The 44,536-nt window shown below is 58.5% G+C and carries 31 protein-coding genes, 2 tRNA genes and 1 pseudogene; 14 read left to right on the top strand and 20 right to left on the bottom strand.

The features are described 5' to 3' along the window. The first annotated feature begins 165 nt into the window (after positions 1–165). Both ACI38B_RS03570 and ACI38B_RS03575 read left to right on the top strand, forming a co-directional pair. Complete coding sequence (locus ACI38B_RS03570; RefSeq protein ID WP_439729554.1) at positions 166–933, top strand: carbonic anhydrase; 768 nt, start codon at positions 166–168, stop codon at positions 931–933. 100 nt (positions 934–1,033) lie between these two features. After that, positions 1,034–2,413, top strand: a complete 1,380-nt coding sequence (locus ACI38B_RS03575; RefSeq protein WP_439729555.1) for a hemolysin family protein — start codon at positions 1,034–1,036, stop codon at positions 2,411–2,413. Positions 2,414–2,867: 454 nt separating this feature from the next. On the opposite strand, the gene ACI38B_RS03580 is transcribed toward ACI38B_RS03575, so the two are convergent. Both ACI38B_RS03580 and ACI38B_RS03585 read right to left on the bottom strand, forming a co-directional pair. Continuing rightward, a complete protein-coding gene (locus ACI38B_RS03580) occupies positions 2,868–3,623 on the bottom strand; it encodes a M48 family metallopeptidase (RefSeq protein ID WP_439729556.1) in 756 nt (251 codons plus the stop codon). A gap of 62 nt (positions 3,624–3,685) precedes the next feature. Next, entirely contained in the window at positions 3,686–4,378 is a 693-nt protein-coding gene (locus ACI38B_RS03585) for an SOS response-associated peptidase (RefSeq protein ID WP_439729557.1), read from the bottom strand. Positions 4,379–4,509: 131 nt separating this feature from the next. Between ACI38B_RS03585 and ACI38B_RS03590 the strand changes: the two genes are divergently transcribed. Further along, positions 4,510–4,583 (top strand) — tRNA-Ile (locus ACI38B_RS03590). 44 nt (positions 4,584–4,627) lie between these two features. After that, a tRNA-Ala gene (locus tag ACI38B_RS03595) sits at positions 4,628–4,700 on the top strand. Positions 4,701–4,841: 141 nt separating this feature from the next. Here ACI38B_RS03595 and mscL read toward each other — a convergent pair. After that, positions 4,842–5,309, bottom strand: coding sequence for a large conductance mechanosensitive channel protein MscL (mscL, locus tag ACI38B_RS03600; protein WP_439729558.1), 468 nt, complete (start codon positions 5,307–5,309; stop codon positions 4,842–4,844). Positions 5,310–5,680: 371 nt separating this feature from the next. On the opposite strand from mscL, the gene gdhA reads away from it, so the two are divergent. Continuing rightward, positions 5,681–7,027: an NADP-specific glutamate dehydrogenase gene (gdhA, locus tag ACI38B_RS03605; protein ID WP_439729559.1), complete on the top strand. Its 1,347-nt coding sequence runs from the start codon at positions 5,681–5,683 to the stop codon at positions 7,025–7,027. 113 nt (positions 7,028–7,140) lie between these two features. On the opposite strand, the gene ACI38B_RS03610 is transcribed toward gdhA, so the two are convergent. From ACI38B_RS03610 to dnaA, 9 genes are all read right to left on the bottom strand, one after another. Continuing rightward, positions 7,141–8,397: a VanZ family protein gene (locus tag ACI38B_RS03610; RefSeq protein ID WP_439729560.1), complete on the bottom strand. Its 1,257-nt coding sequence runs from the start codon at positions 8,395–8,397 to the stop codon at positions 7,141–7,143. 93 nt (positions 8,398–8,490) lie between these two features. Next, positions 8,491–9,705, bottom strand: coding sequence for an alpha/beta hydrolase (locus ACI38B_RS03615; protein ID WP_439729561.1), 1,215 nt, complete (start codon positions 9,703–9,705; stop codon positions 8,491–8,493). Positions 9,706–10,540: 835 nt separating this feature from the next. Continuing rightward, the gene (locus ACI38B_RS03620) at positions 10,541–11,050 is read right to left on the bottom strand and encodes a DUF3566 domain-containing protein (RefSeq protein ID WP_015449541.1); all 510 of its coding nucleotides are present in this window, start codon (positions 11,048–11,050) and stop codon (positions 10,541–10,543) included. 141 nt (positions 11,051–11,191) lie between these two features. Then, entirely contained in the window at positions 11,192–13,879 is a 2,688-nt protein-coding gene (gene gyrA, locus ACI38B_RS03625) for a DNA gyrase subunit A (protein ID WP_439729562.1), read from the bottom strand. Between the two features lie 123 nt (positions 13,880–14,002). Further along, entirely contained in the window at positions 14,003–16,042 is a 2,040-nt protein-coding gene (gene gyrB / locus ACI38B_RS03630) for a DNA topoisomerase (ATP-hydrolyzing) subunit B (protein ID WP_439729575.1), read from the bottom strand. A gap of 307 nt (positions 16,043–16,349) precedes the next feature. Next, on the bottom strand, positions 16,350–16,829 hold the full coding sequence (locus ACI38B_RS03635) for a DUF721 domain-containing protein (protein WP_029576254.1): 480 nt from the start codon (positions 16,827–16,829) through the stop codon (positions 16,350–16,352). Next, on the bottom strand, positions 16,826–18,319 hold the full coding sequence (locus tag ACI38B_RS03640) for a DNA replication/repair protein RecF (protein ID WP_439729563.1): 1,494 nt from the start codon (positions 18,317–18,319) through the stop codon (positions 16,826–16,828). Before ACI38B_RS03640 ends, ACI38B_RS03635 begins: the two co-directional genes overlap by 4 nt. 251 nt (positions 18,320–18,570) lie before the next feature. Next, on the bottom strand, positions 18,571–19,695 hold the full coding sequence (gene dnaN / locus ACI38B_RS03645) for a DNA polymerase III subunit beta (RefSeq protein ID WP_439729564.1): 1,125 nt from the start codon (positions 19,693–19,695) through the stop codon (positions 18,571–18,573). A 595-nt stretch (positions 19,696–20,290) separates the two neighbouring features. Next, positions 20,291–22,219: a chromosomal replication initiator protein DnaA gene (dnaA, locus tag ACI38B_RS03650; protein WP_439729565.1), complete on the bottom strand. Its 1,929-nt coding sequence runs from the start codon at positions 22,217–22,219 to the stop codon at positions 20,291–20,293. Between the two features lie 358 nt (positions 22,220–22,577). Between dnaA and rpmH the strand changes: the two genes are divergently transcribed. From rpmH to ACI38B_RS03690, 8 genes are all read left to right on the top strand, one after another. Further along, positions 22,578–22,712, top strand: coding sequence for a 50S ribosomal protein L34 (gene rpmH / locus ACI38B_RS03655; protein WP_015451361.1), 135 nt, complete (start codon positions 22,578–22,580; stop codon positions 22,710–22,712). 16 nt (positions 22,713–22,728) lie between these two features. Next, positions 22,729–23,169, top strand: coding sequence for a ribonuclease P protein component (rnpA, locus tag ACI38B_RS03660; protein WP_439729566.1), 441 nt, complete (start codon positions 22,729–22,731; stop codon positions 23,167–23,169). A gap of 9 nt (positions 23,170–23,178) precedes the next feature. Continuing rightward, entirely contained in the window at positions 23,179–23,490 is a 312-nt protein-coding gene (yidD, locus tag ACI38B_RS03665) for a membrane protein insertion efficiency factor YidD (RefSeq protein ID WP_015451360.1), read from the top strand. A gap of 3 nt (positions 23,491–23,493) precedes the next feature. After that, positions 23,494–24,501: a membrane protein insertase YidC gene (yidC, locus tag ACI38B_RS03670; RefSeq protein WP_101451570.1), complete on the top strand. Its 1,008-nt coding sequence runs from the start codon at positions 23,494–23,496 to the stop codon at positions 24,499–24,501. A gap of 214 nt (positions 24,502–24,715) precedes the next feature. Further along, complete coding sequence (locus tag ACI38B_RS03675) at positions 24,716–25,282, top strand: Jag family protein (RefSeq protein WP_033492898.1); 567 nt, start codon at positions 24,716–24,718, stop codon at positions 25,280–25,282. A 326-nt stretch (positions 25,283–25,608) separates the two neighbouring features. Continuing rightward, the gene (rsmG, locus tag ACI38B_RS03680) at positions 25,609–26,307 is read left to right on the top strand and encodes a 16S rRNA (guanine(527)-N(7))-methyltransferase RsmG (RefSeq protein WP_439729567.1); all 699 of its coding nucleotides are present in this window, start codon (positions 25,609–25,611) and stop codon (positions 26,305–26,307) included. A 2,318-nt stretch (positions 26,308–28,625) separates the two neighbouring features. Further along, entirely contained in the window at positions 28,626–29,570 is a 945-nt protein-coding gene (locus ACI38B_RS03685; protein WP_439729568.1) for a ParA family protein, read from the top strand. Further along, positions 29,571–31,136 carry a ParB/RepB/Spo0J family partition protein gene (locus tag ACI38B_RS03690; RefSeq protein ID WP_439729569.1) on the top strand — a complete coding sequence of 522 codons (1,566 nt, stop codon included), beginning with the start codon at positions 29,571–29,573 and terminating at the stop codon, positions 31,134–31,136. A 427-nt stretch (positions 31,137–31,563) separates the two neighbouring features. On the opposite strand, the gene trxB is transcribed toward ACI38B_RS03690, so the two are convergent. The 4 genes from trxB to ACI38B_RS03710 form a co-directional block, all read right to left on the bottom strand. Beyond that, positions 31,564–32,505, bottom strand: a complete 942-nt coding sequence (trxB, locus tag ACI38B_RS03695; RefSeq protein WP_439729570.1) for a thioredoxin-disulfide reductase — start codon at positions 32,503–32,505, stop codon at positions 31,564–31,566. A gap of 240 nt (positions 32,506–32,745) precedes the next feature. Next, a complete protein-coding gene (locus ACI38B_RS03700; RefSeq protein WP_439729571.1) occupies positions 32,746–36,879 on the bottom strand; it encodes a lipid II flippase MurJ in 4,134 nt (1,377 codons plus the stop codon). After that, the gene (locus ACI38B_RS03705) at positions 36,876–39,155 is read right to left on the bottom strand and encodes a DUF6049 family protein (protein WP_439729572.1); all 2,280 of its coding nucleotides are present in this window, start codon (positions 39,153–39,155) and stop codon (positions 36,876–36,878) included. Before ACI38B_RS03705 ends, ACI38B_RS03700 begins: the two co-directional genes overlap by 4 nt. 2 nt (positions 39,156–39,157) lie before the next feature. Then, positions 39,158–39,808 (bottom strand): NUDIX hydrolase, encoded by a 651-nt coding sequence (locus tag ACI38B_RS03710; protein ID WP_026650702.1) that lies wholly within the window; start codon positions 39,806–39,808, stop codon positions 39,158–39,160. An 85-nt stretch (positions 39,809–39,893) separates the two neighbouring features. Between ACI38B_RS03710 and ACI38B_RS03715 the strand changes: the two genes are divergently transcribed. Next, positions 39,894–41,312: a CCA tRNA nucleotidyltransferase gene (locus ACI38B_RS03715; protein WP_029576267.1), complete on the top strand. Its 1,419-nt coding sequence runs from the start codon at positions 39,894–39,896 to the stop codon at positions 41,310–41,312. Between the two features lie 257 nt (positions 41,313–41,569). On the opposite strand, the gene ACI38B_RS03720 is transcribed toward ACI38B_RS03715, so the two are convergent. The 4 genes and pseudogenes from ACI38B_RS03720 to ACI38B_RS03735 all read right to left on the bottom strand — a co-directional run. Continuing rightward, the gene (locus tag ACI38B_RS03720) at positions 41,570–42,193 is read right to left on the bottom strand and encodes a LytR C-terminal domain-containing protein (protein WP_439729573.1); all 624 of its coding nucleotides are present in this window, start codon (positions 42,191–42,193) and stop codon (positions 41,570–41,572) included. A gap of 32 nt (positions 42,194–42,225) precedes the next feature. Next, positions 42,226–43,152 carry a 4-(cytidine 5'-diphospho)-2-C-methyl-D-erythritol kinase gene (locus ACI38B_RS03725; protein ID WP_439729574.1) on the bottom strand — a complete coding sequence of 309 codons (927 nt, stop codon included), beginning with the start codon at positions 43,150–43,152 and terminating at the stop codon, positions 42,226–42,228. Next, entirely contained in the window at positions 43,149–44,105 is a 957-nt protein-coding gene (gene rsmA / locus ACI38B_RS03730) for a 16S rRNA (adenine(1518)-N(6)/adenine(1519)-N(6))-dimethyltransferase RsmA (protein WP_404441205.1), read from the bottom strand. Before rsmA ends, ACI38B_RS03725 begins: the two co-directional genes overlap by 4 nt. Before the next feature lie 50 nt (positions 44,106–44,155). Next, positions 44,156–44,536, bottom strand: a pseudogene (locus ACI38B_RS03735) (G5 domain-containing protein); the annotation flags it as partial.

The raw sequence follows: 44,536 nt of genomic DNA on the forward strand, positions 1-44,536 counted from the left end.
GTGTGTTGTCCGTCACACAGTGCCGTCCGTCGCACAGCATTGTCCGTCACGCAGCGTCAGTGTTGTACCGACATCCGCCCAGATGTACCGCGCCGAAACCGCTCAGCCCACGGCATAGCGCAATCCGCGATACGATGGCAACGCACATCACAGGCAGGAGGCCACATGGCAGACCAGACATTCAATGACGACGACGTCCAACACGAACCGACCGCAACCTCCACGTGGAGCCGTCTGCTGGCCGGCAATCGGCGTTTCGCCCAAGGCAAGATGACACACGCTTGGCAGGACCGTGAAACCCGCGAATCCCTCGTCGATTCCCAGCGCCCCGACGCGGCCGTGCTGTCCTGCTCGGATTCCCGGGTGCCGCCGGAAATCATCTTCGACGCCGGTCTCGGCGACATGTTCACTGTCCGCACCGCCGGGCAGATTATCGACGACAGCGTGCTCGCCTCGCTGGAATACGCCGTGGACAAGCTGCATGTCAGTCTGCTGGTCATTCTCGGGCATCAGCATTGCGGCGCCGTCCAAGCCGCGGAGCAGCAGCTTGGCGTGCTGGCATCGCGTGTGAGGCACGGCGATAATTCTTCTGAAACCGCGCAATCGCTGGCTTCCATCATCGATGACATCGAAGCGATGGATGACGCGCAAGCGGCACAGGATGCACAAGACCAGCTGGAAGAATCCTTGGAAAATCTGCTCCCTGAGGCGCAATCCCCGATCGTGCGGTCGGTCGGCCCGTCTGTATTGCAGGCGTATGAGGCGCAATTGCGAGACCGCGAAGATATCGAACGCGTGCATATCGCCCACACCATCGAGGAATTGGTGGATCGCTCGCAACCGATCCAGCAGGCGTTGGCGGATGAGCGGCTGATAATCGTCGGCGCACGCTACTGCATGGACACCGGGCTCGTGGAGGTATTGAGCTTCTGACCGCACCCGCAGACGACCCCGTGCGCGCTACCGGTTTTCCACGCCGGCAGCGTGCCCGCTCCCGTATCACCTTGACCGGCGCATCTTCTACAGTGGAAGTATGTCGTCATTGTGGTTGAACGTCCTGCTGATTTTCATCTTCCTCGTGCTCGGGGCGGTGTTTTCGGGCACTGAGCTGGCTCTGGTGAGCCTGCGCGGTTCGCAGCTCGACCAGATGGAACAGGAGGACGCGCGAGGGGCACGTGTCGCACGCATCGCACGCGATCCGAACACCTTCTTGTCCACAGTGCAGCTGGGCGTCACCCTATCCGGATTCCTGTCGGCATCGTTCGGCGAATCGGCGATTTCCCCGATGATCGTGCCTGTCGTGGTCAGCTGGGGCATTCCGCAACATATCGCCGCTCCGGTGACCACTATCGTGTTGACGTTGATTATTTCGTACTGCTCGATCGTCATCTCCGAAATGGTGCCGAAACGCATCGCCATGCAGCGCACCGAGCAGATCGCCCGCGCGGTCGTGCCGGCGATTGACGTGTTCGCCAAGATCTGCAAGCCGATTATCTGGCTAATCGGCAAGAACACGAACGGCTTGGTCCGTCTGCTTGGCTTCGACCCGAACGAGACGGAAAGCGAGGTTTCAGACGAGGAGCTGCGCGTGTTGGTCAACACCAATACACGACTCGGCAAGGACGAACGCACGATTCTGGATGACGTGTTCGACGCGTCAGAAACGATTGTGGCCGAGGTGATGCGGCCACGTGCCGATGTCATCTTCCTCGAGGGCGATATGACCATCGAGGATGCCGCCGCCTACGTGCGCGAAATGCCATATTCGCGTTACCCGGTCACCGGCAAGGATTTCGACGATGTGCTTGGCTTCGTACACGTACGCGACCTGCTGGATGTACGCGACCCGCATGCGAAAACCGTGGCGGATATCACCCGTGAGGGTATCTCCCTGCCGGGTACGTCGAAGCTGCTGCCCAGCCTTGAGCTGCTGCGCAAGAGCGGTATCCACCTCGCTGTGGTCATTGATGAATACGGCGGTACGGACGGCATCGTAACCCTCGAGGATATGACCGAGGAGCTAGTCGGCGATATCCACGATGAATATGATCTGCCGGAAACCAAGGACGGCAAGACCGCGCCGGACACCGCGTTCGTCAACGGCGTAGCGACGATTGACGGCGGCATGACCATTGAGGATTTCGCCGATCTGACCGGTATCGAGCTCGAAGACGGCCCGTATGAGACGGTCGCCGGGTATTTCCTCGCGCACACCGGAAAAATGGGCGCTGTGGGCGATGTTTTGCACTCCGATGATGGCTACGACATGATTGTCACGAAAGTCGACGGGCGGCGGATTGAGACCATCGACGTACGCAAAAGTGGCTCGCCCGACCATGTGGATATCGCCGATAGTGGAAAGGCCGCGGCGGATACCGGCGAATCGCACGACAGCGATACGGCAGCCCGCTGAACCGATATGGATGTATAAGAACATCGTGATTCTTATAGCATGGCTGGGCCATGATGAGAGTAGGCGTGGTATCAGCGACGCATCGATACAGCGATGAATCAGGATTTGGAGGGAACGGCAGGCTGCGGCATGTTCCGGACATACGCACCATGCCGGTCCACGTATGCCCCGACATACACGATGAGCCAGTTACGCCGTGGACCCTTTCTCAAGAGGCCAATGCGGTCAATTCTGTATGTCTGGGCATGCACAACGCCTCGAATCCCATCGAACACCGCAGCCAACGACAAGGTTCTATCAAGTCATGCATGCATTGGCATACGTAACCGGCCCATATGCCGCCCTAGTCATCATCCCCGGCCTTGCTCGCTTACATAATTCTAACATGTAAGAATTATTCGCTAACATGATAGATTTCCTGTTATCGGAGCTATTATCGATTGCCTTCGCAATCTCACAGCACGGCGTAACGGTTGAGCTCACGGCGCAGATCACGCCAGCCTGGCAGGAACCGGTCCATCAACTGCTGGAACCGTGACCCGTGGCCGCCCACCCACAAGTGGGTCATCTCATGGACCAGCACATACTCAAGGAACCGTGGTTCCATGAGTCCCAGCTGAAGATTGAGCCGAATCCGCCCTGTCGCCGGGGTGCATGACCCCCATCGCGACCGCATGATACGGAAAGTGATTCGTGTCGGCGAACGCCCGATCACGCGCGTCCAATGATCCAGCAGCGCCGGAAGCTGCCGTTCGAGCGATTGGCGGGCACGCCGCTGTACATCGGCAGTCCACACGGTCGCGGAGTCATGACTACCGATGTTGCGGTTGCCGATATTAGGACTACCGATTCCGGATGAATCCGGCTCACCCACGCTTGGTTGTCTTCCCGCCTGATTGTTCAGCTGCTGCGGTTGGTTTTCCGGGTGCTCCTCGCCCGTCGCTCCACCGACGAGCCGCATCGTGTCATGTTGCATCCGCTGGATTTTGCGTTGCTGCGCGCGAATCCACGTCTTGCGCGTGCTGACGAATGTCTCGATGGCCTCCGTGGATATCCGCGTGGGCGCCGTCACCCGGATGTCGCCGTTCGGCGGCTGGACGCGCAGATACATGTTGCGAATCGGCTTGCGAATCACCGTGACCGTCATCCCGCCGATATCGATGATGTCCGTCGAAGTGACGCGTCTTGATGTGCGGCGTCGGTAGGTCACGGCATGGTCCTTTCTGCTTCCTGCATGCGGCCACAGAGCCGGTGGACGCTATAGTCCGGCTATCAGAAGCGCAGCATCATCTCATCATACGGCTCGGTGAGTTCCGGCCCATCGCCATGCAATGGCGCGACTTCATGACTTGCGAGCAATGACTGCGACAGCCGAGCCCCATACGCAGATGCCGCGGGGAGAATCTTGTCTCCAGAAACGCTGCGATTGAGCCATTCCTGCGCGTGTTGCGGATCGCTGAGCACTGGCATCCGGTCGTGGACCTGGGCGGCGATACCGACCGCGTCGCGCGTCAAAATGGTTGCGGTGAGTAGCCAGGTGGCATTCGCCCGTTCCCTAGATAGCCACCAGGAGTACAGCCCCAGCAGTAGCAACGGCCGATTGTCTTTGGCATGGAAGTAGTAGGGTTTGCGTTCCGCCATCCACTCGTAGTAGCCGGATACGGGAATGATCGCGCGATTATGCCGCGCGGCCTGTGCGAAGGTCGGCCTATCGAGCGCTGATTCAATGCGGGCGTTGAACGTGGGGTAGGGGAGTTTCTTTGATTCGGCGGTGGGCGGAATGAGTGACCAGTAGGCGGATGCGAGGTGATTGCCCCCATGCGCGTCCTGCCCGATGACGGCGATAGTCTGCGTGGGGCTGACATTCCATGATTTCCCGGGCAATCCGGCGGATGGTTGCGCGTGCAGCATCTGCGCAATCTCTGGGTAATCAAGCTCCGCGGCGAATCGTCCACACATGCCCATCAGCGTAGTCGAAACCGAAGAAGTGCGAGCGGTACCGCATTCCGCACACAACGACACGCCGGATACCCGTGGGTTGACGGAAGTGTCAAATATGGTACTATATCTGCTTGTGCGCTTTTAGCGTGCGGATCGGGCCCGTAGCTCAGGTGGTTAGAGCGCATCCCTGATAAGGATGAGGTCGGAGGTTCAAGTCCTCCCGGGCCCACGTCGAAAAATTAAGCGGCCTGCGAGCCGCTCTTTTTTTCACATGGGGCTATAGCGCAGCTGGTAGCGCATCTGCTTTGCAAGCAGAGGGTCGCCGGTTCGAACCCGGCTAGCTCCACAACAAACCCCCGGAACCCTGAAATCAGCAGAGTTCCGGGGATTATTGCATTCCCTGCCTCCCCACAAACCAGCTACGCAAACGGGCACGCAGGCGCAGACAGTTTGGGAAGGTCGGGTTCCGGGCGTCGGGATTCGGGTGTCAGCGCACGCCGGATGGCATGTCAGAGGTGTTGTCGCCGCCCTGCTTGGCAAGCTGGTCACGGATTTCGCGCAGCAACAGCACGGTCTCTTCCTCGCTGCCCAGCTTCTTTTCCTGCTCTTCCTTGGCCTTGGCATCTTCCTCACCCTTTGCCTTGGCGATCAACGCCTCGGACATATCCCGCAGCTTGTTGATCGGCACCAGAATGCAGAAGTACACGGCCGCCGCCACAATCAGGAAGTTCAGCACCGCGCTGAGAATCGCGCCGAAGGACACAGTCGCGCCATTGAAGGTGAACGCGAGCAGGCCGTCCATATTCGGTTTGCCGAAGATCATGGCGATGAGCGGGTTGATCAGGTTGTTGACGATGGAGTTCACCACGGCAGTGACCGCGGCGCCCATCACCACGCCGACAGCCATGTCGATCATGTTGCCGCGTGCGATGAATTTCTTGAATCCGTCTATCATTCTTATTCTCGATTCATACGATTGTTGATTGTCATTGTCGATTGACGGCCATACTGGCCGGCTTTGGATGATTGTCCGTCCGCCGGCATCGAACATGCCGGTCCGACAGGTGGCACGCCGTCGGCGTCCGCCAAGGAAGATGCAGTCGACGTGGGGCTAAAACAGCTCTGCTTGGTATCGTACCGTCCGGCATCCATGAATCGGCATCGCGACACGCCTGAGAAAGCCCGATTTGCCTGGTAGTCGCGCCGGAATCGTCGTCTGCCGCCTGTCCAAGGGGCGGAACGCAGCATCTATGGTCTTGCCGGTCCATGCACCCGCGCTTAAAATAAAACCGTCTTATCAATAACCCGACCAATGAGGGGAGAGCTATGCTCACTGAAGAGTATGTCAAGCGCGTATATGCGCAAGTGGAACGCCGCGACGGCGACCAGCCTGAGTTCCTGCAGGCCGTTCGCGAGGTGTTCGAAAGCCTGGAACCGGTTGTCGCCAAGCATCCGGAATATGAGCGCAACGGTGTGCTGGAACGGTTCGTCGAGCCGGAGCGTGTAGTGAAGTTCCGCGTCGCATGGATGGATGATGAAGGCCGTGTCCAGGTGAACCGCGGCTACCGTGTGCAGTTCAACTCCGCAATCGGCCCGTACAAGGGCGGTCTGCGCTTCCACCCGACGGTCAACGAGTCTGTCATCAAGTTCCTCGGCTTCGAGCAGATCCTTAAGAACTCCCTGACCGGCCTGCCGATGGGCGGCGGCAAAGGCGGTTCCGATTTCGATCCGAAGGGCCGTTCCGATGGCGAGGTGATGCGCTTCTGCCAGGCGTTCATGACCGAGCTGCAGCGTCATATCGGCCAGTTCACCGATGTTCCGGCCGGCGATATCAATGTCGGTGCCCGCGAAATCGGCTATCTGTTCGGCCAGTACAAGCGCATCCGCGACGAATATTCCGGCGTGCTCACCGGCAAGGGCTTGGAATTCGGCGGTTCGCTGGCACGCACCGAAGCGACCGGCTACGGCCTGTGCTACTACACGCAGGAGGCGCTGCGCGTGCTGCGCAACGATTCCTTCCAGGGCAAGACCGTGGTGGTCTCCGGTTCCGGCAATGTCGCGATCTTCGCGATTGAGAAGGCGCAGCGTCTGGGCGCGAAGGTCGTCACCTGCTCCGATTCCAACGGCTATGTCTACGACCCCCAGGGCATTGACCTCGACGTGGTCAAGGACATCAAGCTCGGCCATCGCGGCCGTATCAAGGAATATGCCAATCGTGTGCCCGGTTCCGAATACCATGAGGGCTGCCGTGACGTGTGGACCGTCCCGTGCGATATCGCGCTGCCGTGCGCCACACAGAACGAGATTGACGGCGAATCCGCCCGTACGCTGGTGGACAACGGCTGCACGGTCGTGTGCGAAGGTGCGAATATGCCCAGCACGCCGGAGGCAATCGCCGTGTATCAGGGCGCGAAGCTGCTATACGGCCCAGCAAAGGCCGCCAATGCGGGCGGCGTGGCCGTTTCCGGCTTGGAGATGAGCCAGAACTCGTATCGGCTGAGCTGGACCTTCGACGAGGTCGATGCCAAGCTCAAGCAGATCATGGAGGATATCGTGGCGAACTCTCTGGACGCCGCGAAGGAATACGGCCGTGAGGGCGACCTGATGCTGGGCGCGAACGCCGCCGGCTTCGTCAAGGTCGCGAACGCCATGGTCGCACAGGGCATCTTCTGACACGTTCCCCGCTGTCTGTCTGCGCCGGCAGGTCGTCTGACGCAACAGACAGCGGGAATTTTCATTCGGGTTCCTGCCCCAAAATCGCCGATTTTCCCGCTATTGTGCCGATTTCACTGCTGCCGGTTCTGGGATATGGGCGGTGCCGGTGCGTTGACGACGTTCTCAGTGAGGGCAGTGACAGCAGCGCCATCAGTACCAGCAGTGCCGTCAGTAGTATCAACAGTGCCGTCAGTAGTACAAACAGTGCCGTGAGCATCGCCGGCATCGCCGACGTCATCAGCATCCGCGTGCCCCGATTCGGAGTCACCCGGAGCGTAATCCCAAGGCATCTGCTTGAATATCAGCGCAAACACCACGACCGCAATGACCAGCAACCCGCTGTGTGTATCCTTCTGCAGCAGCGTGAGCAGGAACCATCCACCGATAATCGCCGTGCGGATCGCATAGAACAGCATTCGTCGCCACCCGTGGCGTTCACGGGTTTCCATACTCATGTGGGTGAACATGCCGCCGAGCGTCTGCCCACGATGCGCCGCCGGAATCCACAATTCGAACACGAGGAACGACACCATGCCGAGTACGGTGACTACGATATTCAGGGATTCGACGTGCACGATGGCGCCTGCCAGCTGGAACGTCCCATCGGGCAGCGGTTTGGCGAGCGCATGGAACAGCCACACCATGGCGATGCCCAGCGGATAGTATCCCAAAGTGACCATAATCATGTCAATCGCGAAGGTCACCCCGCGGTGCACAATGCCGGGCCGGTGGTTGATTTCCGCCCGGTCAACCGGTTTTTGCGGCCACCGCCGGTCGCACAGTTTCGCGATGCCGTACCCGACGAGAGCACCCAAGGTGTTGGTCAGCAAGTCATCGACGTCAAATTGCCGATACGAGCACGGGTAAATACCCCAAAATCCGCTCAGCTGCGTCAATTCGATTGCCAGTGACAGCAGAAAACCGACGATGACGGTATGACCGATATTGCGCCGCAGGAACCGCATAAGCAGGAATCCGAGCGGCATGAACAGCACGATGTTGAGCAGCAGCTGCATCACCGCCGATACCCCGCCGGTGGCGACGTCCTGTATGAATTCAAGCGGGTTGAGCTGCGGCGAAAGATGGTGCGTGGCGCAATATCGGTCCGGTTCATCCGGCATCGGGTACTGCGTGAAAGTGAGCAGACCGACCACATACAGCACGCTCAGATACGAGCCGATGGTCGAGGCGAACCGCAGACGATGCTCATGGTGATAGAGCAGCGCCAGAATCGGCAGGGTCAGGAACGCTGAAATGAACGGCCAGAGCAACAGCGCAATCAGCAGCGGTGTGCCGAAGGTCTTGGCGTACAGGGTTACGATACTCATCGTGCAACAACACTAGCGCAAGGGCTGGGGGATTTATTTCAAGCGGCATGGCGATTCCTGAGAACATGCCGACGAGCGAGGCTCGCGAAGAAATCAGAGTTTCGCCAAAGCTTCATCCACCCACTTGGCGGGAATGACACGCCGCCACGCCATCATCGACGCCCACATGGTGACGATGCGGAAATACTTGCGCCGCGCATCCGGCTTGGACATACTCAAATCATGCAAACCGCCGCGAATCGTCGCCAGCGCGACCACATCACCCAGATGCAGCGCCGCCTGACGGATCGCGGTGATGTCCAACACGCTGTCGGCTTCGCGCATGCCTTCATCCCATGTGGATTGCAGCATCATCGACTTGTCCGAAGTGCACACAAGGACCGGGATTTGGATGTCGAGATTCTTCGCGATCTCGTCCTGCCCGTTGTAGATTGCCTGCATCCAGCCTGCCCGCGTGAGAAACTCAACCCCCGGATTGAGCGGGTGGTCAAGATAGTCCCATTCGCCTCCGGTCGACCGTTTGATGCACCGGGCGTAGAATCCCGGGTCACGCATCGGCATGACGGTCTTGCCACCGCGCAGCCGGTACACTTGCACGACCGGCGTGGACAGCAAGCGGAACATGCGGTTGCCCTGCAACTCAAGCCAAGGGGAATTCAGCGCGAGTGCCTCAACATGGTGGGGACGTTCGGTGTTGACCCACAGTGAAGCGCTCAGTCCGCCTTGGGAGTGGGCAATCATCAGAATGCGGACATCCTTGCCTTGCTCTTTGACGATCTGGTCACGCAAGGCGTTGAATTCCAGACGATATTCATGCAGATCCTCGATATACCCGGGGGTCTGGTAGGGACGGTAGGATCGCCCGAATTTGCGCAAATCCACGGCGTAGAAGGGGATTCCCAGCGATTCCCAGTATTCGGATGCGTGCCGGCGGTAGAAATAGTCGTTCCACCCGTGCACGTACATGATGGCCAGACGATGGCCGCGCACGCTGAAATGCCAGCGCCGCCACCGTTCTTGCAAGGTGAGTTTCGACGGGTCCTTGCGCACGAAGGTTGCCACAATCTCGCCCTCGGCGTCCTCACCGAGGTGGACGGTGGCCTGTTGATACCCTTCGAGCACAGAATCAGGCTTCCACGGGTCAACGTAGGAGTAGGAGGCCTGAGGATCTTTCGAGGATGATCCCATCGAAGATGATGCCGTCCGAGTGGTCAATGCGCTGTCCGGCAATACCGCCGCAGAGGTGTCTTCCGTTGCGGCCGCATCATCCGGGACGCGGGACACTGGGGGCTGTCCGGTATCCGACATGATCGCCTCCTTGTTCGTATGACCTGCTCTTCGGTCATCTTACGCAGGGCACGATGACGTTCGCCGTCGGCATGTCCCGCCAGTAGTTTGAGCAATCACGTGTTCCGAGGAACGCTGCGGCCGTAGGCGTGTCGGGAGCATTCCGCGCAAGGTGACCATACAATGCAGCGTCTCGGTTGCGACCGTATGCGTGGCAGGCATTGAACCCGCGTTCCGTGTTTTTCCCGCCATCGCGAACGCAATCAGGGCCGCCATAGCGCCAAGGTGGTGTCAGTTTGCGTATGCCGGGACATACGCCGAACGCCAGAAACAAACGCCCTACGGACCATAGGCGCCGCCGACACGATGCTACGCATGCCCAGACATACACAAACCAACAAATACTGGGAAACTCCGCCATTCTTCCATACCCTTCATCAGGCCACGCATGCCGGAACATGCACAAACCGACAGATACCAGAAGACTCCACCGTCCCTCCACGCCTTCCATCAGGTCGCGCATGCCCAGACATACACAAACCAACAGATGTCGGAGAATTCCGCCACCCCTCCGCATCTTCCATCAAGTTGCGTATGCCGGAACATACACAAACTGACAGATACCAAAGGATTCCGCCATTTCCCCACACCTTCCACCCGATCGCGCATATCATCGCATACATCACCTGACGGAACGTTTCCAGGGCAATACCTTTGGCCGGAAATACTCGATATCCGACAAGCCGTTACGTCCCTAGGCCGCATACCCTAGGCCGCATATACGATCAGGGGCGGCCCGGAGTACCGGAACCGCCCCTGATTGACCAAAAAGACCACAAATGATAGGGAATGGCCGTCAGTCGTCACCCAAGGTCACATGGACGCCGCCGACAAGCGAGCTGACCACGTTGTACAGCAGCGCGAAAATCGTCGCCAGCAGGGTGAACAGCACCACGCCGATGATGGCGAGGATAGTCACTGTGCTCAGCACTGTGCTCAGCGAGAGCACGTCGGCGAGGTTGAATCCGCTGGAATCAAGGCCTGTCGAAGAGACGATCTGCGTGACCTGGTCGAACACGCCCGCCATGTTCAGCACCAGCCACAACAGCGCCGCCGCCACAATCTGAATGATGCCCCCGGCCACACTGAGCAGGAAGGTGACTTTGGCCACCGACCAAGCGTCTACTCGGGTCAGGGACAGGCTCATACGCCGTGCGCGCGGCGTATGGTGCCGACGCTTGTTCGCGGCCGCTGCACGCGCCGCAGACGGCATCGGCGCCTCGTTACCGGTACTGATCGGCTGGTTCGAGACGGTCCTGCCTACGCGTGGTTCGCGGCGCCCCTCGTCGTCGACGTATTCGCTCATTGTTTCTCCTTGGACGTTCCGACTGCCTTCGCCTGATTAGTGAACCTACCAGTGTTCGGGGACGATTGCCGCTCTGGCGGCAAGGTCTGCACACTATCCGACGGGCCGCGCCATGGTATTCCGACACGGCCCGCCGTCAGTTCACTGCTGCGCGCCTTGTGCGGCCGTGGCCTCATCCGAGTGCTGATCATGCTGATCATGCTGATCGGCATCGGTCTGGTCGTCCTCATCATCGTCATCCTTCTCGGCGTTGCGCGCGATGGCGAGAATTTCGTCGCCCTTGTCGGGCTTGGCGAAGGTCACGCCCTGCGTGGTTCGGCCTGTCCGTTTGACTTCGGACACATCCGAACGGATGACTTTGCCGGACTTCATGATGGCCATGACCTGGTCGTCTTCGCCGACCACGAGCGCACCGACAAGCGAGCCGCGACCTTCCGCCAGTTGCAAGGCCTTGACGCCGAAGCCGTTACGGCCTTGCAGACGATATTCGCTGATGGCCGTGCGCTTGGCGAAGCCCTCGTTGGTGACCACGAACAGATCCTTGTCGCTGTCGCCCCAGATGACGTCCATGGACAGCAGTTCATCGCCGTCACGGAACTTCATGCCCTGCACGCCGGCGGTCTGGCGGCCCATCGGACGCAGCTGCTCGTCATCCGCGCGGAACTTGAGACTCATACCGTGCTTAGAGACGAGGATAATGTCGTCCTCCGGGTTGCACAGCGCGGCGCCGATCAGCTCATCGGTCGGCTCCCCAGTTTCGGGGTCAGTAGCCAATCGCACGGCGATCAGGCCGCCTTGGCGAGGCGAATCATATTCGGCGAGGCTGGTTTTCTTGACCTTGCCGGACCGTGTGGCGAGCACCAGATACTTGGCGACCTCGTAGTTCGGAATCGACAGCACCGCCTGGATGGTCTCGTCGGGGGCGAACTGCAGCAGGTTAGCCACATGCTGGCCCTTGGAATCCCTCGACCCCTCGGGCAGCTCGTAGGCCTTGAGCCGGTATACGCGTCCCTTGTTGGTAAAGAACAGCAGCCAGTTGTGCGTGCTGGTGAGGAAGAAGTGGTCTACCACGTCATCCTCGCGCAGCTTGGTGCCTTTGATGCCCTTGCCGCCGCGGTGCTGGGCCCGGTATTCGTCGGCCTTGGTGCGCTTGATGAAGCCGGAATGGGTGACCGTCACGACCACGTTTTCCTCGGCGATCAGGTCTTCGACGTTCATCTCGCCCGAATATGGCAGGATGCGGGTGCGGCGGTCGTCACCGTACTTCTCGACGATTTCGTCGAGCTCGTCGCCCACGATCTGGCGCTGGCGCTCCGGCTTGGCGAGGATGTCGTTGTAATCGGCGATTTTGCGCTGCAATTCCTCGTGTTCGTCGAGGATCTTCTGCCGTTCGAGGGCGGCGAGGCGGCGCAGCTGCATCGCGAGGATTGCGTCCGCCTGCACGTCATCGACGTCCAGCAGGTCTTTGAGGCCTTCACGGGCGGTGTCCACGTCCTTGGAGGAACGGATGAGGGCGATGACCTCGTCGATCATGTCGAGGGCCTTGAGATAACCCTGCAGGATGTGATCGCGCTCTTCGGCCTCACGCTTCAAATACCGGGTACGGCGTTCGACGACGTCGAGCTGGTGTGAGACCCAGTGGCGGATGAACGCGTCCAGGCTAAGCGTGCGAGGCACGCCGTCGACCAGGGCGAGCATATTGGCGCCGAAGGTCTGCTGCAGCTGGGAATGCTTGTACAGGTTATTGAGCACGACCTTGGGGACCGCATCGCGCTTGAGCACGAGCACCAGGCGCTGGCCGGTACGGCCGGAGGTCTCGTCGCGCATGTCGGCAATGCCTTGAATCTTGCCGTCGCGCACCGCCTCGCGGATGGAGACGACCAGACGGTCCGGATTGACCTGATACGGCAGTTCGGTGACCACCAGGCACATACGCCCGTTGATTTCCTCGGTGTTGACCACGGCCCGCATGGTGATCAGGCCTCGGCCGGTGCGGTATGCCTGCTCAATGCCCTTGTGGCCGAGAATGGTCGCGCCGGTCGGGAAGTCCGGTCCCTTGATCCGTTCAATCAGCGCGTTGAGCAGCTCCTCGCGGCTCGCTTCCGGGTGATCGAGCGCCCAGTGCACGCCGTCTGCCACTTCGCGCAGGTTGTGCGGCGGAATGTTGGTGGCCATGCCGACGGCGATGCCGGCGGAACCGTTGACCAACAGGTTCGGGAAACGGCTCGGAAGCACAGTCGGCTCTTGGGTCTTGCCGTCGTAGTTGGGCACGAAATCGACGGTGTCCTTGTCGATGTCGCGCACCATTTCCATGGCGAGCGGAGCCATACGGCATTCGGTGTAACGCATGGCGGCTGCCGGGTCGTCGCCAGGGGAGCCGAAGTTGCCCTGGCCGTCCACAAGCGGGTAGCGCATGGACCACGGCTGAGCCATACGCACGAGCGTGTCGTAGATGGCGGCATCGCCGTGTGGATGGTACTTGCCCATGACGTCGCCGACGACGCGGGAGCACTTGTTATAGCCGCGATCCGGGCGGTATCCGCCGTCATACATCGCGTAGATGACGCGACGGTGGACCGGCTTCATGCCGTCACGCACGTCCGGCAACGCACGTTCCACGATGACGGACAGCGCGTAGGCGAGGTAGGATTCACGCATTTCCTGCTGCAAATCAATCGGTTGGACGCGCTGGCCTTTCATCAGGCCGTAATCGGTGTTGTCGGCTTCCTGCGGGCTCAACGGCTCGCGGTTGTTGTCCAGCCCGTTGAGCTGGTCGTCATTGCTCGACCCGCCGTCTTCCGGGGTGTTGGTGTTGTTTTCGTCTGCCAAGGTAAATCCTTCGTGTTCTTGTCCATCCTCGTCGGATGGCTAGCCTGATGCACGGCTAGTGATGAAGTGTGCTGGTTTCCGTGCCGGAACCCGTGGAAAACAGCGGATTCCGGCGTTGTACGGTCACGCGTCGATGAATCGTGCGTCGTGCGCGTTGCGCTGAATGAACAGGCGCCGGGGCTCGACCTCGTCACCCATCAGCATGGAGAAGGTCTCGTCCGCCTGCGCCGCGTCCTCGATATGGATTTGCTTGAGAATACGATGGTCGGGGTCCATGGTGGTTTCCCACAGCTCCTGATAGGTCATCTCGCCCAGACCCTTGTAACGCTGGATGCCTTCGCCCTTCGGCAGCTGACGACCGGATTCTTTGCCTTCGCGCAGCACGCGGTCGCGTTCGGCGTCCGTGTACACGAAGGAGTGCGGCCCCTTGGTCCACTTGATGCGGTACAGCGGCGGCATGGCCACATAAACGTACCCGGCGGTGATCATCGGTCGCATGTAGCGGAAGAACAGCGTCAGGTTCAGCGTGGCGATATGCGCGCCATCGACATCGGCATCGGCCATGATGATGATCTTGTGGTAGCGCACCTTGCTCACGTCGAAGTCTTCGCCGTAGCCGCCGCCGATCGCGGTAATCAGCGACTCGATGGTGTCGGACTTGAGCATGCGGTCGATGGAGGCGCGCTCGGTGTTGAGAATCTTGCCTCGCAGCGGCAGGATCGCCTGGGTAATCGGGTTGCGCCCCTGGATGGCGGAGCCGCCTGCGGAATCACCCTCGACGATGAACAGCTCGCATTCCTCCGGATTGTTGGACTGGCAGTCCTTGAGCTTGTCCGGCATACCTGCGGATTCGAAGATTGACTTGCGTCGGGTCGATTCGCGGGCCTTCTTCGCGGCGATACGGGCGCGGGAAGCCTCAATCGCCTTCTGGATGATGCTTTTGGCCTCGGCAGGGTGTGCGTCGAACCAGTCGCCGAGTTTGTCGGTCATTACACGCTGTACGAAGGTCTTCGCTTCGGAATTGCCGAGCTTGGTCTTGGTCTGTCCTTCGAACTGCGGGTTGGTGAGCTTGACGGATACGACGGCGGTCAGGCCTTCGCGCACGTCGTCGCCGGAGAGGTTGTCGTCCTTCTCCTTGAGGATGTTCTTCTCGCGCGCATACCGGTTGACAAGCGTGGTGAGCGCCGCGCGGAAGCCTTCCTCATGGGTGCCGCCTTCGGTTGTGGAGATGGTGTTGGCGAAGGTGTGCACGGATTCGGAGTAGGCGGTCGTCCATTGCATGGCGATTTCCGCGGAGATGCCGATTTTGAGGTCTTCCGCCTCAAAATCGATGACTTCCTCTTCGATCGGGGTGGTCTTGCGGCTTTTGACCAGATATGCCACGTAATCCTTGATACCGTGCTCGTAGCAGTACGTCACGGAACGATGGAGTTCCTGCACCGGGTTGTCGCCGTCGCCGGTCACCTCGTCTCCCGCTTGGTCGATTTCACGCAGGTCGGTCAGGGAGATGCGCAGACCGCGATTGAGGAAGGCCATCTGCTGGAAACGCGAACGCAGGGTCTCAAAATCGTAGACCGTGGTTTCAAAAATCTTCGGGTCAGCCCAGAAGGTCACGGAGGTGCCGGTCGATTCGCCGTCCTCCATGGGCTTGCCTTGGGCGAGCGGTGCCGTCGGATGCTGGTCGATATATGTCTGGGTCCAATGGAAGCCCTGACGACGCACCTCAATCTCCATGCGAGTCGACAGCGCGTTGACCACGGAGATACCCACGCCGTGCAGACCGCCGGAGACCGCGTAGCCGCCGCCGCCGAACTTGCCGCCCGCGTGCAGCTTGGTCATAACCGTCTCAACACCGGAGACACCTTCGCCCGGCACGATGTCGACCGGGATGCCTCGGCCGTCGTCCACCACGCGGATGCCGTTGTCCGGCAGGATGGTCACTTCGATATGGGTAGCGAAGCCGGCGAGGGCCTCGTCCACCGAGTTATCGACGATTTCGTAGACCAGATGATGCAGGCCTCGCGGACCGGTCGAGCCGATGTACATGCCCGGACGGATACGCACCGCCTCAAGCCCTTCCAGCACACGCAAATCGCTGGCGTCGTAATGGTCCGGCGACAGCGAATCATCAAGCTGGGCGTTCTCGAGCTTGTCGTTGGCGATGGCGTCGTTGACCTTGTCGTTGAGTTCGGCCTTGGATTCATTACCTGTCTGCGATGGTACCCCGCCCTGCCCGGGCGCAGCATTGTTCAGCGAATCAGCTTCAGCGTCTGCCACACAAATTCCTTCCAGCACACCGCGCGGCGCCCCTGCCGACACGGTCGATACACCCTAGAACGAAAATAACGGGGCCTTCTAGGCGTTTTACAGTACTGTACGTGATTCTACACATCAAGGGGGACTTTGCGGCTCTGAGGGCAATACAAGACATTCCGCGATATTTCGCGGTTTTCAAGCCCTTTATTCCACGCTATCGTCGGTATCTGCCGTAGCGGCCACGGGTGAATGGATGCGCTTGAGGCCCGGTCACGCGAATCTGGGAGATATCAAGCCCGTCAAGACGTTCCTTGATGGTATCGGTCAGCTGCGGAATCATATACGTCAACGTCGTGGTCCATGCCGGGGATTCCGCCCGAATCACGAGGATTCCGTCATTGAACGAGGCGACCACCGAGTGCTGCGCGATTTGCGGGCCGACCACCTGATCCCAATGGTTGCGCAGCTGGGCGAGCTTGAGATGCGGGGTCCAGTTGCCGTTTTTCGCCAGCAGGGTGACCAACGACCCGAGGGTGTTGGGGTCTCTGCCCGGTTTGCCGAAGCTCTCCCAGGCCTTCGCTTCGCGCTCCTGCCTGTCGCGGATGATGCCCGCCCGCGCGGCATAGCGTTGGAACACCTGTGCCGGCAGCTTTCTCGGATCAAGTTTGAGCATGCGTGCGACCGGCTTGTTCATGCCGATGCCTCGCCTTCCGCGTCGGCCTGTCGCCGGGCGGCCTTGATTCGTGCGACGGTCTCGTCCGTCAGCAGCTGCCCGGCTTGCGCATCGTCGCTTTGACGCCGGAGAGCGGCAATATCGACAATCCGCGCATGCGTGCCATACGGCGACAAATCAGGCACGTCTGCGGCCGCAGCGGCGGTAATCAGCACTTGGTCCCGCCGGACGGCGAATTCAAGGATCTGCCGCCGACGCGTCTCGTCAAGCTGAGCGAACACATCGTCGAGGATCACCATCGGGGCGTTGCCTGTAGCTTGCTCAACCAAGGCGGCAAGCGCCATTTTGAGTGCCAATGCCATCGTCCACATTTCGCCGTTGGATGCGAATTCCTTGGCCGGGGCGCCGCCCAACGTCATGGCCATGTCATCGCGATGAGGACCGATTAGATTCTGGCCGCGCGCCACTTCGCCCGGGTAGATTCGTTGGAAATGCCGGCTGATCAGCTGATGCGGCTCGCCTTCTTCCAGCACCTCGTCGAATGAGGGGAGATAGGCGAGCGAGGCGTGCTGTTCGCTTCCCGACAAGGCATCGTAGTTCCGGGAGAACAGGGGAGCGAGCTGGTCGATGAGGCGCTTGCGCATACGCGTGAGTTCAACGCCTGACTCGATGAACTGCCCGGTCCAGATCTCCAATCCGCTGAGCGCGGGTTGCATCGCGGCCGCCTGTCCGGCATCGGCACCGCTTGGGACGCTCTGCCCGTACCGATCGTCGTATCGCCCGTCCTGAACGGAGGATTTTCCCAGCTGTTTGAGCAGCGCGGCCCGTTGTCTGGCGATTTTGGCGCATGTCTGGTGGACTTCGTCGTATCCGGGGATGAGCAGCGCCCCCGCCTGGTTAATGAATCCGCGTCGAGTCGCAGGGTCGCCCGACACCAGACGCTGGTCTTCCGGCGTGAACGAGACGCTGGGGATCCGGCCGAGAATGTCGCGCATGTACATCGAGGCACCGCCGTCTATGCGCGCCCGGTTCGCCCCGTGGGCGCGGATGGTCAGTTCGATGGTGGTGTAGGAAGTGCGCTCTTGGGTGTTGCGGCCTGGTTGTGCCGCATCGTCATGGTTAGAGGGTGAATTCTGAAGTGAATCCTGATTCGAATTCAGTTTTCCAATCTGCCCTTCCGAACTTGATCCAAAGGAATCTGGTGCCGATTCAGTATTGGCTGATTCCGCGATATTGCGCGGTTGCGACCCGGCTGCCTCGCCGTCTGCGGCGTTGGTATCCACGATATTAGCCCGGACCGTAGCCGAGTCGTATCCTCGTTGGACAAGCGGAAGTGAGCTTGATGTTCTGTGACTCGACCCGGTGGACAGCACTTCGATTGCTTCGACCAGATTGGTTTTGCCCATGCCGTTGGCGCCCTGGATTACCGTGACCCCCTCAGGCAGGTCGATGATGCAATGATCCCACGACCGGAAATGGTCGAGCGCCAGTCGCGAGACGATTACGCTCATCGCCGCCCGTCCTTTCTAGGTCTTTTGGCTGGCCGACAAAGCCTGTGGATAACTGTCGAATTGTCATATTCCGTGTCTGAGAGGGTTTCTCGTGGCCGACCGCCACATGCGGCACGGCCGTGGAAGAATCTCGCAGCACCTCGCCGTTCAGTACGATCGCGCTCAGACAAGGATTTCGCCGTCGGCAGGGTTATCCACACCACCTTGCCGACGGCGATTGCCTGATTCGGGCTCAGATGCCCAGTCCAAACTCAGTTGCTGAAGCGCATCGGAACCAGCAGATACCGGTAATCCATAGATTCGTCTGAATCCTGCTCCTGCTGACCGTTGAATTCAACCGGCTTCACCGCTGTCGTCATCTTCATGCGCACGAACGGTTCGGCAATCGCGCTCAATCCTTCAATCAGGTAGGACGGATTGAATGCAACGGTGATGTCATCGCCGTCAAAATCGACGTCGAGCACATCGCTCGCCTGATTTTCGTCGGCGACACCGGCGCTCAGCGTCAACTCGCTACCGGAGAATGCCATCCGGATTGGTGCGTTGCGCTCCGCGACCAGCGATACACGCTTGATCGAGTTGATCAGCTGCTGCTTGTCGATGACCGCCTGAATCGGATATTCGTCAGCGAACAACCGGTCGATTGCAGGGAACTCACCGTCAATCAGTTGGGACGTGGACACCCGACCGGCGTTCTCGAAACCGATGAGCGAGGGGTTGTCCTGGCTGAAGTTGATGGTGACGTTTTGGCTTTCGTTCAACGTTTTTGCGATGTCGCGCAACAGCGAACCACGCAGCAAGGTGTTGGTCGAGACATCCGGATTTTCCGGCGACCAGGTGAACGTTGCACGGGACAGACGGAATCGGTCGGTCGAGGTCATGACGACCTTGTCGCCTTCGAACTGCATGAACACACCGGTCAGTACCGGTCGGGTTTCTTCACGCGAAACAGCCACGCACGCCTGGTCCACCGCCTGATGGAAGGTTTCCCCATCAACTTTGCCCAAAATCGGCGGAACGACTGGCAAATCAGGATATTCACTTTCTGGCATGAGCTGCATGGTGAACTTGCTCTTGCCCGAAGTGATGATCAGTGTCGAGTTTTCAGTGGACAAATACGTCTTCTCGGAAGGCAACGACCGGGTAATGTCCGCGAGAATCTTGCCTTGGACCACGGTGCTGCCTGATTCATCGACGCCGGCTTCGATATGATCTCGCGCCGAGATTTCAAAGTTGAATGCAGACAGTTGGAGTGTCCCATCAATGGCCTCCAGCTTGATGCCTGCAAGGATTGGGCTTGCGGGACGTGCGTCGATAACCCTCGTGGTCCATGCGACAGCGTCCGCAAGCGAGGTCGTGTTCACTTCGACTTTCATGCTTCCTCGTTTCGATTGGTGTTCTGTGGCTATTCTAGCCGGACTTCCCAGCCGGATTCGTCCGTGCGAAGCGTGCGGCATGATGATGTCGATGATGATACGTAAGAGCAACAATAGCCTTCGTAATAATCCCGGTGGATAGTGTGGATAAGTGCATGCAGGCCTACAGCGGCAAGACTTCACAATCACCCACGGAATGTGGATAACTCCTGAATAGCCTGTGCATAACCTAGGGAGTTATCCACAGCGAGAAGGTCGCTGAAAAGTTATCCACAACGGAAGCCGAATCATCCACGAGTTATCCACAGCTTTTCTGAGGTTGCCCACGAGTTATTCGCACGGTTTACCCACAATTGTGAATAACGCGGTGGATAACTTTTTTCTGATTTCTCCACAGTCTCGGTGTGTCGTATCCACCATGGTGGATGATTTTGAATTCGTCAAAATCCTGCTGTGAGCGTCGTTGTCTCGCACAGAACATGGAATTGGACGCAAGACGTCACCCGATTGGACCCCTGATATGACTGCCCGTGAGGCGTATTTCAAACCGGCCCGCGTCCCTGGCTCAACTTGGTTGATCGGACAGGTCCAGGATTTATTGTTCGGTGGAATGATGCTTGAGACGAACCGTCAATTCCATGACGTAGTTGTACGTCTCCTGCTTTTCTTTCATTTCGTCGCTAATACGCGTGTAGGCGTGCATCACCGTCGTATGGTCTCGCCCGCCGAATACCTCGCCGATATCGACCAGGCTCATGCTGGTCATCTCACGGGCGAGATACATGGCGATCTGCCGCGCCAACGCGATGTTCTTCGTGCGGGCGCGCCCCACGAGATCGTCAAAGGTCAGGTGGAAATACTTCGCCACCTGGGTGATGATATCGGTGGGTTTGATCTCCACATCCGTCGAGAAGAAATCCTGCAGGGTCTGCTCGGCAAGCGCACGAGTCACCGGCTGGTTGTTCAGTGACGCCACTGCGGAGACTCGTGTCAGCGCGCCTTCCAGCTCGCGGATGTTCTCAGTGAACCGTTCGGCGATGAGATCAAGCACATCGTTCGGGATTTTCATATGGTTCATCGAGGCGATCATGCGCAGAATCGCGATGCGGGTCTCCAGATCCGGCGGCTTGACATCCACTGTCAGGCCGGATTCGAATCGTGAAATCAGGCGGGCCTCGAAGCCTTTGAGGTTCTTCGGCGCCACATCGGATGCAATCACGATGCGCTTGTTCGCCTGATACAACGTGTTGAAGGTGTGGAAGAAGCTGTCGAGCGTCGCTTCCTTGCCACCGAGGAACTGGATATCGTCGATGAGCAGGACGTCGACTTCACGGTAACGTCGGTTGAAATCGGCGATTTGGCCTTGGGATTGGTTCGGATTCTGCAGCGCCTCGATGAATTCGTTGGTGAATTCCTCACTGGTAACGTACCGCACCTTGAGTGTGGGGTCCTTAATCAGCGCGTAATTGCCGATGGCGTTGAGCAAATGGGTTTTGCCCAATCCTGAACCGCCGTAGATACACAACGGGTTGAAATCCTTGCCGGATCCCTCAGCCACTGCCATGGCGACGGTACGCGCGAAACGGTTGGAATCGCCGGGAACGAAGGTTTCGAAGGTAGCGTTCTTGTTGAGATGGGTTTCCGGATCGAGGGCGGGTCGATGCTGGTCGATATTGAAATTCTCCCGATCTGGCACACCTGAAGGCACGGTTGACGGGATTTCAGGCTGATTCGGGACGGGCGCCGGTGTATGGGGCTGGGCGGCAGTCGACGGCATGGCCGCTGCGGAACCCGGTTGATCTGCACCATAGTGCACTGGTTGTTGCTCGTATATCGCGGCGCCGGTCGGTTGCCCCATATGTTGCGGCTGGGTTGTCGGCTGCTGATATCCGGGAACATACTGGCCATACGCATTGGCGGCGTGTTGCTCGTTGAGTCCGGAAGATTGCTGATATTGGCCGGGCATCTGACCGCGATCCTGATGCATCGGCGTCGTCGTCTCGGACTGCATCGGGTGCGTGGCTTGGTGAGGCATCATGGCAGGCTGCTGGAACTCGGCGAATTGGGGCTGCGAAGCCTGTCCCGATCCCCATGCCGGGGTTTGTTGGACGGAAGATTGTTGCGCGGCCGACTGCTGCTGTCCGGTAGGGACATTGGCGTGACCGGGGTAGGGGGTTTCCCCTTGCGCGTCTGATCTCGGCGCGGCGTCGGGCATGGTGATGTCCGGCTGTGGAGCGAGCGGCTCGGGGTGCGGCTCGATTTTGAACGCCGGGAACATGTCCATTCCGGTGCACAACTTGAGCGCTTTGAGCAGAGGCTGATTAAGGTCGGTCTGCAACGCCTTCTGCGTCGCGGCGTTGGTGACCGTGAGCACGATGGTGGTGCCGAACACGGCTTCTGGGATGACGCCTTCGAACCATCCCTTGTCCCGTGCGGTCAATGATGCATCATGCTTGAGTACGGCGAGTACATCCGACCAGATATGCACGGCCTGGGTCGCCGGATCTTGCGAGCTGTTCGCCATGCGGCCTCATCCTTTCGTGCATACCTCGTGTTCCCATCTGTATATGAGAACAATACCGTAGTGTATGTTTACACCGAATCCGGGAAGTTATCCACAGCCTTGCGTGTTGAAATTGCTGAAATGTGAATAACATCAGTGTAATTTGTGGATAACTTTCCTCTTGGTTTCGTTGTGATTTCAACGTTTTTCGGGAATTACAGGGATTGATTCGCCGGTTGGCAAGCGATGTGGAAAACTCTGAGGAATTATCCACATGCTGTGTCGTGTTGACGAATGGGTAGGGGTGAGAGTAGTTTAGTAGAGCTTGACTCATGAGGAGCCGTGCTTTTGCATGGCTGAAAAACCGGGAGCGTAAATTATGAAGAGGACATTCCAGCCCAATAACCGCCGTCGTCACATGAAGCACGGGTTCCGCGCACGTATGCGCACCCGTTCCGGCCGCGCCGTCATCAACCGTCGTCGCGCCAAGGGCCGCAAGACCCTGTCTGCCTGAACCGGCGAACTGAGCAGTGGAGCGGCTTAAAAGCCACCGTGACTTCGTCACCGTGCTGAAACGTCGCCGCAAAGTCAGCGACCATGACATCGTCGTGCACTATCTGGTGCGCGACGATTCACATTCATGCGCCCAATCGGGCGTCATCAGCACCCCAAACGCCCAGTCCGCCGAGACGGCCGGGCGTACGGATTCCACTGACTCAACGCTTGGAACACCATCGTACCGACGTCTTGGGCTCGCCGTATCCAAATCGGTGGGACACGCCGTAACCCGCAACAAGGTAAAACGCAGGTTCCGCGTCTTGGCGCGGAATCACGAGCAATTATTGCCCGATCATTGCGATATCGTCATGCGGGCAAAACCATCAGCCGCGCACGCGCCATTCGAATCCCTTGACCGCCAGGTCGAGCGTTTGTTCGCGTCCGTCGGCGCACGGGTGGCCCAAGGCAAGTAAGCGGTCGATATGTCAACTGCAACGCAAGCCGCGATTCGTGCCATCCGCTGGTATCAGAGGAATATCTCTGCGAATACGCCGGCACGGTGCAGATACTATCCGACCTGTTCGAACTATGCCCTGCAAGCCATCCGACGCTTCGGCATAGTGCGCGGCGGAACACTGGCATTGTTGCGTCTGCTGCGATGCCGTCCATGGAGCCGTGGCGGTATTGACGACGTTCCGCAGCGTTTCTCGCTGTTCTATCGATATTCCTGGTCGAAGGCCCATGAGGAGCCGCGACTGACGCCACTGGCCTCGCACACGAAGGAGATGGCCTGATCGATGAATACCAATACTGATCAGTTCTTGCTTGACAGCGGCTTTTGGGGCTGGCTGTACAAGCTGTTAACCCCGGTCGAATGGTTGATGACCCAGATCATGGCCATCTTCCACAAGTTCCTGACGCTGCTCGGCATGCCCGCCGTCGGTGTTTCTTGGGTGCTGTCCATCATCTTCCTGGTGATCGTGGTGCACGCGTGCATTCTGCCGATCTTCATCAAGCAGATGCGTTCGATGCGCAAGATGCAGGCGCTCCAGCCGAAAATGCAGCACATCCAGAACAAGTACAAGGGCAAGAACGACCAGGCCAGCAAGGACGCCATGAGCCGCGAGCTCATGAAGCTCTATCAGGACAACGATGCCAACCCGGCCGGTTCCTGCCTGCCGATGCTCATCCAGGGTCCTGTATTCATGTGCATGTTCTATGTGCTCTCTGCCATCGAATACATCGCCAAGGGCAAGCGCGCCCCGCTCGGTGCCTTTGACAAGGCCACCGCGCAGCAGTTCTCCGACAGCTCGAACTTCGGTGTGAACATCACCACGCGCTTCATGCACGCCGATACGCATGCGAAGATCGTCATCGGCATCTTCATCGCGCTCATGTGCTTCTTCATGTGGCTCATGCAGTTCTACAACATGCGGCGCAACCTGCCCCGAGCTTCGATGCAGGGCCAGCAATACCGCATGCAGCAGGCGATGACCTGGATGTTCCCGATCATGTACATCTTCTCCGGTCTGAACTTCCCGTTCGCCGTGCTGATTTACTGGCTGACCAATAACGTGTGCAACTTCCTGCGTTCCCTGTGGCAGATTTACACCTTCCCGACGCCGGGATCGCCCGCTGCGGAAGACAAGGAAATTCGCGACCACAAGCGCGAGAACGCCCGTCGCAAGCGCGCCGGTGAGCCGTCGCTCGAGGAAGAGCAACTGCAGAAGGCTAAGGACGAGGCCGCTCGTCGTGAGACCGAAGGGTTCCAGCGCAAGCAGCCGAAGCGCAAGAAGAAGAAATAACCCCATGGTGGCGCCGGTATGTCAGGCTATACCGGCGCCACCAGTGCGTTGACGGCATTGCGTCAGCCGCGACGACTGCCGGAATCCCCGGCACAAGCCTGAACCCCAGGACACGAAGACGGGATGCGCCGAGCAACATTCGTGATGTCCGCAGATGCGGCGAATTTCCGTCCATCCATTAGACTTGACCTATACAGCCGACAAGGAGTACCACATGGCACAGGATGATGAAAAGACGATCGACCAGCTCAATGAGGAAGCTGATATCGCCGCGGATTATCTTGAAGGCCTTCTCGATATTGCCGATTATGACGGTGATATCGAGATGGGCATTCGCAACAACCGACCAGTTGTGCAGATTGTTGCCGACGATGACGACGACATCAAGCATCTGGTCGGCAAGAACGGCGAGGTGGTGGACGCTCTGCAGCAACTGTCACGGCTCGCGGTGCAGCAGAAGACGGGTGAGCGGTCGCATCTCATTGTGGATGTTGACGGATTCCTCAAGCACAAGCGTCAACACCTGCGCGATATTGCGCTTGATGCCATCGACGAAGTGCGCGAAACCGGCGAGCCTGTCGATTTGAAGCCGATGAATTCCTTCGAACGCAAGGTGGTTCATGACCTGGTCCGCGAAGAGGGGCTGCGCTCCCGTTCGCACGGCGAGGAACCGAACCGTCATGTCACCATCTATCTCAAGGCTTCCGCCGTCGATGACGATCAGCATTACGATGACGAATATGACGACGAGGCTGATGAAACGGGTGACGTCGAAGCCTGATTTCAGTCGTTTCGGCTCATCTGGTGATGAGCACTGATGCTGAATGCGGTTGTGCGAATACGGAGCTGCTTTGTGCTGCGTGTTTGTGCAACCGCACTTTCTTTGGGATGGGTGGTGGCTGATTTCGGGGATTGTGTGCGGGAAGAGGCGTTGTTGGTGCGGTTGGTTTCGGTTGGGTTGGGGCTGGCTGTGGCTGGTGCAAACCGGTTGGAGGCTGTTGCGTCCAGTTGCGGAGGGCTTTAACTGAATGAAAGCTGGTAAACAGCTGTATATGTATCATCCGGTGATTCGAGTACATTGAAATCATTACAGAAGGACGTGCATTCATGATTGAACAAGAACAGACACCTCAAGATGCGGCTGTTGATGAGCTTGATGGCTCCCCACTGCCGCAGCAGATTCTCGGCGACGCCTACCCGGTGTTGCAGCGGTTCCATGACAAGCTCATGGCTGAAGGAGAGCCCCGTGGTTTGATTGGGCCCCGCGATGTTCGTATTGTGTGGGAACGCCATATTCTGAATTCGGCCGCTGTGGTGCCTTTCATTCGTAAAGTCACTTCGCATGATGCCAAGAAGCGGGTCGCCGATGTCGGTAGTGGTGGCGGTTTTCCCGGTATTGTTGCAGCAGCCTGCCTGCCTGACTGCGAGTTCACCCTTATTGAACCTATGGAGCGTCGTGTTGAGTGGCTCGAGGAGTGCGTGCAACAGCTCGGACTTGAGAATGTCAAGATTGTGCGTGCGCGGTCCGAGGAAGTCATCAACCAGATTAGAAAGCATGATATCGAGCCGTTCGCCGCGGTTACTTGCCGGGCTGTTGCGCCGATGACCAAGCTTTCCGGTTGGACCCTGCCGTTGCTGAAGCCGCACGGCCAACTCATCGCTTTAAAAGGTCGTTCCGCGCAGATTGAACTTGATAAGGCGGAGAAGATGATTCGCAAATTCCACGGCGGTCATGCACGTGTGTGTCTCGCGCCCGTGGGGGAGGGGCTTGAACCGACGCATGTGGTGTTGGTGGACAAGATGTAGGCACCCATTGTTTCGTTCGACCCTGGGTTTTTCGTGGTATAGACGGCTGTTGTTGAAGTACCGGAATGCCTGAGGTGCTGGAGATATGTTGCTCGGTGGGTGATGTCCGACAATTGAATTTGAACACTACTGGCCAGATAATCCCGTCAATCGGTACTTTGGAACTGATTTGATATTGGTGGAATGTTTCACGTGAAACATCGTCGATAGTTAGGCCGCTGTGGTCAATACCGGCGTATGGACGTCCTATAGTACTGCGCTACTGCCGATATCGTCCTCTCACTTAGTGCCTACCTTCCGTATTGGGAGGGCCCGCATCAAGAATTTTTCGTACAGGTCTGCGATGTTGATGTTTCACGTGAAACATCAACAGGTTTGGGAAGGGTAATGATGATATTCGTTGCTTCGATCCGCAGTCTTTCAAATGACTAATGCCTTCATATTGAATTGTTCGCGCTGGGACAGTTGAGCGGTGAATAACCGTGTGGCGATGAGACAGCATGTGTCGGTGTGTAGAACCACTAGATGCAGATAAGTTCTTCTGTAGGGGTTGTTGCCGCCGTTCCATGTATTGATTGCATGTTCATCAGCGTCAGTTGGTAGCTGTAACGAGCGGCTGTATTCAAAATCTCATAGTCAACACGAATTGTGAACGTCATCTGCGACTAGTCTGTGCCTCGCTAATAAGGCGACCATAATCGCATTGCAAGATTAGCGAAAAAGGATATGGATAAAAACGTTGTCGATACCTGGCTTCTCCTTTATGAAGGATGCCACGGGAAGAATACTAAGAAGTCCACGTCGTCACTGCTCAATAGGTCCGTCGTGATGCACCCGATTTGACATGTGAGTGCGTGATTAAGGATGATGTTTCACCTGAAACATTGTTGGTAAGCTGTCATGTGTTGCTGCATGGGGAATCAATAGGGTGTTTCGATGTGCACTCCTCAAGATGAATGTGGAGTTGAGTTTGTCAGGGGGGTACGTTTGATGAGACTCTATCGTTGATAATACGGATGAATCGCTCTCAAGTTCACTGCTCTGTGCAGCAACTCAATGAATGGACTATGTATCGCCGGAATCATCTTCCTGACTGTTAAATTGCATCCCAGCGGTCATCTGTATCTATGGTGCTTTCGTTAATTTCGGCCTATCCCTCCGCCTGTAAATCTACTTCGGTCGGTTGCATTGTGCTCTGCCTTGTATTCTTCAAAACAGAACTCGAATCTGACATGACTTCACCGCGAACGTTGATATTTCCAAGACCAGATGTTTCACGTGAAACATTGCTAGTGAGTGAGTGTTCTTGATTGCGCGATGTCCCCGTTCTGCCAATGGATGTTGTGGAGTGCGAATCTGTTTGGATGAACCTTCTCGATGTGATAAACAGAATCAGGTGACAATCACTCAAAGCTCATCGGTTGCAGGATTACCGGAACGGAATGTTTCACGTGAAACATCGTTCCATCAATTGTGTTGCGCGAGCTGGTTCGACGAACAGTGCGAGGAGGGTCGTATGGGATCAATCATGGTGCTCATGATGTTGTGTTGTGCTCTAACAGGAGTTGTTGCTGTGCTGTGATAAATCGTTTGCGCGTGAATCTCGGAGTGCGTGTGGCCGCGCCATCTGTTGACGTCGAATATTGTAGGTGAAGAAATCAAGAATCTTGTACAAGCCCGCCCGTGCCTATGAGCGCATGAAGGAAACAGCTGCATCACGATGGACATCAGGAATATCTCCGGGGCAGGAACGTCGTCGGGACGAGAATCGACATCTACAAAGACAAGTCGGATAGTCAACAATGTAGTCAAACCACCATGTTGTTTCCCGTATACCTGAGGTGGCATGGCAAAATCCATTCGCGTTGAGCTACGCGATTAACAATGAATTATGTGGATGATACCAGCCACTCACCCGTCATCGTCGCAACATTCTTGTCCATGTTTCACGTGAAACATGGACATCTGACGATTGATTGTCGGATGTGATACGGATATTGCGAATATAGGTTATACACCACTCATTCCTGTTTCGAGAAACTAGGTTATCCACAATTTCACGTGGGGAAAAAAGTTATCCACAAAATTGTGTTTACCTTCAGGAAATGTTGTTTCCGCGAATTCCTGCGGGTTTGTGGCGACGTGAAACCAAGTTATCCACAGAGTTATGCATTGTTGTCCACATTTATCCACAATGAGGTGGATATCTTGCCGGGCATGTCCAGTGCAGTGGGGAAACTGGAACAACTGCATATCAAGGAGGAGCTTTGTCGACGGCTGCACAACGTTCAACAGGTTCAGAGCAAGGGGGTCGGTCCATGGATTCCGCCTCGGATATCATCCGTCGGATATTTGGTGACCAAGCAGATTCGCTCGGCAGCGAAATTGCCGAGGAAACCACCAGGTATCAAGCTCTTCATATGGTGACGTTCCCGAAGCCGGCATCAACGCGTCGTATTGCGGTCGCAAATCAGAAAGGTGGTGTGGGCAAGACCACCACCACGGTGAACCTTGCGGCTGCTCTTGCGGATAGTGGAGCAAGGGTACTTGTTCTCGATATGGATCCTCAGGGCAATGCGTCCACGGCATTGGGTGCGCACCACATCTCCGGTGAACCCTCGATTTATGACGTCATCGAGGGGCGTACGACTATTCGTGAAGCGATTCAGCAATGCCCGTCATTTGACCATATGGATGTCGTCCCGGCGTCCATTGATTTGAGCGGTGCGGAACTTGAAATTGCCGATCTCGGCGACAGGACCGATTTGCTCAAGCATGCCTTAGATGAGTATCTAGAATCATGTGATGAGCCCTACGACTATGTGTTTGTCGATTGTCCGCCAAGCTTGGGCCTGCTGGTAATCAATGCGATGTGTGCAGTGACAGAAGTACTGATTCCTATCCAAGCTGAGTATTATGCGCTCGAAGGATTGGGGCAGCTCATCAACACAATCGGTTTGGTGCAGGAGCATTACAATCCCGTGCTGTTGGTATCCACCATGTTGGTGACGATGTTCGATAAGCGTACGATTCTGAGCCGTCAAGTTTATGATGAAGTGAAGAACCATTACCCCAATATTGTGCTTGACACGACGATTCCACGTTCGGTCAAGATCTCAGAGGCGCCGAGTTTCCAGCAGACGGTGATCGCATATGACCCGCATGGCATGGGAGCGATTGCCTATGGGGAAGCGGCTCTTGAAATTGCGAGAAGATCTCCGGCGGTCTTGGCAACTTTGGAAGCAAAACGAGGTGAGCACTGAATGGCAACGAAGTCACGTCTGGGCAAAGGACTTGGAGCATTGTTCCCCGCATTGCCTGGAGATCCGAATGAGCCCAAGCAACAGGCCGCTGATCCAAATCATCCGGCCACAGTTGAGGCTGGTGTCAGCACATCGGTCAAGCATGACAAGATATCCTCCAGCACATCGCAGCGTGAGAACAAGCATGCGCAGAATCGGACGACTGCCCGTGATACGGCTTCGGTAGAGGCGCGACCGCAACATCAGCGGAAGCATGACGATGTTTCACGTGAAACATCTGCAACATCGACTCATGTTTCATCTGAATCTGCCAATACCAAGCAGCATGCGCATGGGCCATCACGTTTGCAGCATCGGATGAGTATTCCGTCGCTCGAAGAAATGACCCATCCGAGCGACGTGTTCTTCGGAGCAATGGAATCAACGGAAACGGTTGTAGAGAAGCGTACTGCAGACGAGAACAAGGTACAGCAGAATCGTGCGACTGACGTTAAGCCTGTCATCAATGAGGAAGCATCCCGCGCTCGTTCGACCGAAGCAATCGCCGATACCGACAATGGAAATGGTTCGACGGATGACAATGTTTCACGTGAAACATCGGCAGATATTGATAGCGGGAACGAAGAACTGAAACCGGTGCAGGGCGGTTATCTGGCCGAGTTGAGGCTGGATGCCATCGGTCCAAACAAAGAACAGCCGCGTACCATCTTTGATGAGGACGAGTTGCGGGAGCTTGCTGAATCAATCCGCGAGGTCGGTGTATTGCAGCCGATTGTGGTGCGCAAGCGCCCCCAATCACAGATTGTGGCATCGGCGGAACATCAGGCGGATGCTGCTGATACCAACGATACCGCCGATACCAACGATGTGATGCGCCGACCGTACGAACTGATTATGGGGGAGCGCAGGTGGAGAGCATCGCAGCTTGCGGGGCTGGAGACCATTCCGGCGATCGTCAAGACGACATCCGACAACAACATGCTTCGTGACGCGTTGCTTGAGAATCTGCACCGAGTTGCCTTGAATCCTCTTGAAGAGGCGGCTGCATATCAGCAGATGATTGATGAGTTTGGACTGACCCAGGCACAGTTGTCGAAGTCCGTTTCCAAGTCTAGGCCGCAGATTGCGAATACCTTACGGTTGCTGAATCTTCCGGCCTCAGTCCAGAAGAAAGTCGCCGCGGGTGTATTGTCTGCTGGGCATGCGCGGGCATTGCTTGGGTTGTCCAATGAAGAAGATATGGACAAGCTTGCCAACAGAATCATCGCTGAGGGTCTTTCCGTACGCAGCACGGAGGAAATCGTCGCGTTGAAGACCATGGCGGGGGAGAAGCCTAAGAAGGAGAACAAGAAGGTTACGAACCCGTGGGCTGATTCTCCGATTCGGCAGCACCTTGAACAGCGCTTGGACACCAAGGTTACGATAAAGGGTAATCAGAAGAAAGGGCGGATTGAGATTACATTCTCGTCGCCAGATGATATGCAGCGCATTCTGGACATTCTGATGCCGCAGCAGCAGGAGGGGAATGCGTCTGCAGCCACCGATGGGGAATCTGACTGGGTGTGATGCAAGGCGGATTTCCTGGACTCTTGAGCTGAAAGCGCGGTGTGGCCGCAATCCTAGGTTTCCCCGGATTTCTGATTTGCAGCAGGAATCCGGGGATTCTGTTATTCAGTAGGGTGATGGCGACCGCACTGTGTGTGGCCGTGCTTGAATTCAGGCGGGAATCTGCCGTTATTCGGCGTGCCAGGTCGTATCGTGGATTGTTAGGTATTCAGAACAATCAGATAACGTTATGATAACTTTCAGCATCGAATACAATTCAATCGGCGTTGCGCTGTGGTACGAATCAGTGGCGTCGTGGTGGTGCTGAGCGTAACCAGTTTGAGAAATCATACAATCTGGCTACGCGGGCAAGACGGTTTGCGTAACCAGATTGTAGAGAGACAGGTGGGGAATTGCGGTATGCTGGGGCGAATACCTGCCGAATGTCTCAGGCTTGTTCGGTGAGGTAGGCTTGCGCGTCGAGGGCTGCGCGGCAACCCATGCCGGCTGCCGAGATGGCTTGCCGGTACACGCCGTCCACCACATCGCCCGCAGCGAATACGCCGGGCGTGCTGGTACGAGTCGAAGCGCCGTCAACAGCGATATATCCGTGCTCATCAAGTTGAAGGGCACCGTGGAGGAATTCAGTGGCGGGTGTGTGCCCGATCGCGACGAAAATCCCGTTGGCCGGGATTTCAGTCATATCGCCGGTCACCGTATCGCGGATTGTCACGGAGTGTGCGCCAGACTCATCATCGCCGTTGACACGCTCCACCACGGCGTTCATCCGGAAATTGATCTTCGGGTTCTTCTCCGCCCGGTCAACCAGAATGCGTGAGGCGCGGAACGTGTCACGCCGATGAATCACCGTCACCGAAGAACCGAAACGGCTCAGGAAATCAGCCTCGGTCAGTGCACTGTCGCCGCCGCCGACCACGACGATGGGCTTGCCGCGGAAGAAGAATCCGTCGCAGGTGGCGCAGTACGAGACACCGCGGCCGGAGTATTCGGCTTCGCCAGGCACCCCGAGTTTGCGTACTTGGGAGCCGGTGGCCACAATCACGGCACGAGAGATATACGTATCCCCGCCGTCCAATACAACACGCTTGGAATCGCCCTGCACATCCGCGCTGACCACGTCGTCATAGACGATTTCGGCGCCGAAGCGTTCGGCCTGCTTGCGCATGGCATCCATGAGATCGGGGCCCATGATACCGTCCGGGAACCCGGGGAAATTCTCGACTTCGGTGGTATTGACCAATTGTCCGCCGGGCGTGAGCGCTCCGGCAATGACCACCGGACGATACCCGGCGCGGCCCAGATAAATGGCCGCAGTGTAGCCGGCAGGCCCGGAACCGATGATGATCACGTCTGTTGTCTGTTCGCTCATGCGTCCTAACCTAGCACGTCCAGACGGGCATTATTGTGCTGTCAGCGCAGTGGCGAGACATCCGGCAGATGGCGGAGCAACGCAGGACCATAGTCGCGGCAACGGCGTCGACAACTATCCGAAAACAAACCGGGGCGGTCGTCCGCAACAACGCGCAGACAACCGCCCCGGAGAGGACGCCTCCGGCAGCTATAAGAGCAGCTATAAAACAGCCGCAAGAACTGCCGTGAAGGCCAGCCCTTAATACAGCTGGACCGATTTGATATACAGCTGATTGCCGGGCAGACTATCCCTCGGCACCCACATGAGGAAGTCCTGGCTCTTCACCGTCTTCGTGAGCTTCACATCGGTCGTTCCGCTCGCGTCGAAGGAGAACTGGGCGACCTGCTCGCCCTGCGTCGGATCCGCGGTCGTATTGGCATACAGGTAGCCGGTGCCGCCGGAAGACCTGATTGACACCACGAAGCGGTACACGCTTTCCGGCTCGCTCAGATGCATGTAGTAGCCGTAGCCGTCCTGCCCGCCGGGCTTGGTGAGGAACTCCTGCTTATCAATCGAATACGGGGTGTTATTCTCCGGAACCTTGGGCGTCGGCACGGCGGAAGCGTCCTTGTCCTCGGTGATGACGCTCGACTTGTCCGACTTGTCGGACGAGCCTGACGATGAGGCATCACTGGTAGGCGTGCTGCTACCGAACGGTACCTTGTCAAGATTCTGGGATGGCCATGCACTCGACTGCTTCGCGGCGCCGAGTGTGCTTCCGTCGGAAAGGCTATGCAGGGCGAGTCCGGCTGCCGCCGCAACCACCACAATGACGACAACAATCGCCACAACCTTCGTGCTGAACCGGCCGAACAGCTTCTCATCCGCAACATCGTCCTGGGTGACCGGATTGTAGTCTTCGTGCGTTTCCTTCTCCGGTTCCACAGTCGGCGTGAAGCTCGGCGGGCGGCTCACCGGAGTGTTGGCAGCGAGAATCTGCGTCTGTTCGTTCTCCAAGGCGCGTCGTGATTCGTCACCGGGGGGAACCGGCACCCCGTTCGCATCGTACACAGGAATCCTGCTCGTTGATTCATTCACCGACGGCGGCTGCAAACGATGGGCGTTCTTGGCCGCCTTGCGTGCGAAATCGAATCGCATTGTCGCCTGGGTGTCGGTATACGGGCCGGACGCCGCGTTGAAGTTCGGGAAAATCGCGTTATCCGGGTCGGGAACGGACGGAGCCATGATATTGGCCACTTCCGCAGCGGCGATGTCATGGAAATCGTAGTCGCTGCTGTCAGTGACTTCAGGATGGGGAATGGTCTGCCTGTTGGGGTTGCGGGGAACCGCCTGGCTGTTCTTCATCCATTCGGCCGATTCCTGCTGCATCGCCTGCTGGATAGCCTGCTGGCGGGCGGCAAGGGCTTCGGCATGGTTAGTATTATCGGCGTTGTCGCCGCTAGTGCCAGGGGTCGCTGCGGACGAAACCGGCAGCACACTCGCCTGGGCGGCTTGTGCATACGAATGCTGTTCGAAGGACGAGGACAGATCCTGCGGGAAATCAAGAATATGCCCGGGATCAGGCGTTTTCAGCGCGGCGTTGGCGATGGAGCATTCGGCGTCGATGCTTGGCAGGGCGATATCGCTGTTCTGCAGGTGCGACAATGGCTCCCAGTCGCCGAGCAGCGCGGAAAGTTCGGCGAGCGACTCCATGGGGACGATACTGCCGTTCCCATCGGATTCCAAGCCGCGATGGCAGATGAGCCGGAATTCGCCGGGCACGTCCGGGCCGAGCTTGGACAGATCGAATTGGGTATCCACCGATGAGGGGGTGCGGGTGATCAGGGCATACAACACGGCCGCGAGTTGGCGGGTCGCCAGGCGCTCGGCCCCGAGCCCTTCCGGAGCATGCGACGTGTCGGCGAGCATCGGGCTCAGCGTCGCGTCGGCGAGCTGGATCCCGTTTGCGGTCAGACGGATGGTGTCGGTGTTCAAGGCGTAGTGTGACAGCCCGTCCACCAAGAGCTGACGCATCGCGGATGCGGTTTCGCCGAGAATCGACCGCATAGCCGCATGGCTGAGGGTTCCTGACGCCGGCCCGTGGAAGTAATCGGTCAGCGACAACCCGTTATCCACAGCGGTGATGATAATCGACACGTCACCGCGATGCTGGAGTTGAAGGACCTGTGTGAAACGGCGGTTGCGCGACAGGGCCAAGGACGATGCAATCGCGTCGACCTTAGCGATTGCATCTGCGTCGGTGACGATGTACAGCTGGCAATCACGCGCGAGGACACGGTCGTTTGCCTTCCACGCTTGCAGGCCGGGTTCGTCACGCAACAGTGACACCAACGTATACCGGTTGATAACGGTATCTCCCAGTTGAGGCTTCATAGTTCCTTCGGCTCCATAACGAGAAATTCGCGTGCTCGCGGGTGATGTAATAGTAGTCATTCTAACGACTGGAGTGGTCGAAACGGCGGCGGGTACTGCCGTGTCTTGCGCGGAATCGGCTTGCGGACCGGTTCGAGGGCGGTCAGGGGCGCGATTGCCTGGATTGTCTGGTTCGTCCGGTTCATCTGAATCGTTTGGTTCGTTCGGATTGCCGGAGGTGACCTGCTCTTCGGTGGTGTTGGCGGAATCTGCAGAGTCGTCGGCAGTGTCGCCGGCAGACTGTTCGCCATCGGCATTCGCTGCATTCGGGGCGCCCGCCGCATTACCGGACCGCCGGGATGCGACCCGCGCCTTGAGCGATGACAGCATCGTGACCAGTTCCTCGGTGTGCATGCCCCACAAGGCGCCCAGATAGACCGCGATCACCACGATACCAATGACGACGCACACGCCGACGGCTTGCAGCCAGTTCATATGTCCGCCTGAAGGGGTGAGTTCCGCGCCCAGCAGGTGTTCCACAGGACCGCGCAGCCATAGACCGACAATCGCCGCGGCCACCGCTGCGGCAGTCGCCTTGATGTAAGACAAGGCGATACGACGGCCGTCCAGACGGTTCTCGAAGCGTTTGCGCAGCATCCACACCAGCAGTGGGAAGGACAGTGCATAGGCCAACGTGACGGCGACACCGCGCATCAACGTCCAATCCAGAGGGGAAAGCACCTTGGTAGTGATTAGCAGGGTGAGCATCTGGATGCTGAGCTGGACGGCCATGAAAATGAACGGGGAACGCCCGTCCTCGAAGGCATAGAACGTGCGTTGGATGATCAGATAGGAGCTTGACAACGGCAGCGATAGTGACAGCGCAATCATCGGTCCGGACATCAGCTGTGCCTCGCCCACGCTGATCGAAGGCAGCAACGCGAGCGAAATCGGGACGGACAACACGACGAATACCGCGGAAAAGAAACTCATGAGCATGGTGACATTGCGCAGCGCATCGCTCAGATCATCGCGGGCTGTGTTCAGATCATTGTCAGCAACTGCTCGGGAAACCCTCGGGAACACTGCGGTTGCCACCGACACCGCAATCAACGAATACGGAAGAATGTAAATCGTGAACGCATTCTGGTAGGTGGCATTACCGGCGACCAGTGTCTCATCGATGCCGAACAGCTGATGCGCACGCAGTGGGGCGTTCGTGGTGATACGGGTCGAAATGATGGTCAGCAGCTGGTCGATGCCGACAATTCCCAGACTCCACGCGGCCACCGAACCCATCGAGCGCAAGCCGATGCCGTGGACCCCCCAACGCCAGCGGTATCGCAACCCCAGTTTGAACAACGGCAGGAACAGTACGAGCGCCTGGACGGCCACGCCCAGCGTCCACGTGCCGGCGGTCAGCATGATCTTGTCCGTGGTCCAGAAGCTCAGCGGCTGCTTATCGGCCTTGCCGAACATCACAATGAACAGCGTGAATCCGGCGCAGCTGACGATATTCGCCGCGACCGAACTCCACGCGTACATGCCGAAATGGTTCTTCGCCGCCAGAATCTGGCCGAGCACGGTATACAGGCCGTAGAAGAAGATCTGCGGCATACACCACAGCGCGAACGCATTGGTCAGCGCGAGCATGTCCTTGCCGCCGTTCGCATACAGATGCGTGAACGCGGGAGTGGTGGCGGTCAGCAGCATCATCGCGATTGTGATGCCGGCCAGCAGCGCGATGGCGAAGGTGATGAGCTTGTTGAGCCGGTCCTCGGCGTCATCCTCTTTGAGCGTGCGCACGATTTGGGGAACGAGCACCGCGTTGAAAATGCCTCCCGAAATCAGCGTGAAAATCACCTGCGGGATCATCGAGCCGGCCTGATACGCGTTCGCGGCCATGCCGGTGGTGCCGACAGCCGCCGCGAGCAGAATCGTACGGATCTGGCCGGTCAGTCGGGAAGCCGCCGTGCCGACGGCCATCACGAAGGAATTATGTCCAACCGAGGAACTCATTCGTCAGGATCTTTCTTCCGATGGAATTGACGCCACAGGCCTACCACGCCGAGCAGAAAAGCTACGCCGATGAACGCGATGCCGGTCTTGTCACTGATTTGCAGGGAACTGGTGATGGTTGTCGTCTGGGCGGACGAGAACGTGGAGCCCTGACGGTCCAGAAGCGTCAGATGCACCGTGGTGGAACCAGAAGTCGCCACACGGATGGCGAAGGTGACCTGCGCCTCGCCGCGGGCGGGAACCGTGACATCCGCGTACCGGCTGGTGACGATCTCCATGGAGTCGGTCAGCGAAGACACTCGGACACGCACCGGATACGGGTTTGCGTTCGTCACCGTGACCGGCATGCTTGCCGTTTCGCTGACCACGGTGACCGTATCGGTCGGGGTGATGGACACGTTGTTGAGCAGCGTGGTCGACAAACCGGTCGCGGCATCGCCCATTCGCTGGATCACCGCCGCATTGCCGGACAGCGCAAGCAATCCCATACGCGATTGCAGGGAATTCAGGCAGGTCATCCATGCGGAAGGGCCTTTCGCGTTGTTTTCGGCGACCTTCGAGGCGTCATGCCGTGCTAGGGATTGCTCGTCACCGCTGTTCGACGTGCTTGCGGTTGCGCTTGCGGACGGCGACGACGACGGATTGGAATACAAGACATATTCCTTGAACTGGCTCAGACTCCTCGCGCTCGCAGTGAACGTCGACAACGCGGCCTCAAGGCGTTTGCGCGCCGCGGCGCTGATGCCGGAGCTTTGGGGCACGATGTCAGCCGCCTCGTCGCCGCTGAGATAGGCGTCCGAAGCGATGAGGGTGTTCAAGTCGGTGAGATTGAGCCATGTGGATTGTTCGACGGCGCTCATCAAGGTGTCGATCAGCGTGGTTGACGCTCCGGGCTTGAGACACACCAGCAGGTTGCGGGATGTATAGGGTTGTTCCATTTGGTAGAACGCGCTTTGTGCGACAAACCGCGACAGGCGTCCCGCGTCGCTTGTCTCGCTGTCTGCCTCGCTGCTGGTCGCCTTGCCTTGGGCGAGGCCGCTCAGCTCCTGCTGGGCGGTGAGGACCGTCACATCGCCGGAATCCGTGGGAACGACGTATTTGCCCGTGTGGACCGTCCCGGAAGTGTCGGCGTCATAGCCGGAGGTGGCGATAACCGTCGAATACCCCTGTTGACGCGCGATATTCAACGCCTGACGGGTCCAACGGCCGCTGCCTTGCCACGCGATGATGGTATGCGTCGCGTTCGTGTTGCCGACCGCCGAACGGTAGGCGGCCATGCTTGCGGAGGCATCCCAATCGGCGGATTTGACGCCGGCGGACTGATAAGCGTCAGGAGCGTCCAACGCTGCGTACCCGGTGATATCGAACATGCCCGGCTGGGCGATTGCCGTTGTCTTCGCGGGGATGGACATGGATTGCAGATACATGGGGTCGGCGACGACTTGCAGCTTGGCGTGCTTGGCGACGAGCTGGGATTCGGCGCGTTCGCGTTTGGCTGCGTCGGTGCCTGTGAAGGTCGCGTCGGCCACCGAAGACGAGTTCAGCCATGAGTGTTCTGCGTTGACGATATTGGACACGATGGTCGTATTGCTCTGCCAGGCGGTTGAACTGAGAGGCTGGACGATCGTGATGTTCATCGCCGGCGTGTCGGCCGTTTTCAGTCCGTCGGTCGAACGGGTCAGGAAGGTATGCAGGGAGGCGCTGGCCGAGCCGGATGCCGACGTATAGGAGATGCGCACCGGCTTGGGCCCCCAACTGGTGATCGAGGCCAGCTGTTCGGCGGATGCATCCACATCGACGTTCACCGTCGCGGTGCCGTGGGCGGCGATGTTGCCGACATCGATCTGGGACAGCTGGCTGGTCATGGGGATGCGTGACTGGCCTTGCGCCCAATCCTGGATATCAGTGCGCGAAACGAAGGTGTACAGCGCGTTCGCGGCGACCGTCAACGTGCCATCACCGGTGGCTACGCTCGACGTGTTCTGCAAGGTGAGTTGCAGATGATAGCCGGATGAGGCGGTGACCACCGGAGTGGCGCTGTCGATGCTCATCGAGATTGAGGAGTCGCTCTGCCGTGGCGTGGTGCGCGAGGAGGCTTTCGAAGCGGCTGCCGAGGTGGGCTTGGATGATGCGCCGGCGGCGTTCGCCACACTCGCGTCTGCGGCAGCATACCCGAACATCGAAGGCACGACGACGGCGAGGATACAGGCGACCAGCAGGCGCAGCAGACGCTGCATCCGCGCCGACCGGACGCCATGATGTGCGGGGTAGTTCAACGTTATGCCTGCCTGTTCAGTTTCCTGGCGTAGAGCCACGCGATCTTGCGTTCATTAGGATAGCTGAGCACATTGTCCAGATCCTCGAACTTCACCCAGATCGCGTCCTCCGCCTCATGGTCGGGGTCGCCGGTTACCGTCAGCTCACCGCTGATTCGACGAAGCGCATAATGGTGCACCAGCTTGTGCACGCGTTGGTTGGTTCCGGTGAACCAGTAGTCGATTGTGGCGATGGAATCCACTACCTCACCGAGGATCCCCGTTTCCTCATGCACTTCACGGACCGCGGTCTCTTGCGGCGTTTCGCCCTTCTCAATATGTCCCTTCGGCAGGCACCATTCCAGATGCCCGCTGCGTGAATGCCGGGCGATGATCGCGACACGGCCGAGTTCGTCGAACACGAGTCCGCCAGCGGAGTACTCTCTGACGACCGGGAGTTCCTGCGCGTCCAGGGAGGCGAACGTTGCAGGCGTGTCACCGGTCCTGCGGTGAGGCATCAAGGCGGGAGTAGGAGTTCCCGGCTCGATATCCTGGTATTGCACGGGTTTTTCCGATTGCGACGTGTACATCAGCGTGTCGGGCGACGGGCCCATTTGGGTATGCTTATCCGCAGCATTGGCGAGCATGCGCGCAAAGTCTGCGGGAGTAATCATGTCTTCCACCTTACTCAAACCAATGTGCAGGTGGAGTAACGGTATGCTTGGAGGCGTAGAAAGTGCTGAATCGAAAGGGCGCGCGTTGAATTTCGAAGTCTGGCCAGAAGCGATAGAGCTGGGTCATATGTTCGCGGATGAAGGCTATGAGCTGGCTCTCGTGGGAGGTCCGGTACGTGACCTGCTGTTGCATCGCAAATCCCACGACCTTGATTTCTGTTCGTCGGCCAGGCCTGAGCAGTTTGAACATATCCTGCGGGCATGGGGACACGACGGTTTCTGGGATATGGGCCGCAAATTCGGCACGCTCGGCGCCATGCGCCGTCGGCCTGACGGCACGCCGGTACAGGTCGAGGTGACCACGTACCGCAGCGACACGTATGATCCGGATTCGCGCAAACCGGAAGTCAATTACGGCGATTCGCTGGAAGGGGATCTGTCGCGGCGCGATTTCACGGTGAACGCCATGGCGTTGCGCGTACCGGATCTGGAGTTCGTCGATCCGTTCGGCGGCGCGAACGACTTGGCCAAGGGCGTGTTGCGCACGCCCGTCGATCCGCGTCAATCCTTTGATGACGATCCGTTGCGCATGATGCGCGCGATTCGTTTCGTCGCCCAGCTGGGATTTAGCATCGAGCCGGAGACCGCGCAGGCGATCACCGAAATGACCGAGCGTATCCGCATCGTCTCCGCCGAGCGCGTACGCGACGAACTGGTCAAAATGCTGCTGTCGACCCGGCCGCGCGCCGGAGTGGAGGCGCTGGTGGAATCCGGGCTTGCCGATATCGTGCTGCCGGAGATTCCCGCGTTGAAGCTGGAAATCGACGAACATCACCGGCATAAGGATGTCTTTGAGCACACGATGATCGTACTCGACCGTGCGGTTGCGCTGGAAACTGGCCCGGACGGCCCGGTCCCGGCCCCCGACCTCGAGTTGCGGCTCGCAGCGCTGCTGCATGACATCGGCAAGCCGGCGACCCGTAAGTTCGAAGACCATGGCAAGGTCAGCTTCCATCACCATGACGCCGTCGGCGCAAAATTGACGCGCAAACGCCTGCGCGCCCTGCATTTCGATCATCACATCGTCCAAGATGTGAGCGAACTGGTGAACATGCATCTGCGTTTCCACGGGTATGTCGACGAACCGTGGACCGATTCCGCGGTCCGCCGCTACGTGCGTGACGCAGGGCCGCTTTATGAGCGTCTCAACCGTTTGACCCGCGCTGACGCGACCACGCAGAACAAGCGCAAGGCTCAGATGTTTTCCGACGCCATGGACGAAATGGAACAGAGGGTCCGCGACCTCAAACAGCGTGAGGACATCGAGGCGATCCGCCCTGAGCTTGACGGCAACGAAATCATGCAACTGCTGGGTCTCGAGCCCGGGCCCCAAGTGGGTGTCGCCTACCAGCACATGCTGGAATACCGGTTGGATAACGGTCCGGTTGGCCATGAAGCGGCGGTTGAAGAACTCAAACGTTGGGCCGCCGCGCAGAACGCTTGAGGTGATGTGAGAACGGGCGTGGCAACGCTGGAAAGGGTGCGTGTCATCATTGTCATGCCGCGTGATGCTGTGGCATGCCGCGCCCGAGTCTTTTCCTGTGCCTAGGTCTTTACCGTGCCCACGCCTTTCCCGTACCTGGACTTTCTCCGTACCCAGGTCTATTTCTACAAACTGGTTATGCTGAGTGCGTTCCCAGCGTAACCAGTTTGTGAGAGTGGGGAAGCGAGGAAAGCAGGTGCCGACTGGCGTGTGCGCGGTCAGTTCACCGCGTCATGGGCCAAGGCCTTGGGCAGGTTCGTCATCTTGCTGCTATCGAGACAACCGCTGATATCGGTGATTTTCGCACCCTTGCCCAGCACCTTCGACTTGGTTTTGAGATTGTCGAAGGTGGCGCCGAGCACCACGTCGATGAGCTTGTCCTGACGGTCGTCCATCTTCATAACTGCATCGGTGAAGTTGTCGTTGAGCGTGTACGCTTCGTTGATGGTGTTCTTGCCGTAATAGATGATGGTCCGCTTGACGTCGGTCTTCTGGTAGTTCGACACGTTCTCCACGGTGAACCCGCGATTGGTGAGCGCTTCGCCGACAGCGCGCGCAAACCCTGAATGCTGGGTGCCGTTGAGCACGCGGACGTGGACGGTCGAGTTGTCAACATATTTCGCTGTTCCTGATGAATCCGGAACAGCGCAGGCGGCGGAGACGCCATAATTCGGCAGCGTCTCGGCGGTTGACACCGAGCCCAGACCGAATACATGGAACGAGAACAGCAGGGCGATGATCAACGCAATCACCATGCCCATGATGGTGAAAGTAAACACCGCGGTCTGACGGTGGCGCACATAGGCTTTGCGTGCCGCGCGTTCATCATAGATTCCGGTCATAGCATCCTCTTCGTTCCTGTATCCATCTCACTCTACCGGCAATCGCTGACTCCACGGGCGACATGGATCCGCGGCACGGCCGGTGCCTGTGCTTCGATGATTCGATCGACGGCATTGCCTGCGCGCCACGACTCGGCGACCGCCGACAGCGCGCGGGAATTCGGCACGAAAGCGACGACGGAAGGTCCTGAACCGGATACGAATACATGGGTCGCTCCGGCTGCGATCGCCAAGTCAATTGCCGTGCCGCTGCGTGGATGAAGCTGCACCGCAGCATACTGCAAATCGTTGGCCGGCTTGACGTCGCCGGTATTGTGCCGCCCGTCGCCAATCCGGTCGAACTCGGCATACACACGGGGTGTGCTGAGCTGCGAATCGTACGCACCGACGAGCACCAAACCCGCGAATCCTTGATTGCGCAGCTGCATTGCGGATTCGCTGTCCGGCGGTATCGGGGTGATGCGCTCACCGAATCCGGTACCGTGCGCATATCCGCCGGTCAGGCAGAACGGCATGTCGGCGCCCAGTGTTGCTGCGACCTGCTGCAAGCGGTCAATCGGCCAATGCAGATCCCACAGCGTGTCGAGCGCCAGCAGGGTCGCCGCGGCGTCCGCCGAACCTCCGGCCAAACCTGCTGCGACAGGGATGCGCTTGACGATATGCACGTCGACATCGGGGTTATGCCCGCTCGCCTGCGCCAACGCGTTGACCGCGCGCACGGCATGGTTGTGGCTGTTGTCGCCGTTGCCTGCGAGGTCGGCAAGGTCTGCAAGATGCTCCCCGTCCATCGACAGCCGTACACCGCCGCCGGGTTGCGTGGGGGACACGGTGACCGTGTCGTAGACGCCGAGCGCGCAGTAGATGGTGTCAAGCTCGTGCCGTCCGCCCCAATCCGCATGTTTCGCGCCCACATGCAGGGTGATATTGGTCTTCGCGGGGCAATCCACGCTCACCTTCATGCTGATGCCCGCTCTCCGACGGTGCTGGTGTGCGCGGTGCGTGCGACCGTAAGGCGTGTGAATTCTTCAATGGTCAAGGTCTCGCCGCGTCGGGTCGGATCGATGCCGGATGCTGTGAAGGCCTCCGGGGAAACCATGTGTTTGAGGGCGGCGTGCAAGGTCTTGCGCCGCTGCCCGAAGGCGGCATCGACCAGTGCGAAGACATCGTCGCGCGCGACCCCTAGGCTGGAGGCCTCCGGCAGCTGCCCGCCGGGATATCGGGTGAAGGTCACCAGCGCGGAATCGACGTTCGGAGCCGGCCAGAACACGTTGCGGCCAATCATCGCCGAACGCTGTGCGATGCCGTACCATGCGAGTTTGACGCTGGGGGTGCCGTAAATCTTGCTTCCCGGCTTTGCGGCGAGCCGGTCGGCGACCTCTTTTTGCACCATGACCGTGAAGCGGTCCAGTTGCGGGAAGCGTTCAAGCAGAGTCAGGATGATCGGCGTGGCCACGTTGTATGGGAGGTTCGCGACCAGCGTGATGTGCGGGGCTGTTGACAGCTCAGGCGTGTCCTCGGGGGTGATGCTCAGCGCGTCGTGGTTGATTACATGCAATCGGTCCGCGGCTTGCGGCATGAACTCCATGACGGTGTTGGGAAGGCGTTGTGCGAGGGGTGGGTCGATTTCAATCGCAGTAACATCGGTTCCGGCTTCCAGCAGCGCCAACGTGAGTGATCCGAGCCCCGGACCGACCTCCAACACGGTGTCGCCGGCCGAAACGCCGGATTCGTGGACGATTTTTCGGACGGTGCCCGGGTCGATGACGAAATTCTGCCCGAATTTCTTGGTCGGGTGGATGCCCGCCTCGGCGGCGATACGGCGGATATCCGCGGCTCCGAGCAGGTGCCCGGCATGTTCCGGGGCGTTGTTCTTCCGATTGTTCGCCGTCTGCGGGGGTGTTGTGGTATTCATTCGTGCTTCTTGTCGAGTTCGGTTGCGTGGTGGTCGGTGGAGGGAATCGATCAGTACCAGTTGAAATCTTTCCAATGCTGCCAGGCGACGGAGGGTTTGCCGTAACGGATGGTGATGTAATACAGGCCCCAGTCGATCTGGACCGCGCCGTCATCCTTCCAGTTTGCCCCGAATTGAGCCATTTTGCTGCCCGGCAGGGATTGGGGGATACCGTAGGCGCCCGATGTGGGGTTGCCGGCGGACCAGCGCCAACCGGATTCCTTGGTCCACAGGTTCACCAGGCTTGTCCACTCGTCGCCGGTCCAACCGCGTTGTGCAGCGGCGCCGGCGGCATAGGTCTGAGCTTGCTGGACGGTTGGGTGCCACAGTCTGGAGCCGGCCGCGGACGATCCGCTGCTGCTGGATGACCCACTGTTTGAAGATCCGCTGTT

The sequence above is a fragment of the Bifidobacterium sp. genome (assembly GCF_051876855.1).
Taxonomy (GTDB): Bacteria; Actinomycetota; Actinomycetes; order Actinomycetales; family Bifidobacteriaceae; genus Bifidobacterium.

Bases quoted from the DNA above. Each gene is read 5' to 3' on its own strand.
- ACI38B_RS03585 (WP_439729557.1), bottom strand. From the start codon at position 4,378: ATGGGCATGTGTGGACGATTCGCCGCGGAGCTTGATTACCCAGAGATT.
- ACI38B_RS03710 (WP_026650702.1), bottom strand. From the start codon at position 39,808: ATGATTACTCCCGCAGACTTTGCGCGCATGCTCGCCAATGCTGCGGAT.
- ACI38B_RS03615 (WP_439729561.1), bottom strand. From the start codon at position 9,705: ATGTCGGATACCGGACAGCCCCCAGTGTCCCGCGTCCCGGATGATGCG.
- dnaA (WP_439729565.1), bottom strand. From the start codon at position 22,219: ATGGCGAACAGCTCGCAAGATCCGGCGACCCAGGCCGTGCATATCTGG.
- ACI38B_RS03610 (WP_439729560.1), bottom strand. From the start codon at position 8,397: ATGAGTATCGTAACCCTGTACGCCAAGACCTTCGGCACACCGCTGCTG.
- rpmH (WP_015451361.1), top strand. From the start codon at position 22,578: ATGAAGAGGACATTCCAGCCCAATAACCGCCGTCGTCACATGAAGCAC.
- ACI38B_RS03685 (WP_439729568.1), top strand. From the start codon at position 28,626: ATGGATTCCGCCTCGGATATCATCCGTCGGATATTTGGTGACCAAGCA.
- rsmA (WP_404441205.1), bottom strand. From the start codon at position 44,105: ATGAATACCACAACACCCCCGCAGACGGCGAACAATCGGAAGAACAAC.
- ACI38B_RS03570 (WP_439729554.1), top strand. From the start codon at position 166: ATGGCAGACCAGACATTCAATGACGACGACGTCCAACACGAACCGACC.
- ACI38B_RS03720 (WP_439729573.1), bottom strand. From the start codon at position 42,193: ATGACCGGAATCTATGATGAACGCGCGGCACGCAAAGCCTATGTGCGC.
- yidD (WP_015451360.1), top strand. From the start codon at position 23,179: ATGTCAACTGCAACGCAAGCCGCGATTCGTGCCATCCGCTGGTATCAG.
- ACI38B_RS03700 (WP_439729571.1), bottom strand. From the start codon at position 36,879: ATGAGTTCCTCGGTTGGACATAATTCCTTCGTGATGGCCGTCGGCACG.
- ACI38B_RS03725 (WP_439729574.1), bottom strand. From the start codon at position 43,152: ATGAAGGTGAGCGTGGATTGCCCCGCGAAGACCAATATCACCCTGCAT.
- ACI38B_RS03640 (WP_439729563.1), bottom strand. From the start codon at position 18,319: ATGAGCGTAATCGTCTCGCGACTGGCGCTCGACCATTTCCGGTCGTGG.
- yidC (WP_101451570.1), top strand. From the start codon at position 23,494: ATGAATACCAATACTGATCAGTTCTTGCTTGACAGCGGCTTTTGGGGC.
- ACI38B_RS03620 (WP_015449541.1), bottom strand. From the start codon at position 11,050: ATGAGCGAATACGTCGACGACGAGGGGCGCCGCGAACCACGCGTAGGC.
- trxB (WP_439729570.1), bottom strand. From the start codon at position 32,505: ATGAGCGAACAGACAACAGACGTGATCATCATCGGTTCCGGGCCTGCC.
- ACI38B_RS03575 (WP_439729555.1), top strand. From the start codon at position 1,034: ATGTCGTCATTGTGGTTGAACGTCCTGCTGATTTTCATCTTCCTCGTG.
- ACI38B_RS03675 (WP_033492898.1), top strand. From the start codon at position 24,716: ATGGCACAGGATGATGAAAAGACGATCGACCAGCTCAATGAGGAAGCT.
- ACI38B_RS03690 (WP_439729569.1), top strand. From the start codon at position 29,571: ATGGCAACGAAGTCACGTCTGGGCAAAGGACTTGGAGCATTGTTCCCC.
- rsmG (WP_439729567.1), top strand. From the start codon at position 25,609: ATGATTGAACAAGAACAGACACCTCAAGATGCGGCTGTTGATGAGCTT.
- gdhA (WP_439729559.1), top strand. From the start codon at position 5,681: ATGCTCACTGAAGAGTATGTCAAGCGCGTATATGCGCAAGTGGAACGC.
- ACI38B_RS03635 (WP_029576254.1), bottom strand. From the start codon at position 16,829: ATGAACAAGCCGGTCGCACGCATGCTCAAACTTGATCCGAGAAAGCTG.
- dnaN (WP_439729564.1), bottom strand. From the start codon at position 19,695: ATGAAAGTCGAAGTGAACACGACCTCGCTTGCGGACGCTGTCGCATGG.
- mscL (WP_439729558.1), bottom strand. From the start codon at position 5,309: ATGATAGACGGATTCAAGAAATTCATCGCACGCGGCAACATGATCGAC.